The organism is uncultured Campylobacter sp. (genome assembly GCF_938041645.1).
Lineage (GTDB): Bacteria > Campylobacterota > Campylobacteria > Campylobacterales > Campylobacteraceae > Campylobacter_B.
This window is the reverse complement of sequence record NZ_CALIST010000058.1, coordinates 1-41,565: the sequence shown is the minus strand read 5'-3', so window position 1 is coordinate 41,565 and position 41,565 is coordinate 1. Positions and strand designations below refer to the sequence as shown.

Genomic DNA, 41,565 nt, shown 5'->3' with positions numbered 1-41,565 from the left:
TTAAACCGATAAAAATTCAAAATTTTGCGTAGCAAAATTTCTGAAACTTTAGGTGGGTCGAGGGAGCGAAGCTCCTCGTCGCAAGGACGAGCTTTGCTCGTCCGAGAAGTTAAGATCAAAACGGATACGTCAAGCAGCAGACGCGACCGACCCTTTCGTTGTAGCTGACGTCAAGCTTCAGATCGTATAGCTTGCTTAAAATTTCGCTTTTTATGATCTGCTCTGCCTTGCCGTATGCGACCTCGCCGCCGCCTTTTACGAGCGCGACGTATCCGCCTAAAAGCAGAGCGAAATCGGGATTGTGCGTGGCTAAAACGACGGTGTAGCCGTTTTTTAAAAGCTCTTTTGTGGCGCGGAGGAATTTGTATTGGTTGGCAAAGTCTAACGCCGAAGTGGGCTCGTCGAAGATCACGATTTTAGGCTCGCTGCAAAGGGCGCGCGCGATGGACGCCATCTGCCTCTGACCGCCGCTTAGGCGCGTGATGATCTTGTCTTTTAGGTGCCAAATTTCAAGCATTTTCATGTAGCGCTGCGCTAGCTTGTAGTCGTTTTCGCTCGGCTGCGAAAATATCCCGATATGCGCCGTGCGCCCCATCAGGACGTATTCGAAAACGCTGTAGTCGTACTCGCAGACCTCGCTTTGCGAGACGTAGCCGATGATCTCGGCGCGCCCTTTGGCGCTGAGGCTCGCCATATCCTTGCCGTCAATTGAAATTTTACCGCGCAGAGGCTCAAGCGTGCCGCTGATTAAATTTAAAAGCGTCGATTTGCCCGCGCCGTTTTGCCCCAAAATCGTCAGCATTGCGCCCGCTTCGAGGTTGAAATTCACGTCGCGCAGCGTCAGAGGGGCGGATTTTACGTAGCCGAAGTCTAAGCTCTCAACCCTAACCATTTAGCTTCCTTTTGTTTTTAAGCAGGATGAATATAAAAAATAGCGTGCCGATAAAGCCCGTAAGTACGCCTAGCGGGATCTCGCTTTGATTTATGCTGCGCGCTACGTCGTCTACGATGAGCACGAAGATCGCGCTTAAAAATATGCTCGCGGGGATCGCCTTGGTGTTGCTAACGCCCACGATCATGCGCGTTAGATGCGGCATCAAAAGCCCCACCCACGCGACTATGCCGCTGATACACACGCTGCTTGCAGTTAGCAGCGTCGCACAGACGATGATGATGCCCCGCTCCAGCACGACGTTTACGCCGAGCTTCGCCGCGGTCGCATCGCCCATAGATAGGACGTTTATGCGGTAGCTCATCAGCACCAAGATAGCGATACAAACCCCCATCACCGGCGCTATCATCGCTAGCACGGAGGGGTCGACCTTCGCGAGGCTTCCTAGCTGCCAATACACGATGTCTGCAAGCTTCGTCTCGGGATCGGCCATAAATTTTAAAAATCCGATTAGCGCGCCCATCAGACCGCTTACGATGATGCCGGCAAGCACGAGCATTATGGTGGCGCTCGAACGAAGCGCGCGCGTGATTAGAAGCGTAATGCAAACCGCCGTAAGCCCGAAAACGAAGGCGAAAAGCTGGATCAAAAGGATATTTAGATCAAGCAGGATCGCGATCGCCGCGCCCACGCAAGCTCCGGCGCTGACGCCTAAGAGATCGGGCGAGACGAGCTGGTTTTTAAAGACGCCCTGATACGCCGTGCCGCTGATGCCTAAAGCCGCGCCCACGAGCACTGCGGCGATGATACGCGGCAGGCGCACCTGCATAACGACGTTGTGGACGTTTTGCGCTACCTCGCCGCCGCTAAGCGCTTTTAACACCTCGGTGATGCTTAGGCCGAAGCGCCCTATACAAAGCGATATCGCGATCGTCGTGATCGTCGCCAGTATCAGCAGCACGAGCATAAATTTAAAATTTTTCATACCTTCCCTTGCTTTAAATTTTATCTTTCGCCTTAAATTTAATCTTTGAAATCGCCTAGCCGAAATCCGCTTAAAATTTCGCTTTCTAGCTCGTAGGCGAAAGGCTTGCGGCAAAATTCCTTCGTGATAGCTCCAAGATCAATACTTCAGAAAAGATCCGGATGAAAATTTTAGCCGCCTGCAAGATTTATAGTGTCGTCTCCATGCCCGTGCGGTCCCGTCCGAAAATGTTTGCGGCGCAGCATAGACGCACTTTTGCCGCACCGCCTCAAGCTGCCAAACGCAGGACTTGACAGCAGCGCCTCCGCCTCGTGCGACGTCTTCTGCCGATGATGACGCAGTGGCTGCAGCGGCTTTGATTTATGCATCTAAATCCTTAAACAGATGTGGCATTTTAGCACATATCATATTAAATTTTTATGATTTCGGCTTTCATATACGAGCGAAATTTAATGGCGTGCAGCTCCGTGCAATAAGGCTTTTAGCAAAATTTAACTTGCGGATTTCATATGAGCGCCTACGAAATTTACGGCAAGATGGAATTTTAAAATTTCATCCTTTCGCGAAAGATGCGCTTAAGCCCGATGGCGGAATTTGCCCGGCTAAATTTCGCCTATTTAGCAGCAGACGTAGCGCGCGGCGAAATTTTATGCAGGATTTGAAGATTTGATTTAGAATTCCACGAACGGATGCGGCGCGAAAATTTTCTCTTTATTTGACCCGGGTTTTGCTAGCCACTTAGTCGTAGAATTTTACTTGCCGTTTGGACGCGGGATTTTATTTGCCCGCGAGAGGTTAAATTTTATCATGAAATTTCGCATCGCTTAAAATGCGATGCGAAATGAATCCGTCCGTTGCTACTGCCAGCCTAGAGCTTTACGCTTTAGACGCATATCGCTTACCATTTTTAGCGCGAGCGCGACCGGATCGGTATCTACGTGCATCACAGAGCCAAGCGCCCGCCTGGTGCCCTCTTTGAAAAAGTGTATGACGTTTGCGGAGCCGTGGATTTGATACTCGACGCAGTGATACGAGTCGATACCCATTAGGCGGAATCCGAGCGAGGCATCGACGCCCTTTTCGTTCGCCCACTCGGGAGAAGTGAAGGCAAGCGGCAGCTCGTAGAGATTTTTGTCTAGCACCCCTGCGATACCTGCGAAAATTCCGCTGGAGCGAGTATTATCGATACACTCACCCACGTGCCAAACCGGCGGAAGCTCGTCTTTTTCTAAAAACGCCCGCAGCGACGCGCCTGCTTTTTTATACGCGCTTTTCTGGCAAAAGCCCAGCTTCATTAGCGGGAACGACGCGCAGCCGTTGGTTAGGATTAGGACGTTATTTTCGATTAGGGTTTGTGCGACATCTATGATAGCGCGCTCATAAGGCACTTTAGGATTGGTGCAGCCGACCATATTTACGATGCCTAAAATTTCACCGCTTTTTAGCGCGTGCGCTAACGGCTCCATGCCGCCGTAGTGCTTATGGACGAATTCTACCGAAAAGCCCACTTCGGCCTCGACTTCATACGGCGGGATATATACCGGCAGTCCCTTGCGCTTTTCGTGAGATTGCAATGCGCGATCTAGAATTTTACGCGCTAAATTCCTAGTCTCGGCGATATTACTATGGTGATGATCGTAGCCTATATGCTCGGCTCCGGGAAGCCTAGCTGATGAGCTTGTGGTAACGACCTTGGTCTGGAAGCAGTTAGCCACGTCCATGATCGCAGGATAGACATCTTGGACGTCGGCGACCCACAGATCAAGCGCGCCCGTACCTATGACGAGTTCGGCAGTTACGGCGTTTGAGAGCGGCACAATGCCCCAGTTGCGATACATCGCCGATAGTCCGGAACAGCACACGCCGTAAAATGCGATCCCCTGCGCGCCTATTGCGCGAGCCTTGTCTTGGTACTCTTTAGAATTTCCAATCTCTACTATTAGGCTTACTAATGTCGGCAGATGTCCGTGCACGGCGATATTGACCCAGCCTTTTTTAAGCGCGCCCATATTGCTTTTGGAAGTTACGCGATCTCCTACGCCAAATAGCGCATCCGTAGCGATATTTGCAGCTACTACGCCAGTGAATGTAAAAGCAAGCCCGCAGCGCAAAAGATGCTGCATCACGCTGCGCCAGTCTCCATCCGTGCCTACACCCGTTCGGTGATACGCCTCAAAGACTTCGTTATATGCACTAATCGGCAAGATATCTAGCTTCCGCCATACCTCTTGACGCTCCTTGGGTGCGAGCGCAGCGATGGTTTTATACTCGCCGCTACTTTGCGAAAGATCTGTCAAAAGCGTATCGGCAAGCTCGATCGCTACCTCTTTTAACTCTCTGCCTTCAGTTGGAATTCCAAAAGCTTTGGCGGTATTGATGATTTTGTATTCGCCTATGATTGGCAGATCTAGCTTGCCCTGCGCCGCCCATTTTAGCGACAGCAGAAGCTCTCTGGCATGTGCGCCATGTTGAGCTACGCCTGCAGCTACTTGGCGCAGTAGGTTGCGCGACACGATGAGATCGGCGTCAGCACCGCAAGTGCCGCGATCGGCCTTTTTAGTAATTTTGCAAGGTCCCATATTACAGATCTTACAGCATACCCCGCTAAGTCCATAGCTACACATAGGCATCTGTTTATCGAAGCGATCAAACGCTGTATCTACGCCGATCTGCTCCATCCTAAGCATCATTTCACGCACGGCGGGATCAGGAGTTTTCTCAAGTACTTCTTGCTTTGTAGGGAAGGTCTTTTTGTATTCAAGCACCGCCTTCATATAATCCGCCGTAAATTCCGCCTCGTGAAAATGCTCGAAAAGATTGCCCTGCGCGTCTTTATGTGTGTGCGGACTAGCCTCTGCGGGCACTAAAACTTTTGGGATGCCGTGTTCGTCAAATCCGATAATCGCGCGATGAGAGTGGGGTTTGTGATCATGGCAATGTTTGTCGTGCTCGTGCGAGCTGATGACGGAATCCTCGTTGCGCTCATGCGAAGATGCAGAATTTGCGCCGTATTCGTGCAAATAAGCTACTAGGTTTTCTTCTTGATCGTGTGGGTGAGTCGCAAGATCTTCGTCGTGTAGATGCGAGTGGATTACGGAGCTATCGCTATGCTCGTGCGAGCAAGAGAAGTGGTCTTTGCAGCTTGGGCTCTTCGCGGGATTTGAGATGGAATTTGTCAAAGAATCAGCCATGGAATTTATTGTAGAGTTTATTGCGGATTTTTTAGCGTTGCCTGCGCTTTGAGTGCTTGAGTGCGCCGCAGGGTTCGTGCCTGAAGCAGAGCGTGCGCTATCATCGTAGCCAGACGCGGAATTTCTGGCTTCGCAGTCGCACTCGTCGCAGGAATTCTCACCTGCGGCGCGATTTTTAGAAATTTTGTCGCGAGCATGTGAGGCAGAAGTCGTAGAATTTGCTGCGGAATTTTGAGCGATATTTGTGCTTTTATCAAAAACGGATGCGGCTGAGCTTTTGGCTGCGTCTGCGACGGAATTTTCTCCCGTATTCGCAGCGGAATTTTCATCCGTCGCAGCTTTCTTGCGTGAGCCTTTTTGTTTTGCTATTTTGTCGTTTGCCATGACGTCTCCTTAAAATTTATTTTAAAAATAAGCGAGAATGCAGCCCTCAATAAATATACTTAAAAACTACATTATTTAATTCTTATAGATAAAATTTAACGTGATTGTATTTTTTAATTGCTTTAAATTCCCTTAATAGCGCACTAAAATAAAAGATAAATTTTTATGAATAAAATATACTAAAATAGCTGGATTTAAATTTTGCCAAGCGGCTCGATCATCTTAGATAATCGATTAGCTTGGCGGAGATTTCGTGAAACTGCAAAATTTTATGCCCCTTTTTCTCGCGCATGAAATTTTGTGCGTCCTGAAGTCTGGCAAACGTGATGAGATCGTCGCCTCTGGCGCTTTGCAGCACGCTGCCGAATACATAAAACGCGTCCTGCGCCCGCAAAATTTCGCCGCTTGCGTAATCGGTAACGTAAAGCTCCGCGCCGCCGAAATTCGCACCCGTAGAATTTGCCTCGCGGGAATTTGCGTTAGCGGGATTTGCCTCAGCTAAATTGCCGCTAGCTGGATTTTTGCTCGTAGAATTTGCTCCCAAAGGATTTACATTCTCAGAATTCATCTCTGTGGAAGCTCCGCTAAAATTTGCGCCCGAGCTCCCACTTTCAAAAAAATATGCAAACATCGCCTTGGGCGAAGCAAACGCGAGCGCGCTGCCATCTTTAAGCCTCGCGTAGGCGCGAAATTCGGGATGCGCGCTAGTATCGATGCCGTATTTGGCGCAGGTGAGATTTACGTCTTTTAGCCACGCGGGCTCGCGCACGCTTTTAGAATTCTGCGCCGAGCCGGAGCCCGTACTATCAGGCATGCCTAAATTCTGCGCCGAGCCAGAGCTTTGCGCCACGGAATTTTGCATCTCCGCTGCGCCGCAAAGTGCTATAAATGCCGCCAAAATGAGTAGAAATTTCACGCCAAATCCTTCGATCTAAAGATAAAATAGCCCAAAATCAGGCTCGCCGCGCCCAGCGCGATCGGATAGAGTAGCGAAAAGGCGATAAAAAGCCCGCGCCCGAAGTGATCTAGGATAAAATACGCCGTCGTGCCTATGACCGCAAGATCGGGATCAAATAGGCTGATAGCGGCGATGCGGAAGTCCTCCATCGGGTTTGCTAGGGCAATTGCGAAAATGAGATTTTCGTTCACGCCCGTTTTTACGAGCAGTCCGATCAGCACGAGATCCAAAAATGCAAGGCAGAAAAGCCAGACGAAAAATGCGAGCCCAAGCCCCATCTCTTGGCTTTTTGAGACGGCGCAGATCAAAAATGCGATCCCTAAAAACGCCGCGCACAAGCTAAAAAGCAACCCCGTATAAAGCAGGCAGATCGCCCACGGAATGCCCGTGCCCTTGATCGCGCCCCAAACGATCGCGAGCAGCAGCGACAAAAATATCGGCACGAAGACTCCAAATAGCCTTCCTAGCGCCTTGCCGTAGTAATACTGCGCCTGCGAGATCGGGAAGCTTAGCAGGTATTCGAGGATATTTAGGTCGCGATCGGCTAGGATCGCCTTGCTGGTGGTGACGAGCACGAATACGGGCAGGATGATGATGCATATCTGAATAAACAGCAGCAGCAGTCGCGAAAGCCCGCTAAAACCGAGCACGCGCGAGTCGGTCACCCCCGTGATGAAAAACGCCGCCACGAGCCCGCTAAAGATCAGCAGATAGAGCAAAAACCAGCGCGAACGGAAAGATTCTTTAATATCCAAAGCGGCGATGGTGAGTAAATTTTTCATTCATATTCCTTTATTGCGCCTAGGCGCGCTTTAAATTTAGATTGCTCGCGCGGCTTAAACGTGCTTTTAGGCTCGCTCCGTTTTATGGCGCGAATATAGCCTTAAATTTCGCTCGCCGAGCATTTAAAGCGGATCGCGCATAAATTTTAAATTTATGGCTTGCTTGCGGCGCTTGCAAACAGCGCGTCGTTTGCCACCCGCTATCCGTAATCCGCCGCGCTTTTAAATTTAGCCGTTTGGCGGATCGCTTAAATTTCAGCTCCGTAAAATTTCAAACCCGGGCGTATCCCGCGGCATAGAATTTTAAAATTCTAAAAATCTAGCAGCGGCGAGATTCTGCGCCGGATAAATTTTAAATTTACGGCGAAATTTTAAACTGGTACCGCTCGCATAAAATTTCATTCGGCAGAGCGAAATTTTGCGCCGTGCGTTAAATTTAGCCGCGTCGCGAGATAAAATTTCGCGGCCGTTTTTTAAGCCTGGTTTTGCCTCGCGCTCGCCCGCGACTGCGAACCGCGCATAAATTTTAAATTTACAGCTCCGGCTCGCAGTGTGCTTAAACATCGCGTCGTTCAGCGTTGCCTATTATCCGTCATTCACGACGCTACAAAGTAAAATTTTATCTCATCGATGGCGGCACGGGCGGTACGCTGAAATTTCACGCTTTAAATTTAGCGCAAAACATAGGGCTGCTCAAAATTTCGCTTTAGCCAAAACGTCCTTAATGCGTGTGCCCTGAATGCATATCGTGCGCAGTGCCGTTACTTTCGTGCATCTGCCCCATATCGTGCGGCGCACCTTGAGAGTGCGCCGTGCTGCCCACATCGCCGCCCATGCCATGATCTGAGCCGTGAGTATGCCCCATACCGCTCATATCGTGTTGCGGCTCGCTTGTGCCGTGCTCTGCGGAGTGAGGGTCTTGCATTCCACTCATTCCGCCCATGTCGCCGTGCCCGTGCATGCTTCCCATATCGCCGTGCGCATCGCGACCCATATCGCCCATCCCCATGCCGTGCGAGCCGCCGCCTGCTTTAAGCGCCGCGACTACCTGATCGAAGCTGAAGTCTTGCTTGCCCTCTTGCTTGTTTTTAAACGCGCCCCAGCCAAACGACATAGGGGTTTTAAAACCGCGATAAAAGTGCGCCGTGCGTGCGTCGATAAACTCGCCGTTGCCGCTAGCGTCGTTGATGTAAATTTTGGCATCCTTTAGCCAGTTTAGTTTATCGTTTGTCACCATAAAATCCACTAAGCAGCCAATGTCGTCAAAGTAGTGGTTTTTGCCGTCCACGCGCACATCGACGCTGAAGCGGTTGTCGCTGATCGCCATCTGGCAGTGCTCGCATACGTCTCTGTCGTAGTGGACGTTGCCGTAGTCTTTCTCGTCGCCGCAGCCTAAAAACGTAAGCGCCGCAAGTGCGCAAAGTAAAAATTTAAACATTTTTGTCATCTACGATCCTCCCTAGATCCATACAAATCATTCTTTTTACCAGCCCTTCAACCTCGTCGAGCCTATGCGAGATAAAGATCAAGCTTCTGTCTTTTGCATACTTACGCAAAAGCGTCTTAAAATGCTCGCGCGCGCTCGGATCGAGATTGGCTGTCGGCTCGTCGAAAATCATCGCCTTGCTGGCTCTGCCGAAGGCTAGTGCGATTAAGAATTTCTGCTTCATACCGCCAGATAGCTTATGGAAAGGCTTGTTTAAATTTGAACCCAGATCAAGCTCCATTTCGTCGCAAAATTTTACGATGTCTGCTCTGCTTGCGTCGGCCGTGCGCTCGGCGAAGTAGATGAGTTCATTTAGGCTCAGCTTAAGCGGCGGCGGGGTTTGCGGCACGAAGCTGATACCGCGTAGCGCGCGGCTACGCTGTTTAAATGAATCAAATCCGTCGATAGCGACGCTGCCGCTTGTGGGTATGTATTCGCCCAAAATCGTCCGCATTAGCGAGCTTTTGCCCGCGCCATTTTGCCCGACGAAAAGCACTTGCTCGCCGTCCGCGATATTTAGATCGATATCTTTTAAAACGAATTGATCTGCAAATTTCTTGCTTACGTTTTTAATCTCTATCATAGACTTCCTTAGATCATATCTTTTAGCTTATTGCCGATACCGAGTGCGTCTTGGTGACACACGTCGATACAGCGTCCGCACAGCGTGCAGTCGATCCCTTTTAGCATAAATTTGCTCTTATCGCCTAGGTTTTCGGATGCCTTTTTTTTGGTGATGTCTAGCACGTGTGAAACGAAGCAGACGTCTTGGCAAACGCCGCAGTGATCGCACCTACTCTTATCCCAAGTAATCTTGCTTAGGCTTGCTTTCGCCGCAAGCGAATAGGTACTGCCTAGCGGGCATAGGTGCGTGCACCACACCCGTCTGCTAAAAAATACTTCGAGCAAAAACACAAAAACGATCCAAAGCCCCGCCAGCGAAAAGCCGTAGATGATGAAGCGCGATAAAATTCCAACTACGTTAAAAATTTCAAAAACGAGCAGATCCGTAATCGCGCTTAGCGCTAAAAACACCGCCCAGATCGCATATCGCATACCGCGAGGCAGGGTGCGCTCCTTGATGACGTGCTTGGCAATTAGCGTATTATGCAGCTTCTCGCCGATCTCGCTAAGCGCTCCGTAAGGACAGATCCACGAGCAAAACGCCTTGCCGCCCGCGATGAAGTAAAACAGCAAAATGGTGCCCGAGCCGATAAGCAGATTTATCGGCAGATCCTTGTGCGCGGCGATCACCTCAAGGGTGGCAAAGGGATCTGCTAGGTGAAAGCCAAGTATCCGCGAGCCGCTGATGTCGCCTTCTAAAATTTGAATATCGGCGCGAAAGGAAAGCACGAAAAGCAGATGCACCAAAAATACCGTGGCGTAGCGCAGCGCCCGAATGCTGGGGCGCAGTTTGCCGCTTCTGTTTTTAAGCGCGAAGGTCGAGAAAAAGCTCGTATTTTTGATCGTGCATCGCGAATTATATTTATCCAAGACTTACTCTTTAAATTTTGAAATTTCATCCGCGAGCTTATCTAGGCTCTCGTCGCTTACGTTGGTCAAAAGTCCGCTCATTAGGCTGTTTTTGATCTTACCCGCTTTATAATCTTTAAGGCTTGCTAAAATTTGATCTTTGCTCTTGCCTCCGATTGGCGGAGCGATCTTGCCGCGTCCGTCATCGCCGTGGCACGGCGCGCAGCTTACCAGATAGGAGCTGCTAACCTTGAAATCGCGCTCTTTGACGCTCTGCTGCAAAATTTTAATATTTTTCACGTCCTTATCGTCGATGAGATCGACGCTTTTGCTCTGCGGCGCGGGCTTTGCTTGCACCTGCGGCTTGACTTCTTGCTGCGGCGCGCTAGAATCGTCCGAACTAGCCATAAAGATCATCAGCGCGATCAGTGCTACACCCAAAATCAAAGCTAAAATTTTGCCCGGTTTCATTTCTGCTCCTTAAATTGTTTGTTGAACTCGTAAATTTCTTTCGCCATCGTCTCTATCTGCTGCTCGCTCATGCCGTTTACGAGCTGCACCATAAGAGGATTGGGCTTTTCTTTAAATTTATACTTTTTAATCATATCCACGATCTGCGCGTCGGTTTTATCCAGAAGCGACGGACCGATGATGCCGTTGGCGTAGTCGTCGTGGCACGCTGAACAGCGCAGGATAAAATCATGCCCAAGACGCTTTTTCATCAGATCAAAATTTAGCTTTTTGTATTGGTTTTTGATGCTTGAATACGCCACGATATTTTTGGTCGTTTCATTCACGTCGCCGTTTAGATTAAAATTTACCTTTCGCTCGCCGTAAAAATCGTAGCTTACGAACTTATCGTCCTTCTTGGGCGCTTCGCCGCTTTTAACGCTGATGCGAGGCTTAGTAGCAGAGCTTTGTTCTGCGCTCTGCGATGCGGAATTTACACTCGCGGAATTCTGATCCGCAGAATTTTGCCCTGCGGAGCTCGTCGCAGCGGAGTTTGAATCGCCGTCATCTCCGCAGCCACACAGCAAAAGCGCCGCAGCTAGCGAGCATAGGTGGAATTTAATAGAGTTTTTCATTGTTTTCCTTCATAGATTGATTTGTAATCCGCCCGCGGGAGTATCTCGATGATACGCGCCGGACAGAGCTCGGCGCACGCACCGCAGCCGACGCAAGCGCTACGGATCTGCGGGGCGAAATGTTCATTCGCCTTTATCATCGCAATAGCTTCAAGCGGCTGCGGGTAAGGGCACAGCGACGCGCATAGATCGCAGGGCTTGCCCTCTTTTGCCGCCAGCGCTGAGTTTAACTCGCGCTCCTGCTCGGTCTTGGCGGGCTTTGGGCGCAGATCGCCAGATTTTAAAGTCTGCCCGCGATACGCCAAACAGGCGTTTAAATTTTCAATCACGGCGATACCCATTTTAACCTTTTTAGGCTCGTTCGTCTCGTGGCTAAGCGCTCCGCTTGGACAGGCGAGCACGCAAGGAAGCGCGCCGCAAAGATAGCAGCCCCGCTCTTTGGCATCGATAACGGGAGTGCCGATGTCAAAAAGATGAGTAATATCGAGCAGATAGATGCTGTGATAGGGGCAGACCTGCACGCATTGACCGCACTTGATACAGCTACTGCGAAAGCCTCGTTCCGCTAGCGCTCCGGGCGGGCGCAGATATAAAGAGGCGGAACTCCCACTAGAATTTTCCGCAGAATTTTGTTTTATGGAATTCGGCACGGAATTTTGCCCTGCAGAATTTACGGAATTTTGCTCGTTTAAATTTTGCGCTTCGCCGCCCGCGGAATTGGCAGAATTTTCATCCGCAAACAAGCTCGCTGCCCCGAGCGTCCCAAGCGCTCCGCCGAGTAGTTTTATCGCTTCGCGTCTATTCTTTATCATTGCTTCATCCTAGGTTTTGGATCTTTTAGCAGTAGCTCAGGCTCTGAAAACGGAGCGAGCTTGGAAATGAAATTTAAAAGCGCGATCCCGCTGGAGCCGTAAAAAAACCGCACATTAGGTTTATACGCCCAAAGTCTGTCGGCATAAGCATATGAGCTGTAGCTAACGTCGCCGTAACCGTCGCCGTCGCGGTCAAATCCGTCGTAATCGTCGAAGTAGTTGCCACTCCATTCGTTTTGCAAGAGCTTGGATTGGGGCGTATCGTTTAGCACGATCTCCATATTGCCTTTAAATTTATTGTTTTTAAATACGCTTTTTAGCTGCGTGGCGTGGAATTGCACGCCGATGCTGTTGTATTCGATATCATTGTTTTCAAAAACGTTAAGTGAGCCCGGCTGATAGGGGGATTGATCCAGATAAAATCCGCGGGCGTTGTAGATGACTTTATTATCCGTAACCCTGAAATTTGAGCTATCCTTCATACCGATGCCTACGCCATAAGCGCCGTCTGCGTTGCGCACGACGTTGCGCCTGGCGATATTATCGCTTGAAAACATAAAAAATAATCCCACGCTATTGCCGTCGTAGTAGTTATCCTCCACGACGTTATGTCCGGAGTTCATAAAGTGCAGCGAATAGCGGCAGCTGTGGCCTTTATTGCCTGCGACGAGATTGCCGTTTGAGAAGTAAAAAACGGTGTCGCGGACGTTGTGGACGTCGTTATTTAAAATTTTATTGGCATTGGAATACCAAAGCTTGATGCCGTCGCCTTTAAAACTCGTGCGGTAGGTATTGCTTGAAATTTCGTTGCCCTCGATCGTTACGTCGTTTGCCTTGCTTAGCACGACGCCGTAGAGCACGTCTTTGATGAGATTATTTTTTATGATTACGCTGTTTACGTCGCTTACGTTGATCCCCGCATCCTCGCTAAGATGCTCGAAGCCTCCGTTTTGAATTGTTAAATTCTTGATTGTAACATGCGGAGAGCGGACGCGGATCACCGTGCCGTTGCGATCTCCTACGATCACGGCGGAGCGGTCTAGTCCGTCGATAGTAAGGGGTTTATCGATTAAAATATTGCCGTGGTACTCGCCCGCGGCTAGTTCGATAATATCGCCCGCTTTTGCGCTATCGATCGCGTCTTGAAGCTCGCCCGCGCCTAAGCTTAGCGCGAGCGAGAATGCTAGAAGCAAAAGCCTCATCTATGCTCTCGTAGGAATTTTTTCTTAGATAGTAGAGCTAACGCCGATAGCAGCGATAAGGCTAGCATCAGCCAAAAGCCAAGAGCCGGATATGAATGGGTAGTAAAATGCGCTACGCTGCCGTCGCCAAATGCTGTAGGCATAAAAGGCTTTATTTTAAACGCGCCCCAGTCTTGCAGGTTGTGCCCGAACCAATACAGCCAACCCACGTAGCAGCCGATGAAGATAAGCGGCGCAATGATCGGCAGGATCATAAGCAGAGTCTGCCCCTTGCCATCATAGTACAAAAACGCAAGCATACCGATCGTAGCGATTATGAGATAATACGGCGATAGCGAGTGCTCGAGCGTGCCGCCGCGCCAGACGGGATACATGCCGATATAGTGATTTAGGGTATTCATCTCGCCGACATCGCCGCTAAAGCCGTCAACGTGGACGTAAAGTGGAATTCCATCGGGGAAAGCCTCTTTTGGATAGTTCGGCGCTTCGAGTGAAATTTTCCACACTGGTATGCTAGGGACCCCCACTTCAAATTTATGCTCCAGCATCGCGCCTAGATCGTTTTTAACATCACTAGGAATTAGGTGATTTTTATACGATGCTTTTGTATAAAAATTCCATATCGGTGCGGAGTATGCGGGCAGCTGCGAGACGCTGCTAACCTGCCCCGATACGATTTTGCCTTGGACTTTGAAAAATCCAAGCGTAGGGATGGTAAAAGCGACCGTCATAATAAGCAGCGCTAAAATCGCGTAAATTTTATATTTTGGCATTTTATCTCCTTTAAATTCTCCCCCTTGCGGGGGAGAGTGGGGCTAGTTAAGGCCCGCGTTCTCATCGACCCATTTTAGGTATTCGATGATGTCTTTGATCTCTTCATCTTTCATATGCTGATTTGGCATGCGAAGGTTGAAGTAATTTATCATTGCCTTAACGTAGTCGTCTTCGTAGAATTTAGCAGGGTCTTTGATGAAATCGGCTACCCACTTCTCGCCGTTTTCGTGGCGAAGTAGGACGCCCGTTAGATCAGGACCGGAGCTTACTTGACCGATGACGTGGCAGCCGTTGCAGCCTCCGCGTAGGTAAGCCTTCTCGCCGTTAGATGCAGCCTCGCTCATAGGAGTGGAGAGCTCGCGGATTAGGTTATTTTTAGCGCGAAGTCCGACATCCGCGGTTTTTACTAAATACTGCCAAACTTGACCTTCCCAAAGTATCGCGCCGTTCATATCGCCGGCTTTTACCGCGGCGTCTGCCTTGGCTTTGGTTTCAGGAATTTTGCCGTATTGATCCAGCGCGTCATCGACTAAAGCCTTGACCTTAGGATACTTCTCGTAGTTTTTCTCTTTTAAGAATTTAACGACTGATTGAATAACGTCGTCGGTGGCTTTATTCGTAGCTACTACCTTGTCGTATTCGGCTTTTAGAGCTTCTGGGCTAAGAGCTTTTAGCATAGACGCTTTAGCTGAAGTGTATTTTTTATTCGGATCTTTTACATATAGATATCCAAACATCTCAAGGTGCAACGCAGAGCAGAATTCTGTGCAGTAGAAAGGAAATACGCCCTCTTTATCCGCGATGAAATTTACGCTCGCAGTCTTACCCGGCTCAAGCGACATATGCAGATCGTAATCATCAACCGTAAAGCCGTGAGTTTCGTCCTCGGCACGCTCTAAATTTGTCATATAGATCGTTACGTTATCGTCCTTATTAACCTCGATGTGCTCAGGATTAATATGGCTGCGGATCGCCGTAGCATAGACTTTTACGTTTTTACCGTCGCGCTCGATTCGCTCTTGACCCGCTAATGTCATAGCAGGGTGCTGCTTACCGGTGCGAGAGTTTGTTCCCATAGTATAGGTAGGTTTCGTATGAAGCTTGCTAGCTGCGATAGAAACTACGTCATGCGGCTCGCCAAGACCGATAGGAAGATCGTAAAGCATCTCCATTTTAGGCCCTGTAATGTCGATGAGCTGGTGATTTTGCGGATGAAGCGGTCCGATAGGATTAAATCTATCAATCGAAAGCTTATCCAGCGCGATTACGTATTTACCGACAGGCTTTGAGGATTTGCCCTCCATAGAATCAAGGTGACCGATATTGTAGTGGACGTTGATCCTATCTAAAACCTTTAGCGTCTTGTAGTTCCATTTTACGATCTGGCTATCAACGTAAAGCGATGTATAGATTACGCCATCTTGCGAATCGAAGGTGTTATGCAAAGGTCCAAGACCAAGCTCTGCTTGTCCGTGAAGCGTCTTTTGCATATCTAGGATCGGAATTCCGTATGGATCCTTGCCTGCGTATTCTTTTTTATCAATTAGCTCTTTGATCTTTTTAAAATCGTAAACGCTAGCGTGAGTATCTAGTTTACCGCCGATGATGATATAGCGACCATCAGGGCTAACATCGACGCCGTGAGGGGATTTGGCTTCAGGGATCAAAAATAGCGCTCCCGCTTTTACGGCGGCGTCTATCGTAACGATTCTGTGTCCGTTTACGACCTTATAGTTTTTGCTGTCTTGAGCAAGCTTTTCTAGAATTTGCCAGTTGTAAACGTGCAGGTAGTCGGTATCGTTGCGGCTCATACCGGCTTCCATCGGAGGCAGACCCTTTTCGATGCCGCCCGTGTACATTTCGGAGTTAAAGCTATTGGTAAACGCCCAGCCGAAGCTCTCTCCCTTACCTGCGTCACTTAGATCTTGCATATATGGAGGAAGCTCTAGAGAAAAGGATTTATTTACGTCGATTTTGCCTTTATCGTAGTCAAATTTCCATAGCGTTACCGCACCGCGATAAACCGCCTGATACTCCTCAATCGGGTGCCAGTCGTTATCAAAAGGAGCTGCATATTGGCTGGTTTCGATGACGTATTCGGTATTAGGCGTTACGAAAGAGCCGCCGTGATCGCTTTTGATTACCGGATTTACGACTATTTGAGTAGTTTCGAAATCGGATAAATTTATAACCGCGATTCTTGGGTTCGCCTTATCGTTGATAAAGAGATAATCGCCCACATACTCGCCGTTTTTCTCGCTGAAATTTGGATGGTGAGTGTCGCCCCAGTTGATCTCTTTGCCGTTAATGGAGCCCGATCTTAAGACCGCCTTGCTCTCCTCGTCAAAGCCGTATCCCTGCCAAGGCTCTGGGGTAAATACGCCGATATATTTGTAGATCCTCATCGACGGCACGCCGTAAACGAGCACCTGTCCGCTTTGACCACCGGAGGAGAAGACCATATAATCGTCCTTCCGACCGGTCGGCTGATAGGTCTTAGCCGCCGCCAAAACGTCTTTTTCGCTTAAATTTCGTTCTTTCATCACGCGCTCTAAGTCGCTATCTGCGGCACACAGGGCGCTTGCGGCGAACAAAACCGAGCCCAAAAGCACGGGTTTGAAACTTTTTAACATACTAATCCTTTCTTAGAATTTTAAAATTTTGCCTGATTTGCTGACTACGAGGATCGCTTCCCCGTCTGCGTACATCGCTAAAAATTCGCTTTTTAAATCCACAACCTCCTTTAATCCTGCTTTTTGATTTTCGTAAATTTTATCTTTAGTAGCGATAAACTGCGTGCCGCGGGCGCATACGATGGATTTGATCCAAGAGCCCACGCTTTTGCGCTCGCCGCTTTTTAAATTTATAAAATTCCCCTCTATATCGCCCGCAAACAGCGTCCCGTCGCAGTCTGCAAGCGCAGTGGCTATAGAGCCGCTTAAATTTTTATCGCCAACTTCGGCTGAAATTTCGCTTTGAGTTTTAAGCTCCTCGTCTTGAAATTTTGCGCCTTTGAATTCTAAGCTTTGAAATTCCGCGCTCTTTGCGCCGCCAGCTTTCGTTTCGTTTGGCTCGGAGACTTGCACGATTCTCGTGCTATTAAATTCCGCATCCTTAAATTTCACGCTATTAAGCTCTCCCTGCGCAGCGCGATTAGGCGCTGCATTGATACCACTAAATTTAGTCGCGACAATATCTGCGCTAAAACAGGCTACGCCATTCCAGCTTGCGACGCAAAGTCCGTTAGCGCCCAGGCTAACGGCATTGATCCTGCCGTAATGAAACGAAATTCCGCGCAGCCCATCTGGGGCGGAATTTCTATTTAAAAATTGCCCGTTTGCGGTGGAATTCTCACCTGGGGCGTAACCGCCGTCCGCGCTGTTATCAGGGTCCTCGTCTAATCTTATTAGTTGATTCTTATCCACTACCGCGTAAATCGCGTCTTTTGCGGCATAGATCGCATCTATTTGGGCTGTGCCGCTACGCCCCGTCTTAAGCGTGCGTAAAAACTTTAATCTATCGTTTAGCACCGCGATTTCGGCTCCGTCCCAAGCTAGATAAATTTTGCCGTTTTTGAAATTTAGAGCCGTAATTTCATTATCGCTGTATTTTTGCGCGAACTCCACATCCCATTTAGCAGTATCAAACATCCTAAGCTCGCCGCCACTGCCGCATAAAAGCAGTCGGTGCGAGCTTGCGTCGAATGCGCCCAAACGCAGCGTGGCATTTAGATCAAAGCTACCAGCTGTTGCCATCTGTGATAAACAAATCAAAAAGGCAATACAAAATTTTATAAAATTCATCTTAATCCGCTCTTTGCGAAATGATACTACTCCAAGGCTTAAAAATCGGTTTAAAGCCTGAGCTATAATGAAATTCTAAGTTTTCTTAAAAATTGCGAAATTCTATGATATAAAAACAGCTCTAAGTAAAATTTTATTTTTCACATTTCGCTATAAATTCTGCTTTAAAATTATAATTTCAGTAAATTTTTATTTTGATAGATTTTTACAATTCGTAACGCTCCTTTAATTTTGTTTAAATAAAAAGTTAGTATAATCGCCAAAGTTTGTTTTAAATTTTACTGAAGGAGAAACTATGGAGTTTCTGACAAGTTTGTCTGAAAGCACTCAATTCTTTTTGCAGCTCATTATAGTCTTGGGCTGTTTGTTTTATGGTGCTAAAAAAGGCGGTATGGCGCTGGGAATTCTAGGCGGTATAGGCTTAGTGATCTTAGTGTTTGGATTTAGATTAGAGCCGGGTAAGCCGGCAGTGGACGTTATTTTAACTATCCTCGCAGTTGTCGTAGCAAGTGCAACGCTACAAGCTACGGGAGGGCTTGATGTAATGCTTCAAATAGCGGAGAAATTGCTTCGTAAGCATCCAAAGATGGTTTGTATCATCGCTCCAACTGTTGCGTGGACGCTTACAATCTTATGCGGAACGGGACACACCGTCTATACGCTGCTTCCGATCATCTATGACGTAGCTATTAAAAATGGGATTCGCCCTGAGCGCCCGATGGCCGCTTCTACGATCTCCTCGCAACTTGCTATCATCGCTAGCCCCGTTTCGGTTGCCGGCGTTTCGATGGTCGCGATCTTACTAGGTCAAGGCGTGCATATCGAGGGCTTTAGTACGTATTTGGATCTACTAAAACTCACTATCCCTTCTACTTTCATCGGTATGCTTGCAATCGGAACGTGGTCGATTTTTAGAGGTAAAGATCTAGATAAAGATCCGGAATTTCAAGAAAAGATCAAAGATCCGGAGCAGAAAAAATATATCTACGGCGAAAGTACGACCTTGTTAGGTCAAAAGCTTCCTAGGATTAAGTGGGTTTGCATGTGGATATTCTTAGCCACTATTGCGCTAGTTGCGGTTTTAGGTTACGAAAAAAGCTTGCGCCCTGCGTGGACTAAAAATGTTCCGGGAAAATCCGTAGAGATCATCGTCGATAAAAAAACGGTCAAAAATATCACGATCAAAGATGGTCAGGTCATCTCCATGGTGGACGGCGGTAAGGTCGTTTCAAACGTCAAAGAGTCTAAAGCCAAAGATGCGACTAAATTTAATAGCGTCGAAATTTACGACAAAGATAAAAAGCTAGCTCAAAGCATCGTCTCTCAAGACGGAAACGTCGTCATCACGACAGGCGATAAGAGCGAGAGCATCGCAAACGCAAGCATTGTCGTAAAAGATACGATGAAAAAGACCACAAATTTAAATATGGTCTTAACCATTCAAATTTTCATGCTTCTTGCAGCATCCATTATGATGATTGTCTCGGGTATCAAAGCGGGCAATATCGCTAAAAATGAAATTTTTCATAGCGGTATGATCGCGCTCGTAGCCATTTATGGAATTTCATGGATGGCAGAGACTATGTTTACCGCTCATATCGAAATGCTTAAAGCGTCGCTAGGTAAGGTCGTTATGGCGTATCCGTGGACATATGTCATCGTTTCGCTTTTGATTAGTAAATTCCTTAACTCTCAAGCAGCAGCGGTTGCTACTTTCGTACCGCTAGCGGTTAGCATCGGTATCGATCCGGGTCTTATTATTGCGTTTGCACCTGCTTGCTACGGATACTATATCCTACCTACCTATCCGAGTGATCTTGCGGCGATCCAGTTCGACCGCTCCGGCACTACGCACATCGGCAGATTCGTCATCAACCACAGCTTCATTTTCCCTGGGCTAATAGGTGTTCTTACTTCATGCGCGATGGGCTTTATCTTCGCTCATATTTACGGCTATTTATAATAGTTGCGCTCGCGGGCATATGGCTCGCGAGCTTTAAATTTCAAATCTCAGCGGCTTTTTAAAATTTTATAAAATTTTGAAATTTTAAATGCTCTAAATTTTTAAATTCTAAAGCTTTCTAAATTCCGTTCATAACCCGCGCGAGGCTAAATCGTTTTAAATAAAATTTACGTTATAATCCCGCCAAATTCCACACAGGAGGCAGATATGCAAATCCCTATCGCATACGGCAAAGATGATCATCTAAATCTAGAGATAAACGAGAAAAATTTGCTCGGCGTTTTCGATCCAAACCCCGTGGCTAAATTTGACGAAACGGCGCTCATCGCAAAGGCTCTGGCAAATCCGATAAATCAAAAAAGCTTTGACGAGTTTATCGCGGGCGAGCAAAAGATCGTCATCATCGTAAACGACGGCACGCGCCCGACGCCGACGGCAAAAATTTTAAAGCAAATTTACCCGAAAATCCGCGAGAAAAATAAAATTTTCATCATCGCCACCGGCTGCCACAGGCAGTGCTCGCTCGATGAGTACGAGATGATCTTCGGCAAAGAAATTTACGCCGAGCTTAACTCCAAAGGCGAAGTTCACGATCACGACTCCAAACACGATGAGATGGTGTTTTTAGGCGAGTCCAAAAACGGCACGCAGATGTATCTAAACAAAATCGTAGCAGAAGCCAAAAAGGTAATCGTCATAGGCTCGGTCGAGCCGCACTATTTTGCAGGCTACACCGGCGGCAGAAAGGCATTTTTGCCTGGCACGGCGTCGTATGAGAGCATCACGCAAAACCATAAACTAGCTCTTAGCTCCGACGCACAAGCTCTGCGCCTAGAGGGCAACCCCGTGCACGAGGATATGATCGATGCGATGAAAGTTCTTGCGCATATCGACGTTTTTTCGATTCAGACGGTGCTTGACAGCGAGCACGGCGTGTATTACGCAAGCGCGGGCGACTTAAACGACAGCTTTTACGACTGCGTGAAAAAGGCAGACGAGGTCTTTTGCGTAGACATCCCACGCAAGGCCGACATCGTGATCTCGGTCGCGCCCTATCCGATGGACGTCGATCTCTATCAGGCGCAAAAAGCCCTAGATAACGGCAAACTAGCACTCGCACAGGACGGAATTTTAATAATGGTCGCAAAGTGCCGCACGGGTATCGGACCAAAGCCGTTTTTTGATCTGATGGCCTCCGCCGACACGCCTAAAAAGGTACTCGAAAAGATCAGCGCGGGCTTTAAGCTCGGCTATCACAAGGCCGCTAAAATGGCGGAAATCTCGCTCTGGGCGCAGACCTGGGCAGTGAGCGATCTCAGCGACGATGAGATGTGCGCCGTGCATCTAAAGCCATACCACGACATCCAAAAAGCCGTGGACGACGCGCTCGCGCAAAAGGGCGCGGACGCAAAAATCATCATCCTGCCGTTTGGCTCGATGACGGTGCCTAAGGCCTAGGCTTGGCTAAAATTTTATATTACGACGCGAGCGCTGGTATCAGCGGCGATATGAATTTAGGCGCGCTGGTGGGGCTCGGCGTGGATTTTGGCTATCTTTGCGCCGAGCTTGAGAAGTTAAATTTGCACGGCGAATTTAAGCTCGTGCGCAAAAGCGTGCTAAAAAACGGCATCGCCGCGACCAAAATCGACGTCGTGCCGCTAAAATCACAGCCCTATGCCAGAAGCTACGCGGATATCAAGCAAATTCTAGAAAGTTCAAATTTAAGCCAGAGCTGCAAACAAAGAGCGGGCGCGATATTTCGCACAGTTGCCGAGGCCGAAGCCAAAGTCCACGGTACGGACGTAGAGCGGGTGCATTTCCACGAGCTCGGCGCGATAGATAGTATCGCGGATATCGCAAGCGCGGCGATCTGCCTCGAGTATCTTTTTGAAAAACTCGGCGTTTCGCGCGTGCTAAGCTCCAAAATCGAGCTTGGCGGCGGCGTAGCGATCTGCGATCACGGCGAGCTTAGCGTGCCGGCACCCGCCGTTTGCGAAATTTTAAAAGGCGTGCCCGTAAGCCTCGGGCGCGCAAATTTCGAGATGACTACGCCCACGGGCGCGGCGATTTTAAAGGCCAGCGCGGACGAGTTTACGGACGGCGCGAGCTTTAGGATCGAAAAGATCGGCTACGGCGCGGGCGAGCGTGACGCCGCGGGCTTTGCAAACATGCTTCGCGCGATGATCTGCGAAGCGGGCGAGGATTTAGACGAGCCAAATTTAGCCGCGCGCTCAGGCTACGGCGAGGTTTGCAAGCAAATTTTAATCTCCACCAACATCGACGATATGGACGCCGAGAGCTTCGCGCTTGCGTGCGAAATTTTGCGCGAAAACGGCGCGCTAGACGTATTTAGCCGCTCTATTTTTATGAAAAAGGGGCGCGCGGGCTTTGAGCTAAACGCGCTGTGCCGCAAGCAGGACGCGCAAAATTTAAAGGATCTAATTTTTACGCACACGACGGCGATCGGCGTCCGCGAGATAGAGGTCGCTAAAACCGAGCTAAAGCGCGAGTTTGTGCGGGTGCAGACGAAATTCGGCGAGATAGGGCTTAAAATTTCCGGCACCTGCCAAACGCAAAAAGTAAAGCCCGAATTTGAGGAATGCAAGGCCGCGGCGCTCGCGCATGGCACGACGATCGAGCGGGTGCGAAAAGAGGCGCTGAAAATCTATGACGAAACTAGAAAAACTAAAGGCTGACCTGCGCGGGCTTGGCGAACTCGCGGTCGCATTTAGCGGCGGCGCGGACAGCTCGCTGCTACTGCGCGCTGCGCACGACGCGCTGGGTGAGCGTGCGATCGGCATAACGATACGATCACCCTACATGTCCTCGCGCGAGATTGCCGAAGCCGTAGAATTTGCCCGCATCTACGGCATCGGGCACGAAATTTTAGAGCTAGGCGTCGCAGAGGGAATCAAAAACAACCCCGAAAATCGCTGCTATCTGTGCAAAAAGGCGGTGTTTTCGCGCCTGATAGAGCGCGCCAGCGAGCTTGGATTTAGCCGCGTCGCAGACGGCACGAACCGCGATGATCTGGGCGAACACCGCCCTGGACTCAAAGCAAAAGAGGAGCTGGGCGTGCTCTCGCCGCTGATAAATTTAACCAAATCAGAAATCCGCGAGCTATCGCGCGAGCTGGGCTTACCCACAGCCGAAAAGCCCGGCTACGCGTGCTTGCTAACGCGCCTGCCTCACGGGCGCGAGATCGACCCGCACGAGCTAAATTTGATCGAAGCGGCGGAAAATCTACTCATCGCAAGCGGTTACGCAAACGTCCGCGCGCGGTGCGACCGCAAAAATATAAAGCTGCAAATGCCCTTTTCTAGCATGCGAGATTTCCTAAACGACGCGAAATTTAAAAGCGTCGTTAGACAGCTCTTGACGCTTGGTGCTGCGGACGTGACGCTCGATCTAAAGGGGCTTAGGGAGGATGTTTTGCATGAGAGAGGATGAAATTTTAGAGCTTTTCGCGGGGATAAAAAGCGGCCGCGTGAGCGAGCAAGAGGCGCTAAAATACCTGAAAAACTACCCTTACGAGGACGTGGGCTGCGCCAAGATCGACACTCAGCGCGCATTGCGAAACGGCGCGGGAGAGGTGATCTACGGCGAGGGCAAGACGGATGATGAAATTTTACGTATCGCTGGTGCGATCGGCGCGAGAGGGCAAAATATCCTGATCACGCGCACTAATGAGCGGGTTTTTGAGCGGTTGCGTGAAATCTTGCCGCAGGCGGAGTTTAACGCTCGCGGCCGCATCATCGGCGTCAAATTTAAAGAGCCCGAGCTCACGCAAAGCTACATCGCGATAGTATCTGCCGGCACCGCCGACGGCGCGGTAGTGGAGGAGGCGTACGAAACGGCGAGATTTCTAGGTAACGACGTGCGCAAATTTAGCGATGCGGGCGTGGCGGGGCTGCATAGGCTGATCGCAAATTTAGAGCAGATACGCGGCGCAAAGGTCGTGATCGCGGTAGCAGGCATGGAGGGCGCGCTAGCTAGCGTGCTTGCAGGCCTTGTTGGCGTGCCGGTGATCGCGGTGCCCACCAGCGTGGGATACGGAGCGAGCTTTGGCGGGTTGGCGGCGCTGCTAGCGATGCTAAACAGCTGCGCAAACGGCGTGAGCGTCGTAAATATCGACAACGGCTTTGGCGCCGCGTATAATGCGAGCCTGATAAATCATCTCTAAATTTACGCCGCGCGAGGCAAATTTAACGGCTAAATTTAAAAGGAAAGCGTTGCGAGAGGAAAATTTAAACGAGCAAAAGGCTAGGCCGAAGGGCGCGAAAAAGCTCGCGCAAAAGGCGCAAACAAGACAAAGGACGCGAACGAGGCTAACGTTTTTGGCCGCTGCGGTCCTTATTTTAGCGGTAGAAATTTACATCGCGATCTGCGTAAAGGGCGGTTTCGTGCGCCACTACGCGGGCGACGTTTTGGCCATTATCTTGCTTTATGCGCTCGCTAGGGCTATTTTTAGCACGCCGCCCTCAAATTTGCCGCTTAAAATTTTTGCATTCGTGGCGGCCTTGGAGCTCGCGCAGTATTTGGGAGCCGTGCAAATTTTAGGCATAGAAAATAAAATTTTAAAAGTAATGATCGGCGGAACATTTGATTTCGCCGATCTACTCTGCTACGCTGCGGGCTGCGTCCTGGCGAGCGCGTATGAAAAATTTGAAAGTAAAAACCGGCAAAGGAGAAGCGATGGATAAACAAAAAGCCGTGCAAAAGATGACCGAGGTCATGGCGAAATTCGTCAGCTACACGGGCAAGGTGCTGCCTGACGACGTGACGGCGAAGCTGCTGGAGCTCGCCGAGCGCGAAACGCAGCCGCTGGCGAGAGAAATCTACAAAACGATGTTTGAAAACCAGCGCCTTGCAAAGAAACTAGACCGTCCGTCCTGCCAGGATACGGGCGTGATCCAGTTTTTCGTACGCTGCGGCGCAAACTTTCCGCTCATCGGCGAGCTTGAGGAGCTGCTGCGAGAGGCCGTGCTGCGAGCGACGCGCGAGGCTCCGCTACGCCACAACAGCGTCGAGACCTTCGACGAGTACAACTCCGGCAAAAACGTCGGCAAGGGCACGCCGAGCGTCTTTTGGGAGATCGTGCCGCAAAGCAGCGAGTGCGAGATACACACCTACATGGCGGGCGGCGGCTGTAGCCTGCCCGGCAAGGCGACCGTGCTGATGCCGGGCATGGGCTACGAGGGAGTCGTGAAATTCGTCATGGACATAATGACGAGCTACGGCATAAACGCCTGTCCGCCGCTGCTAGTGGGCGTAGGCGTGGGCACCTCGATCGACGTGGCGTCGCTACTATCTAAAAAGGCGCTGATGAGGCCTCTTGGCTCGGCAAACTCGAACGAGCGCGCCGCACTAACCGAAAAGCTGCTCGAAGAGGGCATAAATAAAATCGGCCTGGGCCCGCAAGGAATGAGCGGGGCAAGCTCGGTGATGGGCGTGCATATCTAAAACTGCGCCCGCCACCCCAGCGTCATCGCCGTTGCAGTAAACGTGGGCTGCTGGTCGCACCGCAAAGGCCATATCGTCTGGGACGAGCAGCTAAGCTTTGCCGTAAAATCACACAAGGAGTTCGCGCTATGAGTAAGAAAATTTTAACCACGCCGATCAGCGCAGAGGATCTAGCAGACATCAAGATCGGCGACGTCATATACCTCAGCGGACACATCGTCACCTGCCGCGACGTGCCGCACAGACGCGTCGTGCAGGAGGGCCGCGAGCTGCCGCTAGATATAGCAGGCGGTGCGATCCTGCACGCGGGGCCGATCATCAGAAAAACGGGCGAAAAAAGCTTTGAGATGGTCTCTGTGGGGCCGACGACTAGCATGCGAATGGAGAAATTTGAGCGCGAGTTTATCTCCAAAACTGGCGTGCGCCTGATAGTCGGCAAAGGCGGCATGGGCGAGGGCACGATGAGCGGCTGTAAGGAGTTTGGCGCTATTCACTGCGTATTTCCCGCGGGCTGCGCGGTGGTCGCCGCAACGCAGGTCGAGGAGATCGAGAGCGCTGACTGGACGGAGCTTGGGATGCCTGAGACGCTGTGGAAGTGTCGCGTGAAGGAGTTTGGCCCGCTCATCGTCTCCATAGACGCGCACGGAAATAATCTTTTCGAGCAAAATAAGGTCAAATTTAACGAGAAAAAGAACGCGGCGCTGGCTGAAATTTTACCGCAGATCGGGTTTATAAAGTAGTTAAAATTTGGTGGCTCCCGCTTTAAATTCTACGCCTTAAATTTTTACGCCTTGTCGCTAAATTTTAAAATTTTAACGATCTAGCGATGGTTAAAATTTAAGAGCCTTTGCGCGGATATACACGGGCGTGGGCGGTCAAGAAAACAGGCGGAAATACGGAGCGCGAGATTAAATTTTATCTGCAAATTTAGCTAATCGCGAGGGATAAATTTTAAAAATTTAAACCTGCAAAGCCGCCGTTTTAAAGCGCCAACTAAAAGCGTGCGCTAATCTCGCCCAAGCTCTTTCGTAAATTTAGCTTACGCGCTATTTTTCTGCGCGAATTTCACGCTTGCGTAGAGGTAGCTTGCAAGCCCCAGCGCGCCCAGTATCGCGCCCGCCTCGCCTATGTGTTCAAGCCCGAATCTCGTTGCGACTTGATGTCCTAAAAGCGCTCCACCGCCGATACCTACGTTATATATCGCCGAGTAGATCGATATCGCGACATCGGTGGCATCCGGAGCCAACGCCAAAACCCTAATCTGCAAGCAGAGCCCAAAGCCGAAAATCCCCACTCCCCAGACGAAAGCCGCGAGCAGCAGCGCTACGTCATTTGCGGCAAAAGCTTTTAGCGTCAGCACCGAGGCTAGGATAAAGAGAATCGCGCAGATCAAAAAGGCGTTTGGAAAATGGCGATAAAGCTTTGAAAAAAGCACGCTTGCGGCGATTCCCGAAGCACCGAATGCAAGCAGGACGTAGGTTACGAAGTGATCACCCGCGGGATTAAATTTCGCCACGAAGGGCTCGACATAGCTGTAGGTCGTAAAATGCGCGCCTACGATCAAAAACGTCAGCAGATACAAAGCAAGCAGCATCGGACGCCTTGCTAGCATCGGCAAGCTCGCAAGAGAGCCCGCGCGGCGGCTTGGCAAAAACGGTAAAATTTTCCAAAGAAACAGTGCCTCCGCCGCCGCAAGCGCGCCGATCGCGAAAAATGTGATGCGCCAGCCGAAAAGCTCGCCGACCACGCGCCCCAAAGGAAGCCCCAAAACCATGGCTAGCGATGTCCCAAGAGCCAGCATGCCGATAGCCTGCGAGCCTTTGTTTATCGGCGCTAGGCGCACGACGAGCGATGAGGTGATCGACCAAAAGATCGCGTGCGAAATCGCGATACCAAGTCGCGCGATTACCAAAACGGCAAAATTCCACGCAATGGCGGCCAGGACGTGGCTTAGCGTAAATAGCGCGAAAAGCCGCAAAAGTAGCCTCTTGCGCTCGAGCTTTGAGGTTAGCAGCATCAACGGCAGCGAAAGGATACTCACCGCCCACGCGTAGATCGTGATGATTAGGCCCGTACTCGTAACGTCCATCTCAAAATCCGCTGCGATGTCGCTTAGCAGAGCCACGGGGATAAATTCCGTAGTATTAAAAATAAAGGCGGCAAATGCCAGCGCGATAACTCTCGTGTAAGCGATTTTATGGACGTTCATCGGTTTTCTCTTTTCAGCTTTTAAATTCAGACTTTAAATTTAGCGCATTTAGCGGTTTTTTAGCTTTTCGAGTTCTGCTCGAAATTTTAAAATTTTAAAATTCCGTGCCGTATATACGTGCCGCGCTAAATTCTAAACGGAGGATTATAGCTAAATTTAACCTCCGCGTAGCTTGCGGAAATAGAATTTACGCTCAAAACGCAAAGTCGCATGGGGTAAAATTCACACAGCGATCAATCAATGAAAATTTAAAATGAAATTTGCGCTGCGCTCGGTAGGAGGCAATAAAATTTCTTGTATTTGGCAGAATGCGTCGAAATTTTATATACCGCGATGTTATAAGCCATAAATAAAATTTTGCTATGTTGAGCTTGGATGCGTATGGCGGTTAAAGCTTTGTTAGTGGCTAAATTTATTATCCAGTCTTGTTGCGATATGAGGTTTTTTCATCTTGTGGCAAGTGCATTTTTAAATTTCTTAATTTTCGCGCATTCCCGTCATTTGATATTTAGGTTAGAATTTCGAGTCAGACGGCTAAATTTGCATTAATCTCTACCCACTGCTTGCGATCCGCGCTTAAAGTATGCAAAAATTTATTTTCAAAGCGGCGAAAGAGCCCGTCTCAAATCGCCCGCAATGCTCGTCTAAAACTGCCAGCAGATCGCGCTTGTAGCCCGCCTGCTGTGATAAAGCTTTAGAATTTTATTCGGTTTGCGAAGCATTTAAATTTTTAAGCAATAAATATGTAAAATTAGCGAAATTTGATAATTCCAAAGGAACGAAAAATGGCAAAAGTTATGAAAACGATGGACGGAAACGAGGCGGCGGCTTACGTCTCATACGCCTTCACCGAGGTCGCGGGCATCTATCCGATCACGCCTAGCTCGCCTATGGCGGATTACACCGATATTTGGGCATCGCAGGGCAAGAAAAACCTCTTCGGCATGCCCGTTAAGGTAGTTGAGATGCAAAGCGAGGGTGGCGCGGCGGGCACCGTGCACGGATCCTTACAAGCGGGCGCGCTTACGACGACGTACACCGCATCGCAGGGGCTTTTGCTAAAAATTCCAAATATGTACAAGATCGCAGGTCAGATGCTTCCGGGCGTCATTCACGTCGCGGCGCGCGCGCTTGCGGCGCAGGCACTCTCCATCTTCGGCGATCACCAAGACGTCTATGCCTGTCGCCAAAGCGGCTTTGCGATGCTTGCAAGCGACAGCGTGCAAGAGGTGATGGATCTGGGCGGTATCGCGCATCTTGCGGCGATTAAGGGGCGAGTGCCGTTTTTGCACTTTTTCGACGGATTTCGCACGAGCCATGAAATTCAAAAGATCGAGGTGATGGACTATGCCGAGTTTGATCGCCTGCTTGATCGCGAGGCCGTACGTAAATTTAGAGAGGACGCGCTAAGCTCCGAGCATCCTAAAACTCGCGGCACGGCGCAAAACGACGACGTGTATTTTCAGACGCGCGAGCTAACCAATAAATTTTACGATGCGCTTCCGGACATCGTCGCGGAGTATATGAGCGAAATTTCAAAGATCACGGGGCGATCGTACGCGCCTTTCGTCTATTACGGCGCTAGCGACGCACAGCGCGTGATCGTCGCGATGGGCTCGGTCAATCAAGCCCTTGAAGAAGTGGTCGATCATCTAAACGCGAAGGGTGAGAAAGTCGGCGTGCTAAAAGTGCACCTCTACAGGCCTTTCAGCCTCAAATATCTCTTTGCCGCGATGCCCAAAAGCGTGAAAAAGATCGCCGTGCTCGACCGCACGAAGGAACCCGGCAGCCTCGGCGAGCCGCTGTATCTGGACATAAAAGCCGCATTTTACGGGCGCGAGGACGCTCCGCTCATCGTGGGCGGCAGGTATGGGCTAAGCTCTAAGGACGTTGATCCTGCACAGCTAATTGCCGTGTATGAAAATTTAAAGGCGGACGAGCCTAGAAACGGCTTTACGATCGGCATCGACGACGACGTGACGCATCTATCTCTACCCGTGGGAGATAAAATTTCGCTCGGTTACGAGGATGAGACCGAGTGCTTATTTTACGGTCTAGGCGCAGACGGCACCGTGGGCGCGAATAAAAATTCCGTCAAAATCATCGGCGACAAGACCGATCTTTACGCGCAGGCGTATTTTGCCTACGATAGCAAAAAATCCGGCGGCTACACGCGCTCGCACCTGCGCTTCGGCAAAAGACCGATTCGCTCGACCTATCTCGTCTCAAATCCGCATTTCGTCGCCTGCTCGGTCGCTGCGTATCTAGACATCTACGACGTCATCGGGGGCATCCGCGAGGGAGGGACCTTTCTTTTAAATTCCATCTGGGATGCCGAGCAAACAGCGGCAAAGCTTCCGAATAAGGTCAAAAAAATTCTAGCTGCCAGGCGGGTAAAATTTTATATCCTAAATGCCACCAAGCTGGCACGCGAGATAGGGCTCGGAGGCCGTACGAACACGATCATGCAATCGGCGTTTTTCAAGCTTAGCGGCATCATTCCGTTCGAGCAGGCGCAGAGCTATATGAAGGAATACGCCAAGAAAACCTACGCCAAAAAGGGCGAAGCGGTCGTGGCGATGAACTGCGACGCGATCGATAGGGGAGCGGACGCTTTGGTGCAGGTAGCGATCGATCCTGCGTGGGCAAATTTAAAAGATGATCCAGCGGGCGCGGACGACAAATACAAGGGCGACGATTTTATAGAAAATATCGTAAAACCGATGAATGCAGCGCGCGGCGATAGCTTGCCGGTGTCGGCGTTTTTAGGACACGAGGACGGCGGGTTCGACGCGGGCACGACGCGATTTGAAAAGCGCGGCGTGGGCATCACGGTGCCTAAATGGATCGAGCAAAACTGTATCCAATGCAACCAGTGCGCCTTCGTCTGCCCGCACGCCGTAATCAGGGCGTTTTTGCTAGACGAAAAGGACGAGGCCGCCGCGCCTTTAAATTTAAAAGAGCACCTGCTAGAAGCCAAGGGCAAGGAGCTAAAGGGGCTAAAATATAAGATCCAAGTAAGCCCGCTAGATTGCACGGGCTGCGCGCTTTGCGCCGAAAACTGCCCGAGCAAGGAAAAATCGCTCGTCATGGTGCCGCTTGAAGAAGAACTCGCAAAAGGCGAGCAAGAAAGCGCGGACTTTTTATTCGAGCACGTAAGATACAAAGACGATTTGATGGACAGATCAAGCGTCAAGGGCGTAGGCTTTGCGCGCCCGTATTTTGAATTTCACGGCGCGTGCCCGGGCTGCGGCGAGACGCCGTATATCACGCTGATCACGCGACTTTTCGGCGATCATATGATCGTAGCCAACGCCACGGGCTGTAGCTCGATCTACGGCGGATCGGCACCTTCTATGCCGTACCGCAAGGATGAGAACGGCCGCGGCGTCGCGTGGGCGAACTCGCTTTTTGAGGACAACGCCGAGTTTGGGCTGGGAATGAAGATCGCAAGCGAGACGCTGCGCCATAAGATCGAGGATCTGATGCTAGGCTCGCTCTCAAGCGTGCCAAACGCGCTAAAAGCGCTTTATCACGACTGGATCGAAAACAGAGACGATACGCTAAAATCCGCTCAGATTAGAGATAGGCTGGTGCCGCTGCTAGAACAAAATTTAGACGCGCCTGGGGTTTGTGAAATTTTAGAGCTGAAGCAGTATCTAAACAAAAAATCGCAGTGGATCATCGGCGGCGACGGCTGGGCCTACGACATCGGCTACGGCGGGCTCGATCACGTGCTGGCTACTGGCGAAGACGTAAACGTGCTGGTGCTGGATACCGAGGTTTACTCAAACACCGGCGGACAGAGCTCTAAAGCTAGCCGCCGCGGCTCGATCGCGCAGTTTACCGCAGGTGGCAAGCGCGTTCAGAAAAAAGACCTAGGTCAGATCGCGATGACCTACGGCAACATCTTCGTTGCGCAGGTAAATTCCAACGCAAACCAAGCCGCGACGCTAAAAGCGATCATGGCGGCGGAGGCCTACCCGGGACCTAGCCTTATCATCGCGTATTCGCCCTGCATCGCGCACGGCATCAAAGGCGGCATGGGCAGCTCCGGCGATCAAGCGGAGCTTGCGAGCAAATGCGGCTATTGGCCGACCTATACCTTTGATCCGCGACTCGCGGCGGAGGGCAAAAATCCACTTAAAATTTTATCCAAAGAGCCCGATTGGGGCCTTTATGAGGAATTTTTGCTAAACGAGGTGCGCTACAACGCGCTTAAAAAGATCGATCCCGAGCACGCGGGCAAGCTTTATGAGGCAAATAAAGCCGACGCGATGAGACGTTACTGCCAGCTCAAGCGGCTTGCGAATGCCGATTTCGGCGATGAGGTTATCTCTGCGGGCGTCGCGAGCGAGAATGTTTAAGCGTTGCGGCTATTTGTTGAAATTCCGGTTCTGCAAATTTTGCAATCCGGAATTTTATTAAATTTCGCGGGACTGCATAAAATTCCGTATAAATTTTAAAAGAGAAATTCATGAAAAAAATCGGACTAATCGGCGGCATGAGTTACGAATCTACGATTACCTATTATGATGGGATCAATCGCAAAATTAACGAGCGTCTAGGTGGGTTAAGTAGCGGCGAAATCCTGCTAAGTAGCTTAAATTTCGACGAGATCGAGCGGTGTCAAAGAGATAATGAGTGGGGCAGGGCGGGCGAAATTTTAGCTCGTCACGCGCAGGTTTTGCAAGGCGGCGGAGCGGATTATATTTTTCTTTGCACCAATACGATGCATAAGTGCTACGAGGCGATAAAAGCCGCTATATCCGTGCCTTTCGTGCATATCGCGGATGCTACGTTAAGTGAGCTGCGAAAACGTGGCGTGCAAAAAGTAGGGCTGCTCGGCACGATCTACACGATGACGCAGGATTTTTACAAACAGCGCTTGATAGATGGCGGCGTGGAGGTACTCGTGCCAAATGCGGACGAAATGGAAGCGGTAAACGAAGTAATTTTTGATGAGCTTTGCTTTGGTAAAATCTTACCGCAATCCAAAGAGAAATTTTTGCAGATCATTGAAGGGCTTAGAGCTCGCGGTGCGCAGGGCGTGATACTGGGCTGCACGGAGATCGGGCTGCTCGTATCGCAAGCAGATACCGCCGTACAGTTATTTGATACTACGCAGATCCACATCGATGCGGCAGTAAGTCTAGCTTTAAGCGAGTAAATATCAAATATGAGCCGGTAAAATTCCGGCTTATAATTTAAAATTTTTATATATATTATCAGTTAGATTTAATCTTTCTCTGTTATAATAACGACTATCAATCATAAAAGGGGATGAAATGAACGTTTTAGTTATAGGAGCAGATGAGATTGCACCCATTAAGGCGGTTTTAAAAGACCTTGGCGCGAGCAACATCGAGCACTGGGATGCACGAAACGAAAATCGCGTAAATCGTAAGCCGATCCCGCAGGATACCGAGTGTGTCGTGATGCTTACGAGCTTTTTAAACCACAACACGATGAAAAAAATCAAAGGCGAAGTAAAAAAGCGCAAAATCCCGCTCGTATGCGCTAAAAGAAGCGTTAGCTGCGTATTTTGCGAATACTGTAAGGTCTTCAATTTAAATCAAGAATTCGGTTGCAGATCTTGCGAAGATGATTAAAATTCCAAGGAATTTAAGTAGTAGTGCCGGCAAGCCCAAGCAAGTGGTTAAAAAATCGCGCACTACGCCGCAATCAAATGCTTACAAAGATGAAGCTGGCGAGCTAAATTTCAAGGATTTTTTAAATTCTAGCAAATTTAACGCTACTTGCCTTGCACACGCCGAAAGCAAGAAATTTAGCGGAAAATCTAAAAAGTTTCTAAGCGATAAATCGGACGCACTTAATCATAATGCCTCTAAGTCGTGCGCTGCAAAGAGTGCGCAAAATGGCGGCGCGAATAGGAATTTGACAGCAAGGATTTTTTGCGACACTGGCTTCGCGCAAAAGAATTTTTTCTGCGCTAAGCGCTCGGACGAGAAATCAGCTTTATTACAAGATACTACCGCGTCAAAACGAGGTATCGCAGCACGCGAAAAACGCCAAAAAGCGGATCTGCGGCGCGATAATGAGCTTATTGATGATGAAATTTTAAATGCCGAAGTTTTTAATAAGCAATTCTTTAGCGGCAAAATTTTTGGCTTTGATGCGAACGGGCGCGAGATTGTGCCAGAGGCGCTGCGGGATTATAATGCGGCTTCGCGAGCGCGAGCGATGCTAGCTCTATATAATTTTAACGTTAATGCGGATTATAGAATTCCGCCCACAAATTTAAAGGGTGCTTCGCAGTTTCGAGCGGCATTTTTAAATTTTATCGCTTCCGAGCTTGGATACGGAGCTTGTAAAATTTACCGCTTCAAGCCCGCCGTAAAATTTTGCGTGGCGGATAACGCGATAATCTTTTCTTATCTGCGCGGCATATCGCTGCCAGTATTTGCCGCTAAGCCCGCTTATAAGCTAACTCGCGCAATCGTGAGTCTGCGTAGCGGATTGCTGCTAAACGGAGACGATGCGTTTCGCAACTTCGTATTTTGCAAAATCGCGCTTCGCAATGCAGGCGCACAGCTGCAGCTTGTGGGCAAATCGGGCGAGCTCATCGTAGTTCGCAAGAGCGGTTTTAGCCTAGGCGTAGTTACGAGCTTTAAAAAAATTTTACCTCAAAATACAGCCATTTATGATAATGATATAAAAAAAGCGCTAGAGCTTTGTCACGGAGCAAACCTCGATGCCGTGTATCTTGTATATCCAAAAAATGAAAATTTTAACCGCCACGTCGAGATAAAAAGCGAATGCTTTAAGGGAAATTTCATTATGAAATTAGTACCATACAAGCTTACCGACAAAATTTATTAAAAGGATACCAAATGGTTGGAATTATTTTTGGAAGCTCGATGGGCAATACCGAGGACGCCGCGAAGCTGATCTCCGAAAAGCTAGGCATAGAAAACGAGCTAAAAAATGTTGCGGACATCGCGCCTGCAGATCTAAATAAATACACCGCGCTCATCATCGGCAGCTCCACATGGAACGACGGCGAGTTGCAGGACGACTGGGCGGGCTTTGATTTTTCAGCCCTTGATGTCTCAGGCAAGACCGTCGCGATTTTTGGTATGGGCGATAGCTCAAGCTACAGCGACGCCTACTGCAACGCAATGCGCGAGCTATACGATAACTTCAAAAAAGCGGGTGCAAATATCGTAGGTGCAGTGCCTACCGACGGATATGAATTCGACGAGAGCAAGGCCGTAGTGGACGGCAAATTCGTTGGCCTCGCGCTAGACAATGACAATCAAAGCGACCTCACCGAGAGCCGCATCGAAGCGTGGGTAGCGCAGATCGCTCCATCTTTTAAATAGTCCTCCTTTAAATTTGCCGTGGAGCGTGCGCTTCGCGGCAAATTAGAATTATCATTAAAGCTCTAGCTAAATTACAAAGCTATAAAATTTTAAAACTTCTTTCTGCTTGTAATTTTTTGTATCATACTGGCAAATAAAATTTAGCCTATTTTTATCACATAAAATTTTGTTGCCGATAAATTTAGTGAGATTTTAAAATATTCCGCTAATGCTTAACAATTAATCTCAAAATTTACCTCAAATTTAATCAAATTTTAAGCGGGGGGGGGGGCTAGTATTCCTTACTTTAATCTTAAGGAGTAAGTATGAAGTTCAGATATATGATGGGTGCCGTAGCGGTGGCTTTGGTGTTAGCAGGATGCGGTGAGGACGAGATAGAACTCGTCAAAAACTATACTTTGCCCGATTTTAAATCTATGAGTATAGGTACGGCGATCGAGGGGTCGAAAAAGTGCAAAAATATCACGTGGTCAAAGGCTGATCGCGGCGGATTAAAATCCGTCACGATGGTATGTAACATAGATATGGAAGCACTAAAGGCTGCAAACGAGAAAGCGACTAAAAAACGTCTTGAGGAATATAAGAAAAAGACTTTAGACATGGATATAGATAGTGCTATGAATTTCTACAAGGGCAAAGCCTATGATAAAGATGGCTTGCTTCAGCTAGCCAACAAGCTTTGCAAACTAAACGACGCGAAATTCCAAGAGACTATAAAAGCAAAAGGTAAGATAGAATACAAAGATCAGAAGAAATTAGTCGATTGCGATAGCTCACTAGAAAGCGAGATTCTGAAAGGCGATGATCATAAGAAAACGGATACATATCTGCCTGCTGTAATAGACTTCTTGAAAAATGTGGCGTATCGTTCGCAATTGACGCCCGAGCAATTAAAAGCCGATTATGGCATGTCCGATAAAGCGGCGCCGTCTAGCGCAACGATAGAGCTTAATTTCGTCGTCAATAACGATAAGAGCGTAGATTTGGCGCCTGAATTTAAGCTAACGGCGGACGGCAAAGAAGAATCTGTGGGTAAAAATGTTACGTCTAAAAACGCGCTAGCGGAGTTTTATATAAGATAGTACGCTGCGGAATTCTTGAGTAGCGGAGCGGAATTTTAAATTCCGCTCCACCACGAAATTTAAAGAATTTCATTTTCGGTAAAATTTCATAGAATTTCAATAGAATTGTGCGGAATTTCGTCTGCGGTTTCGGCGTAAAATTTTAATGCGGAATTTCATGGCTGAGTCGATATGTCGCGCTTGTTTGCCACGATTAAAATTCCTTTTTATGTCGCGGCGTGGAATTTTAAGCACGGAATTTTATATTTTACTAAGACGCCTTATGCGCGTAATTTTACAAACTGAATTAATCGAAATTTAGCAGGCAGATTTTTCTCGACTTTGAATTTTGCAGCCTGAAATTTAACGCCTTAGACCCCCCCCTGGCTTCACAAATCCGCATCGCGAAATTCTGTCGTCGCGCTCTTGTTTTATAGCCAATAACGACGAGCAGCGTCAGTAGCCTCCATAAGCTTACATACGGCACATTTTATTACAAAGTTTTTTAAAATTTAAATCGATTAAAATTTCGCAGCGCGAAATTTCGTAGTTCTGTAATACAGCCAAAATTCCGCGGCTTTAAAGCCTCACACTAACCAAATCCTTTTACTTAGATTTTGCCCTAAAGCCCAAGCTCTATCGCCAGATCCTTTACCGCTTTGAGATTTACCTTGCCGCTGCCGAGCACCGGGATTTGCTCGACCTTTTTCACGACGCTTGGCTGCATTATCGGCGCCAGCGCGGAGTCCTTCAGGCGGCGCGAAATTTCATCCTCGTTCGTCTCGCCCACGTAAAGCAGAGCGATCTTTTCGCCCTTTTTCTCATCTTTTAGATTCACGCACGAATAGATCGCGCTCTCGCCTAAAATTTCGCCTACGGCGCTCTCTACCGCGCCCAGGCTGATCATCTCGCCGCCGATTTTGGCAAAGCGCGAAAGGCGGTCGGTGATAAATAAAAACCCGTCGTCGTCGATATAGCCGATGTCGCCGCTTTTGTAGTAGCGCACGTCGTTTATTTGCGCGATCGCTTCGGCGGTTTTTGCCGGCTCATCGTAGTACTCCTTCATAACCTGATGTCCGCCGATTAAGATAAGTCCCTCCTGCCCGTTTGATAGCGGTTGCAGCGAGGCGGGATCGGTGATCTTTATGACCGTGCCTGCAAGCGGCAAGCCGACGCTCTTTTCGCGGTTGAATTGAAGCTCTTTGAAAAAATCGGGCTCGAGGACGTTCGGCGTATTTACGCTCACCACCGGCGCGGTCTCGGTCGTGCCGTAGCCCTCGTAAATTTCGATACCGAATTTTATCTTAAATTCCTTGCGGACATTTTCGTTTAGCTTCTCCGCGCCCGCAATCGCTAGGCGGATGCTTGCCAGCATTAGAGGATTGAGCCTTTTGTTTTTGGTGTAGAGCCTAAAAAACGTCGAAGTGCCGAACATTATCGTAGCGCCGTATTTTGCGCTCATCTTGCCTACGCTAAAGGCGTCCGTAGGATCGGGCACGTGGATGCTTAAAATTCCGTCGTTTAGTGGAAAGAGCATCGTTACGGTAAGTCCGAAGCAGTGAAAGATCGGCAGCGACGCTAAAATCGCGTCGTGCTCGGTAGCGTTTATGAGCTCCGAAATTTGACGGACGTTCGCCATTATATTTTTGTGCGTCAAAACCACGCCTTTGGGCTTTCCCTCGCTGCCGCTGCTAAATAAAATGGTCGCTACGTCATCTATCGCGTGCGGCTTAAAATACAGCGCGCGAAATAAAATTTTAGGCATCAGCAGCGATTTTAGCGCGCAGGCTATGCGCTCGTTTTTAGAGGTGCCCTCGCTTAGATCTTCAAGATACACGAGTCTTTCGCCGATCGAACCCTCCAGCTCAAAGCCCTTTGATTTGAGTTTTTCTACGAATTTGCGCGAGCTGATGATCGTGCGGATATTTGCCTTATCCGCGCAGTAGATTAAGTTCTCTTCGCTTAACGTGTAGTTTAAATTTACGCTCGTTTTGCCCATCGCAAAAAGCGTTAAATTTACGGCGCTTGCGATGACCGAGCTAGGCAAAACGATACCGACGTTTTCCTCGCTATCTATGCGGCTCTTTAGCCTTTTGCGAAGTATCAAAACGGCGCTCATCATCGCTAAATTTGTGAGACTTGCTCCCGTACTATCGACCGCCACTCGTTTAAAAGGCGATCGTTTGGCCTGATTTAGCCAGTTGTAAGCAAGCGGCTTTAGGCTTGCGAGGTATTTGCCCCAGCTGAAAAACGACAGCTCCGTTACCGCGCGTTTTACCTCGTGCGCCTTGGAATTTGCCTCGATCGGCGCGCCGAAGCTTACGCGAAGCGCGTTTTTGCCGCTTTGCGAAATCGTTCTTTTATAATGCTCGCTGGCGCGCGAAAACGTCGATCCCCAAAGCCCTCTGATATAAAAAGGCACGATGACGGAGTTCGTATCGTGCGCGGCTAGCTCAAATCCGCCCTGAAACTCGTCTATGCGGCCGTTGTAACTGATGTGACCTTCGGGGAAGAGCCCCACTATTTCACCAGCATTTAGCGCCTCGCGGATGCTTTCGATCGCGCTTTTACTAACGCCCGCTCCGATCGGAATGACGCGAAAAATTTTAAAAAACCACTTCAAATACCACAGATCGTAGTAGCTGCGATGCATCACGAAGCGCACTCCGCGCGGGCACGCAAGCTGCACCACCGCCCAATCGATCCAGCTGATGTGGTTGCCTAAAAGCAGTACGCCGCCTTTTTGCGGGATATTTTCGACGCCGTCTACGTGAACTTGATAGCCGAATTTCATAAACGGAATGAGTAAAATTCTAACGAAAAGCTGCGGCAGATATTTTGCGCCGAAGATCCCGCAGATGAGCACGCACAGTGCCGCCATAACGAAAATTTCGCCGCTGGCGACCGCAAAATGCACCAAGATGATGGCGATGAGCAAAAACAGCACCATAAAGATATTTTGGATGAAATTCGAGCCTGCGAGCACCCGTCCCATGCGCTCATCGGCGGTAAAAAACTGAATTACGGCGTTGAGCGGCACGATGAAAATTCCGCCGCTAAATCCGAAGAAAAACGATGCCGTGCCGAGCCAAAATACCGAGTGCGCGTTGGCTAGCACCATTAGCGCGAGCGCAAGCCCGAATGCGCCGAACGGCACGATACCGAGCTCGATATGTTTTTTACAGTAGCTGCCCGCAAAGATCGAGCCTAGCGCGATTCCGATCGCACTAAGAGCTAAGATCACCTGGATCACCATTACGTTATCGCTGCCGCTAAGGCTCTTATAGTGAGCCGGGAAGGTCGCGATCACGAGCTGTGAGACTGCCCAAAACATCGAAAGTCCCAGCGTGCAGAGTAGGACATTTTTGTCTTTTAGCACAAAATTTAAATTTTGCCTTAGATATCGAAGCTTAAAATAGTCGTCTTTATTAAATTCCGCCTGCGGCTGCGCGGCGTCAAAGAATGGAATTTTATATGAGTAGTATGTTTCAAGCACGGAGCCTGCGACCAAAAGCACGCCGATAAACCAAACCGAACTCATCAGCTCGCCCGCATCTCTGCTGCGCGTCGCAAACAGCTCGAAGATCACCGAAAAAACAAGCGATGAAAGCAGAATCGCGATGATGGTAAGAGCCTGCACGAGGCCGTTTGCCGCGCCTAAATTTTTCGCGCCGACGATTTTTTTAATCAGGCCGTATTTGGCGGGCGAGTAGATCGCGCTTTGCGCTGCAAGCAGGATCGTCATAAAAAATGCAAAATAAAACCATCCGCACGCATATCCGAGCGTAATGAGCGCGGTAAGCGCGACGCCGAGTTTCGCGCAGATCCGCGTAATGCGGGTGCGCGAGAATTTGTCGTTGAGATAGCCGCTGGCGCTAAAAAGAAATACGTAAGGTAGCAAAATCAGCAAATTTACAAGCGAGGTAAGGGCGATGAGAGCGCCCGAATCGGCACTTTTGACAAGGACGTTTTGAATCGTGATCTTATGGCCCAGATCGACGCTTGCGTTGATAAACATAATCGCCAAAAACGGCAAAAATCCGTTGATTTTTAATAAAGATTTCACGGGCGCTCCTTTAAAAACGGGATTTTATCTCACGGAAGTTAATAGACGCAAATTTAAGGCGGCTTCGCTACAATTACGGAAAAATTAAAGGAAAAATATGAAAGTACGTATCACCAATCGCGACGTTGATAATCTCAATAAATTTATGCTGCTTTACAGCAAAAAGGCGCGCAAGCAGCGCCTCATCAGCACCTACGCCATACCATTTGAGTTTCTACTCGTTGGCATCATCATCGACGGGCTTTTAAAAACGGCGCCGATTGCGAGCGTGGCGTCGGTTATTTTGGGCGCGGCGTGGCTTATTTTTTATCCGAAATTTTACCGCCGCATACTAAGAAAGCATCTGGCTTCCGCCAAGCTCGCGCAAGACTCAAACATAGAGATGGAATTTATCGCGGGCGAAGATGAAATTTCATTTTCAAAGGGCGAGCCGCGCGCAAGCGAGAAATTTGCCGTTCGCTCGCTAAATCGAATCGCTGCGGGCGGGGAGAATTTTTTCTTGGCGTTTGATCGCGGCTTTCACATCGTCCTTCCAAAAAACACCGAGACGGACGCTGCGGTACAGCATCTTGCGGATCTGCGCGGGCTGCAGATCGAATCCGTGAATATGGACGTTGAAATTTAAAGCTTTGCTTTTAAATTTAAGACTCGTAAAATTCGTTATATAAATTTAAAATTCTAGAATTCTGCCTCTGAAATTCGGGTCGCAGCGGCGTTTATTTGTAAAATTCCATTTAAATTTTTGTTCGTGATATCGTAATCTTGGGGCGAGAATGGGCTCCCATTGCGAGGTCACACTTCTCGCAGGACGCCGCCTCCGTAGCGTCGCATTGCTCTGCTCGCCCACAAGCCTCACCCGTCCCCCGACGACGCTTTAAGCGGTGCAGGCTACGCCTAGGCTAAATTTAAGCTGCGGCTGACGGCGTAAAATTTTAGCTGAAATTTTACGCTTAGTTCGCCGTTACGCCTCGCGCATCTCCTCTGCTAGGCGCTTTTTATAGGCGTATCTAAAATAAGATGACAAAGCTGGCGGCCATATTAGCGCTAAACCTATCGCTAACACCACGCTAGCCCAGCGCAAGAGTACTGAAAATATTTCTGCATAGTTTGCCGTATTGATATCAAACCATGCCACTGGCATGAAGTTTTGGATTGCGATTAAATATATGAGAGCGCTTGTTAGCATGGCGGGTAGAAAATAATTCAAGACATTTAATTTTTGGTAGTTTATATCCGCGGTAAGATATCCTACCACACACGCAATAAAAATAAATGAGTATAAAGTAGCGCGCAATATTGCTAGGCGTTGTAACCCGAGAGCTTGATTGCTGGCGTTGTCATCGTTTGTGTTTTGGTTATTTTTGTTTGAGTACCCTGTGACAAAAGCAAAATGTGCACCTATCACCACAAAGCAAACGCATTGCGTAAAATCGTAAAGTAAACAAATAGAAAACCATTCCAATATATCTAAATCATGGTAGTCTTGAAGCTTCTCACTTACCAGATAAAGCCCTGATATTCTTATTACACAAAACATTGCCGCGAGCAAAATCGGATGTAGCGCAAGCCTGCCGCTTCGCAAATCGGAGAGTAAATTTTTAAAATATCTCATGCTTTCCCCTTAAAATTC

At 49.1% G+C, this 41,565-nt stretch carries 33 protein-coding genes and 1 pseudogene; 15 read left to right on the top strand and 19 right to left on the bottom strand.

Translation table 11 applies throughout. From position 1 onward, the window contains the following. Window positions 1–115: 115 nt before the first annotated feature. The 16 genes from Q0600_RS08720 to Q0600_RS08645 all read right to left on the bottom strand — a co-directional run bounded on the left by Q0600_RS08720 (window position 116) and on the right by Q0600_RS08645 (window position 17,827). Window positions 116–892, bottom strand: coding sequence for an ABC transporter ATP-binding protein (locus Q0600_RS08720; protein WP_297949536.1), 777 nt, complete (start codon window positions 890–892; stop codon window positions 116–118). Continuing rightward, the gene (locus tag Q0600_RS08715; protein WP_298759287.1) at window positions 885–1,877 is read right to left on the bottom strand and encodes an iron ABC transporter permease; all 993 of its coding nucleotides are present in this window, start codon (window positions 1,875–1,877) and stop codon (window positions 885–887) included. Before Q0600_RS08715 ends, Q0600_RS08720 begins: the two co-directional genes overlap by 8 nt. Before the next feature lie 857 nt (window positions 1,878–2,734). Continuing rightward, complete coding sequence (locus tag Q0600_RS08710) at window positions 2,735–5,452, bottom strand: carbon monoxide dehydrogenase (RefSeq protein ID WP_298759285.1); 2,718 nt, start codon at window positions 5,450–5,452, stop codon at window positions 2,735–2,737. A 217-nt stretch (window positions 5,453–5,669) separates the two neighbouring features. Beyond that, window positions 5,670–6,368, bottom strand: coding sequence for a nitrous oxide reductase accessory protein NosL (locus tag Q0600_RS08705; RefSeq protein ID WP_298759282.1), 699 nt, complete (start codon window positions 6,366–6,368; stop codon window positions 5,670–5,672). Beyond that, window positions 6,365–7,192, bottom strand: coding sequence for an ABC transporter permease subunit (locus tag Q0600_RS08700; protein WP_298759279.1), 828 nt, complete (start codon window positions 7,190–7,192; stop codon window positions 6,365–6,367). The genes Q0600_RS08705 and Q0600_RS08700 overlap by 4 nt, the downstream gene beginning before the upstream one ends. Before the next feature lie 303 nt (window positions 7,193–7,495). Further along, window positions 7,496–7,756 carry a hypothetical protein gene (locus tag Q0600_RS08695; protein WP_298759276.1) on the bottom strand — a complete coding sequence of 87 codons (261 nt, stop codon included), beginning with the start codon at window positions 7,754–7,756 and terminating at the stop codon, window positions 7,496–7,498. A 157-nt stretch (window positions 7,757–7,913) separates the two neighbouring features. After that, entirely contained in the window at window positions 7,914–8,639 is a 726-nt protein-coding gene (locus Q0600_RS08690) for a hypothetical protein (protein ID WP_298759273.1), read from the bottom strand. Further along, complete coding sequence (locus Q0600_RS08685) at window positions 8,623–9,261, bottom strand: ABC transporter ATP-binding protein (RefSeq protein WP_298759270.1); 639 nt, start codon at window positions 9,259–9,261, stop codon at window positions 8,623–8,625. Before Q0600_RS08685 ends, Q0600_RS08690 begins: the two co-directional genes overlap by 17 nt. Before the next feature lie 8 nt (window positions 9,262–9,269). Next, window positions 9,270–10,172, bottom strand: a complete 903-nt coding sequence (locus Q0600_RS08680; protein ID WP_298759268.1) for a NapH/MauN family ferredoxin-type protein — start codon at window positions 10,170–10,172, stop codon at window positions 9,270–9,272. A gap of 3 nt (window positions 10,173–10,175) precedes the next feature. Continuing rightward, entirely contained in the window at window positions 10,176–10,622 is a 447-nt protein-coding gene (locus tag Q0600_RS08675) for a cytochrome C (RefSeq protein ID WP_297883279.1), read from the bottom strand. Next, window positions 10,619–11,236: a hypothetical protein gene (locus Q0600_RS08670; RefSeq protein WP_298759264.1), complete on the bottom strand. Its 618-nt coding sequence runs from the start codon at window positions 11,234–11,236 to the stop codon at window positions 10,619–10,621. Before Q0600_RS08670 ends, Q0600_RS08675 begins: the two co-directional genes overlap by 4 nt. Further along, a complete protein-coding gene (locus Q0600_RS08665; RefSeq protein WP_298759261.1) occupies window positions 11,233–12,048 on the bottom strand; it encodes a 4Fe-4S dicluster domain-containing protein in 816 nt (271 codons plus the stop codon). The genes Q0600_RS08670 and Q0600_RS08665 overlap by 4 nt, the downstream gene beginning before the upstream one ends. Next, on the bottom strand, window positions 12,045–13,250 hold the full coding sequence (locus Q0600_RS08660; protein WP_298759258.1) for a nitrous oxide reductase family maturation protein NosD: 1,206 nt from the start codon (window positions 13,248–13,250) through the stop codon (window positions 12,045–12,047). Before Q0600_RS08660 ends, Q0600_RS08665 begins: the two co-directional genes overlap by 4 nt. Next, window positions 13,247–14,023, bottom strand: coding sequence for a hypothetical protein (locus Q0600_RS08655; protein WP_005870834.1), 777 nt, complete (start codon window positions 14,021–14,023; stop codon window positions 13,247–13,249). Before Q0600_RS08655 ends, Q0600_RS08660 begins: the two co-directional genes overlap by 4 nt. Before the next feature lie 42 nt (window positions 14,024–14,065). Further along, on the bottom strand, window positions 14,066–16,657 hold the full coding sequence (nosZ, locus tag Q0600_RS08650) for a Sec-dependent nitrous-oxide reductase (protein ID WP_177389184.1): 2,592 nt from the start codon (window positions 16,655–16,657) through the stop codon (window positions 14,066–14,068). A 12-nt stretch (window positions 16,658–16,669) separates the two neighbouring features. Continuing rightward, window positions 16,670–17,827 (bottom strand): hypothetical protein, encoded by a 1,158-nt coding sequence (locus tag Q0600_RS08645; RefSeq protein ID WP_298759255.1) that lies wholly within the window; start codon window positions 17,825–17,827, stop codon window positions 16,670–16,672. 295 nt (window positions 17,828–18,122) lie between these two features. Between Q0600_RS08645 and Q0600_RS08640 the strand changes: the two genes are divergently transcribed. The 8 genes and pseudogenes from Q0600_RS08640 to ttdB all read left to right on the top strand — a co-directional run bounded on the left by Q0600_RS08640 (window position 18,123) and on the right by ttdB (window position 25,993). Further along, window positions 18,123–19,790 carry an anaerobic C4-dicarboxylate transporter gene (locus Q0600_RS08640; protein WP_297922015.1) on the top strand — a complete coding sequence of 556 codons (1,668 nt, stop codon included), beginning with the start codon at window positions 18,123–18,125 and terminating at the stop codon, window positions 19,788–19,790. Window positions 19,791–19,997: 207 nt separating this feature from the next. Next, window positions 19,998–21,248 (top strand): nickel-dependent lactate racemase, encoded by a 1,251-nt coding sequence (larA, locus tag Q0600_RS08635; protein WP_298759252.1) that lies wholly within the window; start codon window positions 19,998–20,000, stop codon window positions 21,246–21,248. A gap of 2 nt (window positions 21,249–21,250) precedes the next feature. Continuing rightward, window positions 21,251–22,486: a nickel pincer cofactor biosynthesis protein LarC gene (larC, locus tag Q0600_RS08630; RefSeq protein WP_298759250.1), complete on the top strand. Its 1,236-nt coding sequence runs from the start codon at window positions 21,251–21,253 to the stop codon at window positions 22,484–22,486. Further along, the gene (larE, locus tag Q0600_RS08625; RefSeq protein WP_298759248.1) at window positions 22,458–23,240 is read left to right on the top strand and encodes an ATP-dependent sacrificial sulfur transferase LarE; all 783 of its coding nucleotides are present in this window, start codon (window positions 22,458–22,460) and stop codon (window positions 23,238–23,240) included. Before larC ends, larE begins: the two co-directional genes overlap by 29 nt. Then, the gene (larB, locus tag Q0600_RS08620) at window positions 23,227–23,973 is read left to right on the top strand and encodes a nickel pincer cofactor biosynthesis protein LarB (protein WP_298759291.1); all 747 of its coding nucleotides are present in this window, start codon (window positions 23,227–23,229) and stop codon (window positions 23,971–23,973) included. The genes larE and larB overlap by 14 nt, the downstream gene beginning before the upstream one ends. A 49-nt stretch (window positions 23,974–24,022) precedes the next feature. Next, a complete protein-coding gene (locus Q0600_RS08615) occupies window positions 24,023–24,493 on the top strand; it encodes a DUF2809 domain-containing protein (RefSeq protein ID WP_298759246.1) in 471 nt (156 codons plus the stop codon). Next, window positions 24,486–25,385, top strand: a pseudogene (ttdA, locus tag Q0600_RS08610) (L(+)-tartrate dehydratase subunit alpha). Before Q0600_RS08615 ends, ttdA begins: the two are co-directional and overlap by 8 nt. Further along, on the top strand, window positions 25,382–25,993 hold the full coding sequence (gene ttdB / locus Q0600_RS08605; protein WP_298759241.1) for a L(+)-tartrate dehydratase subunit beta: 612 nt from the start codon (window positions 25,382–25,384) through the stop codon (window positions 25,991–25,993). Before ttdA ends, ttdB begins: the two are co-directional and overlap by 4 nt. 299 nt (window positions 25,994–26,292) lie before the next feature. Here the strand turns inward: ttdB and Q0600_RS08600 are convergent, their stop codons facing one another. Beyond that, window positions 26,293–27,462, bottom strand: coding sequence for a sugar transporter (locus Q0600_RS08600; RefSeq protein WP_298759238.1), 1,170 nt, complete (start codon window positions 27,460–27,462; stop codon window positions 26,293–26,295). A 785-nt stretch (window positions 27,463–28,247) separates the two neighbouring features. Here Q0600_RS08600 and nifJ point away from each other — a divergent pair. The 6 genes from nifJ to Q0600_RS08570 all read left to right on the top strand — a co-directional run bounded on the left by nifJ (window position 28,248) and on the right by Q0600_RS08570 (window position 35,890). Then, window positions 28,248–31,829, top strand: a complete 3,582-nt coding sequence (gene nifJ, locus Q0600_RS08595; RefSeq protein ID WP_298759234.1) for a pyruvate:ferredoxin (flavodoxin) oxidoreductase — start codon at window positions 28,248–28,250, stop codon at window positions 31,827–31,829. A 110-nt stretch (window positions 31,830–31,939) separates the two neighbouring features. Beyond that, the gene (locus Q0600_RS08590; protein ID WP_298759231.1) at window positions 31,940–32,632 is read left to right on the top strand and encodes an aspartate/glutamate racemase family protein; all 693 of its coding nucleotides are present in this window, start codon (window positions 31,940–31,942) and stop codon (window positions 32,630–32,632) included. 118 nt (window positions 32,633–32,750) lie between these two features. Then, on the top strand, window positions 32,751–33,074 hold the full coding sequence (locus Q0600_RS08585; RefSeq protein WP_298759228.1) for a DUF2325 domain-containing protein: 324 nt from the start codon (window positions 32,751–32,753) through the stop codon (window positions 33,072–33,074). Continuing rightward, window positions 33,067–34,305 (top strand): hypothetical protein, encoded by a 1,239-nt coding sequence (locus Q0600_RS08580; RefSeq protein ID WP_298759225.1) that lies wholly within the window; start codon window positions 33,067–33,069, stop codon window positions 34,303–34,305. Before Q0600_RS08585 ends, Q0600_RS08580 begins: the two co-directional genes overlap by 8 nt. Window positions 34,306–34,316: 11 nt before the next feature. Further along, window positions 34,317–34,808, top strand: coding sequence for a flavodoxin FldA (fldA, locus tag Q0600_RS08575; protein WP_005870803.1), 492 nt, complete (start codon window positions 34,317–34,319; stop codon window positions 34,806–34,808). A gap of 305 nt (window positions 34,809–35,113) precedes the next feature. Then, window positions 35,114–35,890 carry a hypothetical protein gene (locus tag Q0600_RS08570; protein ID WP_298759221.1) on the top strand — a complete coding sequence of 259 codons (777 nt, stop codon included), beginning with the start codon at window positions 35,114–35,116 and terminating at the stop codon, window positions 35,888–35,890. 601 nt (window positions 35,891–36,491) lie between these two features. On the opposite strand, the gene Q0600_RS08565 is transcribed toward Q0600_RS08570, so the two are convergent. Continuing rightward, complete coding sequence (locus Q0600_RS08565) at window positions 36,492–39,935, bottom strand: acyl-[ACP]--phospholipid O-acyltransferase (protein WP_298759218.1); 3,444 nt, start codon at window positions 39,933–39,935, stop codon at window positions 36,492–36,494. Between the two features lie 97 nt (window positions 39,936–40,032). Between Q0600_RS08565 and Q0600_RS08560 the strand changes: the two genes are divergently transcribed. Next, window positions 40,033–40,560, top strand: a complete 528-nt coding sequence (locus Q0600_RS08560; protein ID WP_298759215.1) for a hypothetical protein — start codon at window positions 40,033–40,035, stop codon at window positions 40,558–40,560. Window positions 40,561–40,896: 336 nt separating this feature from the next. Here the strand turns inward: Q0600_RS08560 and Q0600_RS08555 are convergent, their stop codons facing one another. Next, window positions 40,897–41,547, bottom strand: a complete 651-nt coding sequence (locus Q0600_RS08555) for a hypothetical protein (protein WP_298759211.1) — start codon at window positions 41,545–41,547, stop codon at window positions 40,897–40,899. Between the last annotated feature and the right edge of the window lie 18 nt (window positions 41,548–41,565).

Excerpts from the sequence above, each read along its gene's own strand:
- Q0600_RS08660 (WP_298759258.1), bottom strand. The coding sequence starts at position 13,250 with ATGAGGCTTTTGCTTCTAGCATTCTCGCTCGCGCTAAGCTTAGGCGCG.
- Q0600_RS08580 (WP_298759225.1), top strand. The coding sequence starts at position 33,067 with ATGATTAAAATTCCAAGGAATTTAAGTAGTAGTGCCGGCAAGCCCAAG.
- Q0600_RS08560 (WP_298759215.1), top strand. The coding sequence starts at position 40,033 with ATGAAAGTACGTATCACCAATCGCGACGTTGATAATCTCAATAAATTT.
- Q0600_RS08665 (WP_298759261.1), bottom strand. The coding sequence starts at position 12,048 with ATGATAAAGAATAGACGCGAAGCGATAAAACTACTCGGCGGAGCGCTT.
- larE (WP_298759248.1), top strand. The coding sequence starts at position 22,458 with ATGACGAAACTAGAAAAACTAAAGGCTGACCTGCGCGGGCTTGGCGAA.
- larA (WP_298759252.1), top strand. The coding sequence starts at position 19,998 with ATGCAAATCCCTATCGCATACGGCAAAGATGATCATCTAAATCTAGAG.
- Q0600_RS08645 (WP_298759255.1), bottom strand. The coding sequence starts at position 17,827 with ATGAATTTTATAAAATTTTGTATTGCCTTTTTGATTTGTTTATCACAG.
- Q0600_RS08675 (WP_297883279.1), bottom strand. The coding sequence starts at position 10,622 with ATGAAACCGGGCAAAATTTTAGCTTTGATTTTGGGTGTAGCACTGATC.
- Q0600_RS08695 (WP_298759276.1), bottom strand. The coding sequence starts at position 7,756 with ATGTTTAAGCACACTGCGAGCCGGAGCTGTAAATTTAAAATTTATGCG.
- Q0600_RS08570 (WP_298759221.1), top strand. The coding sequence starts at position 35,114 with ATGAAGTTCAGATATATGATGGGTGCCGTAGCGGTGGCTTTGGTGTTA.
- Q0600_RS08670 (WP_298759264.1), bottom strand. The coding sequence starts at position 11,236 with ATGAAAAACTCTATTAAATTCCACCTATGCTCGCTAGCTGCGGCGCTT.
- Q0600_RS08710 (WP_298759285.1), bottom strand. The coding sequence starts at position 5,452 with ATGGCAAACGACAAAATAGCAAAACAAAAAGGCTCACGCAAGAAAGCT.
- nifJ (WP_298759234.1), top strand. The coding sequence starts at position 28,248 with ATGGCAAAAGTTATGAAAACGATGGACGGAAACGAGGCGGCGGCTTAC.
- Q0600_RS08690 (WP_298759273.1), bottom strand. The coding sequence starts at position 8,639 with ATGACAAAAATGTTTAAATTTTTACTTTGCGCACTTGCGGCGCTTACG.
- larB (WP_298759291.1), top strand. The coding sequence starts at position 23,227 with ATGAGAGAGGATGAAATTTTAGAGCTTTTCGCGGGGATAAAAAGCGGC.
- fldA (WP_005870803.1), top strand. The coding sequence starts at position 34,317 with ATGGTTGGAATTATTTTTGGAAGCTCGATGGGCAATACCGAGGACGCC.
- Q0600_RS08700 (WP_298759279.1), bottom strand. The coding sequence starts at position 7,192 with ATGAAAAATTTACTCACCATCGCCGCTTTGGATATTAAAGAATCTTTC.
- Q0600_RS08720 (WP_297949536.1), bottom strand. The coding sequence starts at position 892 with ATGGTTAGGGTTGAGAGCTTAGACTTCGGCTACGTAAAATCCGCCCCT.
- Q0600_RS08600 (WP_298759238.1), bottom strand. The coding sequence starts at position 27,462 with ATGAACGTCCATAAAATCGCTTACACGAGAGTTATCGCGCTGGCATTT.
- nosZ (WP_177389184.1), bottom strand. The coding sequence starts at position 16,657 with ATGTTAAAAAGTTTCAAACCCGTGCTTTTGGGCTCGGTTTTGTTCGCC.
- Q0600_RS08715 (WP_298759287.1), bottom strand. The coding sequence starts at position 1,877 with ATGAAAAATTTTAAATTTATGCTCGTGCTGCTGATACTGGCGACGATC.
- Q0600_RS08590 (WP_298759231.1), top strand. The coding sequence starts at position 31,940 with ATGAAAAAAATCGGACTAATCGGCGGCATGAGTTACGAATCTACGATT.
- Q0600_RS08685 (WP_298759270.1), bottom strand. The coding sequence starts at position 9,261 with ATGATAGAGATTAAAAACGTAAGCAAGAAATTTGCAGATCAATTCGTT.
- Q0600_RS08640 (WP_297922015.1), top strand. The coding sequence starts at position 18,123 with ATGGAGTTTCTGACAAGTTTGTCTGAAAGCACTCAATTCTTTTTGCAG.
- Q0600_RS08585 (WP_298759228.1), top strand. The coding sequence starts at position 32,751 with ATGAACGTTTTAGTTATAGGAGCAGATGAGATTGCACCCATTAAGGCG.
- Q0600_RS08555 (WP_298759211.1), bottom strand. The coding sequence starts at position 41,547 with ATGAGATATTTTAAAAATTTACTCTCCGATTTGCGAAGCGGCAGGCTT.
- ttdB (WP_298759241.1), top strand. The coding sequence starts at position 25,382 with ATGAGTAAGAAAATTTTAACCACGCCGATCAGCGCAGAGGATCTAGCA.
- Q0600_RS08655 (WP_005870834.1), bottom strand. The coding sequence starts at position 14,023 with ATGCCAAAATATAAAATTTACGCGATTTTAGCGCTGCTTATTATGACG.